The following is a 56,763-nucleotide window of genomic DNA, read 5'->3' on the forward strand; positions in this document are numbered from 1 at the left end:
GCGCTTCCTGGACGAGCTGATCACCGCGCGGTCGCCCCGGATGGCGGGCGTGCGGTCGGACTACGACCGGGTGCTCAGGCAGCGGAACACGCTGCTCAAATCCGCCGCCATGGCACGGCGGCACGGCGGCCGCTCCATGGACCTGTCCACGCTGGACGTGTGGGACCAGCACCTCGCCCGGGCCGGGGCGGAGCTGCTGGCGCAGCGCCTCGACTTGGTCGCGACGCTCCAGCCGCTGGCGGACAAGGCGTACGAGCAGTTGGCACCGGGGGGCGGGCCGGTGGCGCTGGAGTACAAGGGTGCCGTGCCCGGGGCGCACGGCCGCGAGGCCCTGTACGAGGGGCTGCTCGCAGCGCTGGCGGAGGTGCGCAAGCAGGAGATCGAGCGCGGCGTCACGCTGGTGGGCCCCCACCGTGACGACCTGGTGCTCAAACTGGGCGAGCTGCCGGCGAAGGGGTACGCCAGCCATGGCGAGTCCTGGTCGTACGCGCTGGCGCTGCGGCTGGCCTCGTACGACCTGCTCCGCTCCGAGGGCAACGAGCCCGTGCTCGTGCTCGACGACGTGTTCGCGGAGCTGGACGCCCGTCGCCGGGAGCGGCTGGCGGAGCTGGTCGCGCCGGGCGAGCAGGTGATGGTGACGGCGGCGGTCGACGACGATGTGCCGGGTGTGCTGGCGGGGACGCGGTACGGGGTGTCGGAGGGGTCGGTGGAGCGGCTGTGACGGACGCACGTCTTCCGGAACCGTCGGTGCCTGGGTCTTCGGTGCCTGGGCCGCCGGTGCCTGGACCTTCAGTGCCTGAGCCGTCCGGTGTCGACCTGGCGCGGGTCGCGCTGCGCGCGGCCAAGGAGCAGGCGAAGGCGCGGGGCGCGGCGGCGCAGCAGAAGAAGCAGGCCCGGCGGGGCGGCGGGCTGCGCTCGGGCGCACGCGCGGACGGGCGGGATCCGCTGCCGCTGGGCGCCGCGATCAACCGGCTGATCACCGAGCGCGGGTGGGAGACCCCGGCTGCCGTGGGCGGCGTGATGGGGCGGTGGCCGCAGATCGTCGGCGAGGACCTGGCCAAGCACTGCGTGCCGCTGCGTTACGACGAGGACCCGGAGGAGCGGGTGCTCACGGTGCAGTGCGACTCGACCGCGTGGGCCACGCAGTTGCGTCTGCTGGCTCCGCGGCTGGTGGCGCGGCTGAACGAGGACCTGGGGCAGGGAACGGTCCGGCTGATCAAGGTCTTGGGTCCGGGCGCGCCCCGGCGGGGGTACGGCGGTCCGCTGCGGGCGCCGGGGAGTACGGGGCCGGGCGACACGTACGGCTGACGCGGGGGCGTTTTCCGGGGCGGGGCGGCGCGGGTACGGGGGCGGTTTTTCTCCCCCACCCCGCCCCTTCCCGAAACCGGGGGCTCCGCCCCCGGACCCCCTGACGGGGGCGTTCACGTGGCGGCTGACGCCCCCACCCCCTGGGGCGCGGCAGCTCCGCGCCGCGCGGGCCCCGGCTCCCCGGGATGCGGCCCGCCCGACGGGAGCCCAACCCGATACGGCGCCCCGCCGGACCGAGCCGCCCGGGGCAGCCCCGCCAGACCCCGCCGCCGGGGCCACCCCTGCCCCCGCACCCCGCGTCGAGGCACCGCGCCACCGGCGTGCCCCCGGCCCCCGCACCCCGCCTCCAGGCGCCGCGCGCCCCCGCACCCCGCGTCCAGGCGCCCCGCCCCCGGAGTACCCGACACCCCCCACCCCGCGGCGAGGCGACGCGCGCAGCTCTCCCGACCGGGGGGTCGGGTGAGGTGGTCGTCACCGTTGCTGGAGGTTGACAGGCCGAAGCGCTGAGTGGCGGTGTGAGGCTCTTGAAGCCCCTTCCCGGATATGGGGAGTCGGTCGGCGCCGGTTCAGGGCGGCACATGCGGACTCAGGCACCGGCAAGCCCCCATTAATGTCAGTGCTACCGGTAGACTGGTAGGTAATCCCGCCCACTGCGGAACATGTCGAACGACGCAGCCGCTCCCGCATGCCCGGAGAGACGGCTTGTGCTGTGCCAGAAAGGGCGCTTCGTGGCCGATTCCGGCAACCCCAACGAGAACATTCCGTCCACTGCTGCCGGCGAGAACGGCGAGGTCACCGCCTCGTACGACGCCAGCGCGATCACCGTCCTCGAGGGTCTGGACGCGGTCCGCAAGCGGCCCGGCATGTACATCGGGTCGACCGGCGAGCGTGGACTTCACCACCTGGTGTACGAGGTCGTCGACAACTCCGTCGACGAGGCCCTGGCCGGGCACGCGGACACCATCGACGTCACCATCCTCGCGGACGGCGGCGTCAAGGTCGTGGACAACGGACGCGGTATCCCCGTCGACATCCACCCCGTCGAGAAGAAGCCGGCCGTCGAGGTCGTGCTCACCGTCCTGCACGCGGGCGGCAAGTTCGGCGGCGGCGGCTACGCCGTCTCCGGCGGTCTGCACGGCGTCGGTGTGTCCGTCGTCAACGCCCTGTCGTCCCGGGTCTCCGTCGAGATCAAGCGGGACGGGTACCGCTGGACCCAGGACTACAAGCTCGGTGTGCCCACCGCCCCGCTCGCCAAGCACGAGGCGGTCGAGGACTCCGGTACGTCGGTGACCTTCTGGGCCGACGGGGACATCTTCGAGACGACCGAGTACTCCTTCGAGACGCTGTCGCGCCGCTTCCAGGAGATGGCGTTCCTCAACAAGGGCCTGCGCATCTCGCTGACCGACGAGCGCGAGTCGGCGAAGGCGACCATGAACGCCGACGACCCCGACGCCGCCGAGACGGCCGTCGAGGCGCCCGCGCGGACCGTCTCGTACCACTACGAAGGCGGCATCGTCGACTTCGTCAAGTACCTCAACTCGCGCAAGGGCGAGCTCATCCACCCCACGGTCATCTCGGTCGAGTCCGAGGACAAGGAGCGGATGCTCTCGGTCGAGATCGCGATGCAGTGGAACTCGCAGTACACGGAGGGCGTGTACTCCTTCGCGAACACCATCCACACCCACGAGGGCGGTACGCACGAAGAGGGCTTCCGCGCCGCGCTCACGGGCCTGGTGAACCGGTACGCGCGCGACAAGAAGCTGCTGCGCGAGAAGGACGACAACCTCACGGGTGAGGACATCCGCGAGGGTCTGACGGCGATCATCTCCGTCAAGCTCGGCGAGCCCCAGTTCGAGGGCCAGACCAAGACCAAGCTGGGCAACACCGAGGCCAAGACCTTCGTCCAGAAGGTCGTGCACGAGCACCTCAGCGACTGGTTCGACCGCAACCCGAACGAGGCCGCCGACATCGTCCGCAAGGCGATCCAGGCCGCCACGGCGCGCGTCGCCGCCCGCAAGGCGCGCGACCTGACCCGCCGCAAGGGGCTGCTGGAGTCGGCCTCCCTGCCGGGCAAGCTGTCGGACTGCCAGTCCAACGACCCGGCCAAGTGCGAGATCTTCATCGTCGAGGGTGACTCCGCCGGTGGTAGCGCGAAGTCCGGCCGTAACCCGGAGTTCCAGGCCATCCTGCCCATCCGAGGCAAGATCCTGAACGTCGAGAAGGCGCGGATCGACAAGATCCTCCAGAACACCGAGGTCCAGGCGCTTATCTCCGCCTTCGGCACCGGTGTGCACGAGGACTTCGACATCGAGAAGCTCCGCTATCACAAGATCATCCTGATGGCGGACGCCGACGTCGACGGCCAGCACATCAACACCCTGCTGCTGACCTTCCTCTTCCGCTTCATGCGGCCGCTGGTCGAGGCCGGGCACGTCTACCTGTCCCGCCCCCCGCTCTACAAGATCAAGTGGGGCCGGGAGGACTTCGAGTACGCGTACTCGGACCGCGAGCGCGACGCGCTCGTCGAGCTCGGCAAGCAGAACGGCAAGCGCATCCGCGAGGACTCCATCCAGCGCTTCAAGGGTCTGGGCGAGATGAACGCCGAGGAGCTGCGCATCACCACCATGGACCAGGACCACCGGGTGCTCGGCCAGGTCACGCTGGACGACGCTGCCCAGGCCGACGACCTGTTCTCGGTGCTGATGGGCGAGGACGTGGAGGCGCGGCGCTCGTTCATCCAGCGCAACGCCAAGGACGTCCGCTTCCTCGACATCTGAGTCGGTCCGAGCTGACCGTACGAAAGGACTGAAGACCAGCAATGGCCGACGAGAACACCCCTGACACTCCCGACGCTCCCGACACCCCTTCCACCCCGGTCGCCGTGACGCCCGAGGAGGAGCCCGCGGTCCCCGGTGTGGGCCTCCGTGTCGAGCCCGTCGGGCTCGAGACCGAGATGCAGCGCTCGTACCTCGACTACGCGATGTCCGTCATCGTGTCGCGTGCGCTGCCCGACGTCCGCGACGGCCTCAAGCCCGTCCACCGCCGCGTGCTCTACGCGATGTACGACGGCGGGTACCGGCCCGAGAAGGGCTTCTACAAGTGCGCCCGCGTCGTCGGCGACGTCATGGGTACGTACCACCCGCACGGCGACACCTCCATCTACGACGCCCTGGTCCGGCTGGCCCAGCCGTGGTCGATGCGCATGCCGCTGGTGGACTCCAACGGAAACTTCGGCTCCCCGGGCAACGACCCGGCCGCCGCCATGCGGTACACCGAGTGCAAGATGGCGCCGCTGTCCATGGAGATGCTCCGGGACATCGACGAGGAGACCGTCGACTTCCAGGACAACTACGACGGCCGCAACCAGGAGCCGACGGTCCTGCCGTCCCGGTTCCCGAACCTGCTGGTCAACGGCTCGGCCGGCATCGCGGTCGGTATGGCGACCAACATCCCGCCGCACAACCTGCGCGAGGTCGCGGCCGGTGCCCAGTGGGCGCTGGAGCACCCCGAGGCCACCCACGAGGAGCTCCTGGACGCGCTGATCGAGCGCATCAAGGGTCCCGACTTCCCGACCGGCGCCCTCGTCGTCGGCCGCAAGGGCATCGAGGAGGCGTACCGCACCGGGCGCGGCTCCATCACCATGCGCGCGGTCGTCGAGGTCGAGGAGATCCAGAACCGCCAGTGCCTGGTGGTCACGGAGCTGCCCTACCAGGTCAACCCGGACAACCTCGCCCAGAAGATCGCCGACCTCGTCAAGGACGGCAAGATCGGCGGCATCGCCGACGTCCGTGACGAAACGTCGTCGCGCACCGGTCAGCGGCTCGTCATCGTCCTCAAGCGGGACGCGGTCGCCAAGGTCGTCCTCAACAACCTCTACAAGCACACCGACCTCCAGACCAACTTCGGCGCCAACATGCTGGCGCTCGTCGACGGCGTGCCGCGCACGCTCTCGCTGGACGCGTTCATCCGCCACTGGGTGACGCACCAGATCGAGGTCATCGTCCGGCGTACGAGGTTCCGCCTGCGCAAGGCCGAGGAGCGGGCGCACATCCTGCGCGGTCTGCTCAAGGCGCTGGACGCGATCGACGAGGTCATCGCGCTGATCCGGCGCAGCGACACGGTCGAGGTGGCGCGCGAGGGCCTGATGGGCCTGCTCCAGATCGACGAGATCCAGGCCAACGCCATCCTGGAGATGCAGCTCCGCCGCCTGGCCGCCCTGGAGCGCCAGAAGATCGTCGCCGAGCACGACGAGCTCCAGGCCAAGATCAACGAGTACAACGAGATCCTGGCCTCCGAGTCCCGTCAGCGCCAGATCGTCAGCGAGGAGCTCGCCGCGCTCGTCGAGAAGTTCGGCGACGACCGCCGCTCCAAGCTGGTGCCCTTCGACGGCGACATGTCCATCGAGGACCTGATCGCCGAGGAGGACATCGTCGTCACGATCACGCGTGGCGGCTATGTGAAGCGTACGAAGACGGACGACTACCGCTCGCAGAAGCGCGGCGGCAAGGGCGTGCGCGGTACGAAGCTGAAGGAAGACGACATCGTCGACCACTTCTTCGTCTCGACCACGCACCACTGGCTGCTGTTCTTCACCAACAAGGGCCGGGTCTACCGGGCCAAGGCGTACGAGCTGCCGGACGCCGGCCGTGACGCGCGCGGGCAGCACGTCGCCAACCTGCTGGCCTTCCAGCCGGACGAGCAGATCGCCGAGATCCTCGCGATCCGCGACTACGAGGCCGCGCCCTACCTGGTGCTCGCCACCAAGGCCGGCCTGGTGAAGAAGACGTCCCTGAAGGACTACGACTCCCCCCGCTCGGGCGGCGTCATCGCGATCAACCTCCGCGAGACGGAGGACGGCAGCGACGACGAGCTGATCGGCGCGGAGCTGGTCTCGGCGGAGGACGATCTGCTGCTCATCAGCAAGAAGGCGCAATCGATCCGATTCACCGCGACGGACGAAGCGCTGCGCCCGATGGGCCGTGCGACCTCGGGCGTCAAGGGCATGAGCTTCCGCGAAGGCGACGAGCTGCTCTCGATGAATGTGGTCCGGCCCGGTACGTTCGTGTTCACCGCGACGGACGGCGGGTACGCGAAGCGGACCGCCGTCGACGAGTACCGCGTCCAGGGTCGTGGCGGCCTCGGCATCAAGGCTGCCAAGATCGTGGAGGACCGTGGCTCGCTCGTCGGCGCGCTGGTGGTCGAGGAGACGGACGAGATCCTGGCCATCACGCTGTCCGGTGGTGTGATTCGTACGCGAGTCAACGAAGTCAGGGAGACGGGCCGTGACACCATGGGCGTCCAACTGATCAACCTGGGCAAGCGCGATGCCGTCGTCGGCATCGCTCGCAACGCCGAGGCCGGTCGCGAGGCCGAAGAGGTCGAAGGGGCCGACGGGATCGACGGGCCTGACGACATCGACGGGACCGACGTGACCGATGTGACGGACGTGACCGCAGAGGTCGGAGACACCGAGGCTGCCGCCGCAAGCGGTGCCGCGGCCGGGACAGCCGAGGGCACGGAGCCCTCGGCCGGGGAGCACGAGGAGTAGAGCGTGAGTAAGGCCACGGGCGCCGGATCGGCCGCTTCCGGAACGAACGGTGCCCGTGGCCCTGCCACGGACTCCCAGGGGGTTACGGTGACGACGTACGACGACGGCCCACTGCCCGCCGAGCGGCCCGCATCCGGGCAGCAGACGGGCCAGCCGTACCACCCGCCGCAGGCGTACGCCCCCCAGGGCGGCGGCACCTCGGGCGGTACGGTGCGCCGGCCGCGTACGGGGGCGAAGACGACGCCCCGCACGCGCAAGGCACGACTGCGGGTGGCCAAGGCCGACCCGTGGTCGGTGATGAAGGTCAGCTTCCTGCTCTCCATCGCGCTGGGCATCTGCACGGTGGTGGCGGCCGCGGTGCTGTGGATGGTCATGGACGCGATGGGCGTCTTCTCGACCGTCGGCGGCACGATCAGCGAGGCCACGGGTTCCAATGAGAGCAATGGCTTCGACCTCCAGGCGTTCCTGTCGCTGCCGCGCGTGCTGATCTTCACCTCGGTGATCGCGGTCATCGACGTGGTTCTGGCCACGGCTCTCGCGACGCTGGGTGCCTTCATCTACAACCTGTCGGCCGGGTTCGTGGGCGGTGTCGAGCTCACGCTGGCCGAGGACGAATAGCGGATTTGGGTACTCGCCGCTCCGTGCGCTAATCTTCAGAGGTCAGCGCGGGCGGCGAGCCCGGCGCGGAGGGGCTATAGCTCAGTTGGTTAGAGCGCATCCCTGATAAGGATGAGGCCACAGGTTCAAATCCTGTTAGCCCCACAGCAACGATCGGCCCGGCGGAGATTCTCTCCGCCGGGCCGATCGCTTTCGCGGCCGATCACCCGGCGCGGGGAGTGAGTTGGGCGGGACGTAGGTCACCGATCGGTATCGGTCGGTGTGTATAGTCGGGCGCCAGAAGGTCTCCTACGTCAACGAAAGACGAGGTCGCGCGGTGAAGAAGCTTCTCCTGGTCGCACTGGCCGCCATCGGCGGGCTCCTCGTGTACCGCCAGATCCAGGCGGATCGCGCCGAGCAGGATCTGTGGACGGAGGCGACCGACTCCGTGCCCGCAGGTTCCGGTGTGTGAGACACCAAGCACGCAGTCTGCGTACGGGCCCCGGCCGCTGTAAGAGCGGCCGGGGCCCTTTGCTGTCCGGCCGCTGTCCGCCACCGGCTGTCCGCCACCCGCTGTCCGGCCCGCTGTTCGGCTGGGGGTGTGTCCGGGTGTTGCCGTACCGTGACACAGAGTCCCTTGAGTTCACCTCCGCAAATCACTAGCTTGCGAGAGCAAAGGTGAATGATCTCGGTCAGTGATCTGGGTCAGGGGGGCGTCGAGTGAGAAGACGTGTGTGGGGGGCGGGCGTTCTGCTGGGTCTCCTCGCCGGCACGCTGCCGGCCACGGGGCCGGCGGGCGCGGTGGTGCGAGAGCCTGCCGATGGGGAGGCCGACGGCGGGGGCGGGGCGCTGGTGATGGTGCTCGACTCGTCGGGGTCCATGGCGGACGACGACGGCTCCGGGCGCACCCGGATGGAGGCCGCACGCGAAGCCGTCGCGACCGTGGTGGACGGCCTGCCGGACGGCTACCCGACGGGCCTGCGGGTGTACGGGGCGGACCGGCCGAAGGGCTGCACGGACACCCGGCTCGTCCAGCCCGTGCGGACGTTGGACCGGGCGGCGCTCAAGCGGGCCGTGACGGCCGTACAGCCCAAGGGGGACACGCCCATCGGGCTGTCGTTGCGCAAGGCGGCCCAGGATCTGCCCCGGTCGGCGGGCGGGGCGGCCGGGGTGGGGACGATCCTGTTGGTCTCCGACGGCGAGGACAACTGCGGGGACCCGAAGCCCTGCGAGGTGGCCCGGCAACTCGCCCGCGAAGGAGTCGGGCTCCGCGTCGACACCGTTGGATTCCAGGTCCGGGGCGCGGCGCGGGAGGAGCTGGAGTGCGTCGCCGAGGCGGGAGGCGGCCGCTACTACGACGCGCCCGACGCCAAGGCGCTCGCCCGCCAGTTGGAGCGGGCCTCGCAGCTCTCGGCGGACGGCTACCGGCTGCGGGGCAAGCGGGTGGCGGGCACCCCGGGCACGGGCGGTGCCCCCGGACTCGTACCGGGCCAGTACCTGGACACCATCGGGCCCGGGGAGAAGCGGCACTACGCGGTGGACCTGGACGCCGCGTCCACCGTGGAGTTCTCGGCGACGGCCGTGCCGCAGCCCGGGGCGGCGGTCGACACGTTCGACGCACTGCGTACCAGCATCGCGTACGACACCGACAGCGCCTGCGTGACGGACACCGAGATGTTCCACCAGCAGGAAGGCGCGGCCCCGCTGACCTCCGCCAGCGCGCGCGTGCCGTCGGAGAGCGGCAACGGGAGCTGCGACAGGGCGGGGCGCTACTGGCTCGTCGTGGAGCGGGTGAGCAAGCCGGACTCGGACGCGGGGCGCTGGCCGCTGGAGCTGACGTACGGGGTGGAGGCGCCGCTGCCGAAGGGCGTGACGCCGGCCCAGTCGCGGCCCGACTACGGCAAGGGCGACGCGGACGCCGCCCTGCCGGCCGGCGATCCCAGGGACGTCCGGGGCGGCACCGGCTTCAACGACGCCCGGCGGATCGGCCGGGGCGTGTGGCGGGACCGGATCCTGCCGGCGCAGACGCTCTGGTACAAGGTGCCGGTCGGCTGGGGACAGCAGCTCCGCTACGACGTCGAGTTCGCCAACGAGCCGACGGCGGGCTCCGGTTCGTCCGCCATGTCGTACGGCGCCACCCAGGTCTACACGCCCGCCAGGCACCCGGTGGGCGGCGGCACGGGCGAGTTCACCGCCCGGGCCGTGTACACGGGCCGGCCCGCCCTGCTGAGCATGGGTACGGTGCCGGTCGCCTGGACCAACCGGTACGAGAACCATCCCAACGTCATCCCCGTCCACAGCAAGGGCGACTTCTACATCGCGGTCACGCTCGGCGCGGAGGCCGCCGAAATCGCCCGCCACGCGCGCGTGGGGGTTGTTCTGAGGGTGGCCGTCCTGGGCGACGAGGTGGCCGGTCCGCAGCACGGGGCGCCTGCCGTGGCCGCGGACAAGGGGGACGATTCGGCCGGGCGCGCAGACAGCGACGGGACGGGCGGGGCAGGATGGACCGGCCCTGTGGTCGCCGCGGCGGTGGGCGCCGCGGTCGTCCTGATCGCGGGTGCCGTGCTCGTACTGGTGCGGCGCAGGGCGGCCACGGAGAGGACGAGGAGAAGCGCGTGATCAGGCGGAGGGGCGGCGGGGCCGGCCGGGCGGTGTCGGCCGCGTCGGCGGTACTGGCGACGGTGTGCGCGACGGTAGGTGCGACGGCGGCACTGCCGGACCACCAGGCATGGGCGGCTCAGGCTCAGGGCGGTGGCGTCCGGGCGGACGCGGTGCGGGCGGACGCGGTGCGGGCGGGCGCGGGCATGGAGGGGGGTCTGCGGACCGCCGGTGCTGCCGGTGCCGCCGGTGTCGTCGCGAAGGCGGCGGCGACGTCCGGTGGTTACGTCTTCGCGGACGGCATCAAGGAGATCCGTGGCGCGGCGACCACGAGCGACGCTCCCCAACTAGCGGCGGGCGGCGCGTACAAGGACACCATCAAGGGCGGCGCCAAGCTCATCTACCGCGTGGACCTGGACGCGAAGACGAACGCGTACGTCTCGGCCGTCGCCGTGCCGAAGCCCGGCACCCAGGTCGGCACCTTCGACGGCCTGGAGGTGTCCCTCCAGGACCGGAACGGCTACGACTGCAGTTCCAACGAGGCCCGTTTCGGTTCCGCCGAGTTTCCCCGGCCCATCGCGGCCTACGCACACCGGACGATGGAGCGGGACAGCAGTTCCTGCCAGGAGGCCGGCGCGTACTACGTCGTCGTCGAGCGCAGCAGCAAGGCGACCTCCACCCCCGAGGCGTGGGAGCTGGAGATCCGGCACGAGCTGGAGCCCAGGCTGAAGGCGGAGGGCCCGACCGCGGCACCCGAGAACTGGCCCAGCGCCTCGCCCCCGGCACCGGCCGGCGGGCCCCGGGAGCGGTCCGGTGGTGCGGGCTTCTTCGACGCCACCGGCCTTACGGAGGGCGAGTGGACGGACCGGATCGAGCCCGGCCAGTCGCTCTTCTACCGGGTACCGGTGGACTGGGGGCAGCAGATCTTCGCCAGCGCCGACCTCGGCAGTTCCTCCGGGCGCGGTTTCGTGGGCGGCGCACTGGACATGACGTTGTTCAACCCGATGCAGGGCGTGGTGACGAGCGCCAGCTCGGTCTCGTACGACGGCGAGCAGAAGTCCGCCGACCTCGAACCGCTGCCGCCGGTGAAGTACGAGAACCGGTTCGACTCCAGCTCCAAGTTCGAGAACATGCGTTTCGCCGGCTGGTACTACCTGCGCGTCAGCCTGAGCCCGAAGGTCGGGGAGGAGTTCGGGAAGAAGCCGTACGGGCTGACGCTGCGGATCAACGTGAAGGGCACGCCCAAGGCGGCGCCGGCGTACGACGGGCCGGCCGGGATCTTCGCCGTCACGGAGGCGGACAAGGACGCGGCGGCGAACGGCCAGAGCGGCCCGGAGGCGGAGAAGAGCGGCACGATGCAACTGGTCGCCGCGGCCGGTATCGGGGCCGGGACGGTGCTCGTGCTGGGGCTGGTCGCCTGGACGCTGCTGGCGCGGCGGCGCGCGGCCGCGGCGGCTGGGCCGGCCGGGGTGGCTGGGCCGGCCGGGGTGGCCGCGGTTCCCGGGGACACGGGGGACACCGGGCCGACGCAGTACGGGCCGCCCACGGCCTGGTGAGCGCGGTGGCGGGCGGGCTCAGGCCTGGGTGAGCGCCCAGAACCCGACCGCGAAGCAGACCAGGGCCACGATCAGCACCGGGACCGTCACCTTCGGGGGCGGTCCCGGTCGCTTCCGCGCGGGCAGGTTGGCCTGTGTCCCGGCGGTTCCGGCGGGAACGTGCGGGGCGTGGCCGGTGTACTGACGCGTGGGGGTGGACGCGTACGGCACGGCGGCGGTCCGGGCGTGGGGGAGGTCCGGCGCGGCGGCGTGATGGGGGGCGGCCGGGGGCGCGTGGACCGGGGCGGTGACGGGCGTGGCGGGAGCGGCCGGCGGGGCGGGGGATGCCTGCGGTGCCTGCGGTGCCAGCGGTGCCTGCGGTGCGGCCGCGGGCTGGGGCGGCGGCGTCGGCTGTGCGTGTGGCTGTGCGTGTGGCTGTGCGTGTGGCTGGGGCTGCGGAGCGGAGTGCTGCGGCGGCGGGGCCAGGTGGAAGCTGCCCGTCTCCGACGGGGCCGGCGGCCGAGACGGCCGGCGGTCGTCCGGTACGGGCGCCTGGGCCGGGGTGGTCGGGTCCAGGGTGGTCCCGGGCGGCGTCACCGGGCCCTCGGGGCCGAAACCGGCCGGGAGCGGCCCGATCTGGTCGAAGACCTCCACCGGCTCCTCGTCGGCCGCCGGGTCCGGCAGCATCTCGACCGCGGACGTCAGCGCCTTGCGCGCACCCGTGGCCGTACGGAACCGGGCCCCAGGATCGGGCTGCAACAGGCCCGCGAGGACCTGCCACAGCGGCTCCGGAATGCCTTGCGGGGCACTGGGCGTGCCGTGGGCCGCGAAGTACTCGATCAGCGCCTGGGAGTCGGGCTTCTGACCCTGCAACAGATAAAGGGCGACCAGCCCGACCGCGAACAGGTCGGCCGGGAAGTCCGGCTCCGCGCCCATCATCTGCTCGGGCGCGAAGTAACCGGGCGTACCCACCACGTAGTTGGTCTCGGTCAGCCGGGGCTCGCCCTTGCGCATGGAGATGCCGAAGTCCGACAGCCGCAGATGCGGCCGGCCGGTCCCCGTCGCCTCCAGCAGGATGTTGGCCGGCTTGATGTCGCGGTGCACGACCCCCTCCGCGTGCACCGCGGCCAGTCCGGACAGGAGCTGGTCGAGCAGGGTGCACACGAACCGGGGCGGCAGCGGGCCGTAGTCACCGATGACGTGCGCCAGCGACCCGCCGGTCACCAGGTCCATGGTGAACAGGACCTTGTCGTCGTCCGCGGCCCAACTGGCCGGGGCGAGGACGTGCGGGTGGTCGATCCTCAGCGCCTGCTCGCGGACGAAGCGCAGCAGCGTGTGCGCGTCGCTCTGCTGAAGGACCTTGGCCGCCACGTACCGCCGCCGACGGTGGTCCCAGGCACGCCAGACGGCGCCGACACCACCACGTCCGATCGGGTCGATCAGCTCGTACCGACCGGCGAAGACCTCACCCATTGCGCTGCGTCCGCTCCCAGTTCCCTGTTCGGCTTCCCAGTTCGGCTCCCCGGTGGGCCCCGGTGGACCCCCGGTGGGCTTCCCTGTTCGGAGCCTGCTTCGATCAGCTCTGGTGCGACTCGTAGTGCGCGACCGCGTCCGCGGTGCGCCCGGCGCCGTACACCCGGAGGAACTCTGCCAGTTCGGGGTGGGTCGGGGCGAGGGAATCGGCGGCGTCGATGATGTCACCGGCGGCCGCGACCGAGCGCAGCAGCGACTGGATCTCCCGGACGACCCGGCGCACGGTCGGCGCACCGGAGCTGGCCGTCGTCTGGCTGGTGCCCGTGAGGACCGAGCCGCCCTGGGACTTCTTGATCTCGTCCATCCGGTCGGTGGCCTCGACCGCGCTGACGCTGCCGTCGGCGACCTGCCCGGCCAGCTCCTGAAGGGCCTGGACGCGCTGGACCACGGCCGGGTTGCCGATCTTGGCCCGCTGGCCGCTCATCAACTGGGACAGCATCGGAGCAGACAGCCCGAGCACCGCGGCGAGACGGGCCTGGTTCAGACCCAGATCGTCGATGAGCCTACGGAAGAGCGCCCCCAACGGCTCCCCGTACCAACTGCGCTGAAGCTCTCTGGCTCTGGCGGTGGCTTCCTGCTGTGCTGCGTCCATTGCGTCTCCCCATCGCTTCGGTTCGCTGCTGCGAACCTCGTCCAGCATCTTACGGAGAGTGGTCGCCGACCGGGAGTCCCAAACCTTTTGCGGGGCACCCCCGGGCACCCGGTACTCTGGTCTGCGGCACGCGCCGCTCGGCGGCCGTCCCGGGGCCTTAGCTCAGTTGGTAGAGCGCTGTCTTTGCATGGCAGATGTCAGGGGTTCGACTCCCCTAGGCTCCACGTCTCACATGCCCCTCGACCTGTGGAAACACGGTCGGGGGGCATTTTTCGCGGGGTGGCCCGGCAGCGCCCTTTGTCCGCCATCGCGGTGCACTCCCGCACGGACAGCGCAATAGCCGGGCCCTCGGCTTTCCGGCCCCTCCTGCCTGACGGACGCTGGCCACAGTCCGGGCACACCCGAGGACCGGAAGGGACCCCCTGGATGGCGGTCAGGCGTATCACCCGTACCAGAACACTCATTCTCTCCGCCGGAGTCCTGCTCCTGCTGGCCCACGCGGGCGGCTGGCCGGTGGCCTCCCGGCCTCCGCAGGCGGCCGCCGACGGAGTGGGGCGTTCGGCACTCGTCCTGACGGTCACCGTCAACAAGAAGGCACCGCGGCGGGCGGAACGCATCGGCATCCGGGTGGGCCACCCGGTGGTCAAGCGGTACCGGCTGACCAACCGTTCGGGCGCCGACCTGCACCGCGTCACGCTCACCGACCCGTCCGTACCGAGGAACGCGCTGCGCTGCCCGCGCGGGCAGGGTTTCTGGATGCGCGGGCTGAGCTCCGTCACCTGTACGGCGCGCTTCAGCGCCGCACCGGGACGGCACACGGCCACCGCCCGGGCCCGCGCCGAGATCCCCTCGCTCGGCCTGCGCCCCACGGCCTCCGCCCGGGCCGGCTACCAGGGCGTGGCCGGCGCACTCGCGCTCGCCGTCGCCGTCCGGGACGCCGTGGCGCCCCACGCGGTCGTCCGGTACACGATCACGAACCCCGGCAACCGCACGGTGCACGGCGCACGGCTCGTCGACCCGGGCCTGGGCGGTCCCCCCGTCGACTGCGCGGGCCGCCCGGGGCCGCCGCAGGCGCTCGAACCCGGCGCCGTCGCGGTGTGCGTCGCGCGGTTGAACGGCCTCCGGCCCGGGACCTACCGCAGCGCCCCCGAAGTACGCGGCAGCGACCGGCTGTTCACCCTTGGCCCGTCGTGCGGGCGGCTCGTCCCGCCCCCGGCGCTGGTCGCGCGGGCGGCCGCCCCGTTCGTGGTGCGCCCCCGCCCGGTACCGCCGCCCCCGCCCCCGAGGGCGGTGCCGCCGCCGGGTGGAGGGCCGGGCGGGGCGAGCGGTGGCGTTGCCGGTGGTGCCGGTGGTGCTGGAGGCGGTGCGGGTGGTGCAGGGGGCGGGGTTGGTGGTGCCGGGGGTGGGGTCGGCGGTGCCGGTGGAGGTGGTGCCGGAGGTGCCGGAGGTGCCGGAGGTGCTGTCGCGGGGGCCGGCGCTGCCGGGGCGGGCGCTGCGGGCGCCGGCGCCGGCAGCGCCGGCGCCCCCGGCGCCGGTGGCGCTGCCGTCGGTCTGCCGGCCGCGCCGGGCGCCCTCGGCGTGCCCGCCCCCGGGGCGGGAGCCGCCGCCGGACCGGGCGCCGGTGCGGCCGGAGCCGCCGGAGCCGCCGTTCCGCCCGGCGGCCTCGCGCCCGGCCTCGTACCGGGGACCGGCGCCGGCGCCGGAACAGGCCCAGGCACCGGCACCGGGACTGGCGCCGGAACAGGCACCGCGACCGGTGCCTCGTCGGGCGTCGGGGCCAGGCCGCCCGCCGGGAGGCGCGACTCCCGGACCGCCGACAGCCCCCAGCGCCGGGGCCTGACCGCGCGGGCGCAGGGGACGTACCGGCGGGACGACTCGGTCAGCCCGGCCGTGTTCCTGCTGCTGCTCTTCCTGCCGGCGGCCGCCCTCGTCGTGCTGGCGAGCCGTCGCCTTTGACCCAGTGGGACCGGGATGTGACCAGGGTGTGACCGGAGAGGAGGACAGGTCGTGGAGCACGTGATCGGGACGCTGGCCATCGGGCTGCTCGCCGCTCTGGTCGCCGCCGCCGCCGTCGTCGGCTGGCGTCACTTCCACCCCGCCGAGGCGGACGAGGAGGAGGGCGGCGAGGAAGTGGCCGAGTACATGTCGATGATGATCGCCCTGCTGTACGCGCTGCTCCTGGGCCTCGCCCTGGTCTCCGTCTGGGAACTGCGGAGCGACGCCGAGACCCACACGTCCACCGAGGCGGGCGCGCTGCACCAGATGACCGTCCTCGCCGAGGGCCTGCCACCGGCCCAGAAGGTACGCATCGAGGCGGTGGCCGAGCGCTACGCGGCCCACGTCGTCCAGGGCGAATGGCCGAGGCTCGACGACCGCGGTCCGCTCGCCGAACCCGGCTGGTCACTGGTGCGGCAACTGCGTGCCGTGTCGGCGGCTCCCCCCAAGGCGACGCCGTCCCAGGAGGTGACGGCCCTGGAACTGCTCGGTCAGCTCAGCGCGCTCGACGATGCCCGGCGCGGTCGCGAGGCGGTCTCCCAGGAGACGCTGTCACCGATCCTGTGGGCCGGGATCTTCGTCGGGGCGGTCCTCTCGGTCGGCATGCTGTTCTTCTTCGGCATCGGGCGCAGCCCGGGGCAGCTCATGATGGCGATGGGCATGGTCGTGCTGACCGTCTTCCTGGGGCTCCTCATCCATTACCTCTCCACGCCCTTCGGGGAGGTCATGGGCGTCAGCCCGGACCCGTTCACGCGCTATTTCCCGACGGCGGCCGCGTAGGTCCGCAAGCCGGAGTGGGCCGTACGGGTGGTGTTCATCGGAAGATCTGCGCAGCGGCGGCGTCGCTCCCCGGGTTCCCGAGATGCGTACACATCATGAGAAAGGTATGTAGATCGCCCAACCCGAAAGCCAGCGCAAAGCCAACCCGAAAGCGAGGAGCCATGGCCGCAGTCAAGGTCACGCGCAACGTCGCGCACTTCTGGACCGCCTTCTTCTCTCTCCTGTCCGCGATCCTCCCCGCGATCCTCTCCGCCCTCGGCCTGAAGCGCACGCCGAGCGCCGCCATTACGGTGTACGCCGACGAGCCCGCGACCGCGACCGGCCAGGTCACCACCGGCCAGGCCGCCACCGGCCGGACCGCCACCGGCCACGGCGCGCCCGCCGAGGCCGTCACGACCAGGGGCGCTTCTCCTGCCGTCCCCGCACCACGCTGCTTCGCACCGGCGTGGATGCCCGGCGTCCACGTACGGTCCCTGCCGCCGACCATCAAGCAGCGCATCCGCGCCGAGGCGCACGGGACCTCGCCCTCCGTACGCCACTTGCCCGCTCAGGCCGCTCGGTCCGCCCGGACCGCCAGGCCCGCTCAGGCCGCTCGGCCCACCCAGCCGACCGGCACGCGGAAGGACCTGGCCGATGTGACCGACCAGGTCCACCTCACCGACCTCGCGCTCGCCGCCTAGTGGCCAGCGACCAGCGATCCGATCAGTGATCAGCGATCAGCGATCAGCGATCAATGATCAATGATCAATGATCAGCGGCCGCCTAGCGACGCTCGTCGTCCGTGCCCGTGTCCGTGCCCGTGTCGGCATCGGCTTCGGCCTCTGCCTGCTTGGCCTCCACCTCGGGGTCGAGTGAAGCCGGACCCGTACCGTCGACGGAGGTCAGCGGAGTGCGCTCGGAGACCTCGGTGGGAGCCGGGGGTTCGACCAGCCAGTCCGGGTTGGCCTGCTTGTCCCACCACTTCCAGGCGGCGAAGGCGCCGCCGGCCAGAATCCCGAAGACCGCGAGCTTCTTGGTGAGGCGTCCGGCCTTGGCCCGACGCTCGTGTTTCCTGATGATCCTCTGAATGTCCTTCGCCGTCACCTGACCGCGCATGGCGGCCACGGCGGCGGCAGAGCGGGCCATTGCCCGCTCGCGTACGGGCTGGGCGGCTGCGACCGCCTGCTCCACCCGCGGCATGGTGTAGTCCGCTGCCTGCCGTGCGGCCTGACGGGTCCGGACCGCGGCGCGATGCGCGGCCTCGTCGACCCTCGGCGGCACATGTGGCGCGACACGCGTGTCGTACTGAACACGCGCCTGCGTACGGGCCTGATGCGCGGCCTTCGAGACCTTGGGCGCGACCCTCACACGCGCCTCCTGCGCGTAGTGCGCGGCTGTGTCCTTCGCCGTTTCGGCGTAGGGCGCCACCACTTCCGCGGCGTGCCGCACGCTGTCCTTTGCCGAGCTGGTCGCGGCGCGCACGCTTTCCTTGCGGGTCACGGGATCCTCCTCCTCGGTGGCGGGGTCGGTATTCGCCTTTCCGTCCTTTTTGAAATCATGCCTGCCGGGATTCCGGTCGGCATGCGGGACGGGGGCATCCGGGGCAATGCAGTGCAACTCCGACGGTGTCACGGTTCGCCCTGTCGCGCGGCGCTTCGGCGAGGACTGGCCCACCTTTCTTCGCGGAGGGCTCTTCCGTGCGAGGATCGGTAGACGTCAGAGCAGACTTACGGAAGGCACATCGTGGCCGAGCAGCTTTACGCCACCCTGAAGACCAACCACGGCGACATCGAGATCCGGCTCTTCCCGGACCACGCGCCGAAGACGGTCCGGAACTTCGTCGAGCTCGCCAAGGGCGAGCGCGAGTGGACGCACCCGGCGACGGGGAAGAAGTCCACCGACCGCCTCTACGACGGCACGGTCTTCCACCGGGTCATCAGCGGCTTCATGATCCAGGGCGGCGACCCGCTGGGCAACGGCACCGGCGGCCCGGGCTACGAGTTCGGTGACGAGTTCCACCCCGAGCTCTCCTTCAACAAGCCGTACCTGCTGGCGATGGCCAACGCCGGCCCGGGCACCAACGGTTCGCAGTTCTTCATCACCGTCGCCCCCACCACGTGGCTGACCGGCAAGCACACGATCTTCGGCGAGGTCGCCAACGACGCGAGCAAGAAGGTCGTGGACGCCATCGCGAGCACCCAGACCAACCCGCGCACCGACCGCCCGGTGAACGAGGTCGCCATCGAGTCCGTCGTGATCGAGTCCCGCAAGGCCTGATCCCGGGCCCGGCTCCGCGGCCCGCCGGCCACAGGAGAGCCGTGGGGAACCTTTCCGCCTCGTCCATCCGTAAGGATGGACGAGGCGTTTTGTGCGTGACGGACGGACGACGAAGCCGACGAGGGGATCCCCATGGAGCAGGCGCAGATGCCGGGCTGCTACCGCCACCCCGGCAAGGAGACGGGGATCCGCTGCACGCGCTGCGAGCGGCCCATCTGTTCCGACTGCATGGTGGACGCGTCGGTCGGCTTCCAGTGCCCGGAGTGTGTACGCGGTGGGTCCGGCACCGGGCACTCGCGCACGGCCAACCACCCGCGCACCATCGCGGGCGGCAGGATCACCAACGGCCACCCCCACCTGGTCACCCACGTCCTCATCGGCCTCAACCTGCTCGTCTTCCTCCTGGGCAGGCTGAACCCGGCCCTCATCGACGAGATGGTGCTCATCGGGTTCGCCTTCGACCCCGATCTCGGCCGGGTGGTCGGAGTCGCGGACGGCGAGTGGTACCGGCTGGTGACGTCGATGTTCCTGCACGAGGCGATCTGGCACATCGCCGGCAACATGCTGCTGCTGTGGCTGCTCGGCGGCGCCCTGGAGGCGGAGCTCGGGCGCGCCCGGTACGTGACGCTCTACCTGTTGTCCGGGCTGGCCGGAAGCGCCTTCACCTATCTGATCGCGGCGGGGAACCAGGGCTCGCTGGGTGCCTCGGGCGCCATCTACGGCCTGCTCGGCGCCACCGTCGTCCTCGTACGCCGGCTCAGGCAGGACATGCGGCCCATCATGGCGCTGGTCGTGTTCAACCTGGTGATCACCTTCGCCCGGGAGGGGATCGCCTGGGAGGCGCACATCGGCGGACTGATCGCCGGTGTGGTCATCGCGTACGCCATGGTCAACGGCACCCGCGAGCGGCGCGCGCTGATCCAGGGGGCGGCCTGTGCGCTCGTCCTCGGACTGACGCTGGTGACCGTGTTTCTGAGGACCGCCGCGCTCACCTGAGCGCCGATGGGGCGCTGATTGTCCCCACCGTTGTCCACAGCATGTGTTCGATCTTGCGCATCGCGTGGGGAACACCTGTGCCCCTCGCCCCTGACCTGGGGATTCGCGGGAGGGGCAAGGGACGGGCCGGTCTGTGGGAATCGGCGGGCGCAGTCACATCGGCGTCAACTCGATGCAAGTTATCCACAGATCGTCTGACCTTTTCCACCCGCTGTGCACAACGCTGTGGATAACTCAGGGCAGGGCTTGACCGCCGCCTACGTCCAGGAAGTCACTTCCACTGGGTCGAGACGCCGAAGCCGGCCGCGATGAAGCCGAAGCCGACCACGATGTTCAGGTTCCCGAGCGACTTGACGGGCAGCGAGCCGTCGGTGACGTAGAAGACCACGATCCAGGCGAGCCCGATGGCGAACAGCGCCAGCATCACCGGAGCGACCCAGCTACGGCTGGTCAGCTTGATGTTGGTCGCCTGCTTCGCGGACGGCGGCGGCGTGAAGTCGGCCTTCTTGCGGATACGTGACTTCGGCACGAGGGACTCTCCTGTCGATGCGCTGCGTGACCGCGCAGGGAACTGTGGCTGGTCGCCGGGGTGGAAGCGAGGGGGACCACTGCCTCACCCGGGCGTCCGTTAGCGTAGTGCTTCCGCGGCGCTGAAGGAGATAAGGGTACGTTGAGCAATTCCGCCGACTCTCCCGAAGAGCCGGCCGGGCGCAGGAACTGGCGGCCGGTCCGGTTGCTCACCGCTGCCGTCTTCGCCCTGGCCGGTCTGATCTTCGTCACCAGCTTCAACACCGCCAAGGGCACCAACATCCGTACGGATGCCTCGCTGCTGAAGCTGTCCGACCTCATCCGTGAGCGCAGCCACAAGAACGCCGAGCTCGACGAGTCCACCGCGGCGGTGCGGGACCAGGTCGACACCCTCGCCCGCCGCGACGACGGCTCCACCAAGGCCGAGGACGCCAAGCTCGGCGCCCTGGAGAAGGCCGCGGGGACCACGAAGGTCGCCGGAGCGGGTCTCACCGTCACCCTCAACGACGCCCCGCCCGGCGCCCAGGCGGCCCCCGGTTACCCCGAGCCGCAGGCCAACGACCTGGTCATCCACCAGCAGGACCTCCAGGCCGTCGTCAACGCCCTGTGGAAGGGCGGCGCCAAGGGCATCCGCGTCATGGACCAGCGGCTGATCTCCACCAGCGCGGTGCGCTGCGTCGGCAACACCCTCATCCTCCAGGGCCGGGTCTACTCCCCGCCGTACCGGATCACGGCCGTCGGCGACACCGGAAAGCTCCAGCGCGCCCTCGACGACTCCACCGCCATCCAGAACTACCTGCTGTACGTGAAGGCGTACGGGCTCGGCTGGAAAGTCGACGAGCACGAGGCGGTGACTCTGCCGGGCTACTCGGGCACAGTGGACCTCCACTACGCGAAGCCTGTGACCGACTAGCTCCGGTTTCGGGAGGGGCCTGTGCGGCTGATCGTCAGGAGCCTCAGCGAGCTGTGCATCACCGTCGGCGCCGTCATCGTGCTCTTCGTGGTGTACGTCGTCCACTGGACCGGCGTCGAGGCCGCGGGCGCGAGCGTCGACGAGATCGGCGCCCTGGAGGAACGGTGGGCCCGGGCGCCGGTACCCGCGCCCGCACCGGAAGCGGCAGCCGGCGCGGCACCCCCGGCGCGGCCGTACGAGGACGGCGAGCCCTTCGCCGTCATGTACGTCCCCCGCTTCGGCGAGGACTGGGACTGGCCCGTCCTGGAGGGCACCCGGACCGCCACCCTCAAGAAGGGCCTCGGCCACTACGCCGCCACCGCCCGGCTGGGCGCCACGGGGAACTTCTCCGTGGCCGGTCACCGTCGTACGTACGGCGACCCCTTCAAGGACTTCCCCGCGCTGCGCCCCGGTGACGCGGTGATCCTCAACGACGGGACGACCTGGTTCACGTACCGCGTCGCGAGGGAGCCGTACCGCACCGTCCCCGGCGACACCGGTGTCGTCGACCCGGTCCCGGCGAAGTCCGGGTTCGGCGCCCCCGGCCGGTACCTCACGCTCACCACGTGCGACCCGGAGTGGGGCAGCAGCCACCGGCTGATCGCCTGGGCGGAGCTGGAGGCCACCCGGCCTGTGACGCAGGGCAAGCCCCCGGCTTTCCACAGGTGACCCGCGCCACGGGGATCGCCCCGTACTCTGGTGCGGTATCGAAGGGCATTCGACGACCATCGACGGAAGGACCAGCAGGCGTCATGTACGGCTGGATCTGGCGGCATCTGCCGGGCAACGCGTGGGTGCGGGCACTGATTTCGCTCGTCCTGATCCTCGCGGTGGTCTACGTGCTCTTCCAGTACGTGTTCCCCTGGGCGGAACCCCTGCTTCCGTTCAACGATGTGACGGTGGACGGTCAGTGAGCGCGCGCATTCTCGTCGTCGACAACTACGACAGCTTCGTCTTCAACCTGGTCCAGTACCTGTACCAGCTCGGTGCCGAGTGCGAGGTCCGCCGCAACGACGAGGTCGAGCTGAGCCACGCCCAGGACGGTTTCGACGGCGTCCTCCTCTCGCCCGGGCCCGGCACCCCCGAGGAGGCCGGGGTCTGCGTCGACATGGTGCGCCACTGCGCCGACACCGGCATCCCGGTCTTCGGCGTCTGCCTCGGCATGCAGTCGATGGCGGTGGCGTACGGCGGTGTCGTCGACCGCGCGCCCGAGCTGCTGCACGGCAAGACCTCGCCGGTCGTGCACGAGGGGCGGGGCGTCTTCGCCGGGCTGCCCTCGCCGTTCACCGCGACCCGGTACCACTCGCTGGCCGCCGAGCCGGCCGACCTGCCGGACGTGCTGGAGGTCACCGCGCGGACCGAGGACGGCATCATCATGGGGCTGCGGCACCGCGAGTTCGCCGTGGAGGGCGTCCAGTTCCACCCCGAGTCGGTGCTCACCGAGTACGGGCACCTCATGCTCGCCAACTGGCTGGAGCAGTGCGGCGACACCGGTGCGGTCGGCCGGTCGGCAGGGCTCGCGCCGGTGGTGGGCAAGGCCGTCGCGTGACCCCCGTGCGCCCGGAGCACGAGCACGGTTCGCCGTGGTTCCGGGCCGCGCACCCGCCACGGCCGGAAGTGGATCTTCCGGATGCCGTGCCGTACGCGGAGGCCACCTGGGCCCCCGGCCCCGACCCCGTACCGGACGACGAGACGATGGCCCTCCGCACGGAGGACACGCACCGAATACTGGCCGACCCCGCGCCTCCGCGGCCGTCTCCCGCGCCGCCCGAGCGCCCGGCGACCGGCGGACGCGCCGAGCGCCGCAAGGCCGCCAAGGGACGCGGCCGCCGCCGCAAGGGCTCCTCACCCGCGCCGGCCGCGCCGCCCTCCCAGGACCCCGGCAGGCCGCTGACCCGCGTGGAGGCCCGGCGGGCCGCCCGCGCCCGCAAGGACAGCGTGGGCGTCGTCGCCAGCCGGATCGTCGGCGAGGTGTTCATCACCTTCGGCGTCGTGATGCTGCTCTTCGTCACGTACCAGCTCTGGTGGACGAACATCCGCGCCGGACTGGAGGTCGACAAGGCGAAGAAGGGCATCGAGGACGCCTGGGCGGAGGGCCGCAAGCCCGACGCCTTCGAGCCCGGCCAGGGCTTCGCGATCATGTACATCCCCAAGCTGGACGTCGTCGTGCCCATCGCCGAGGGCATCAACAAGGAGAAGGTGCTCGACCGCGGCATGGTCGGCCACTACGCCGAGCCCCCGCTCAAGACCGCCATGCCCTCCGACAAGCAGGGCAACTTCGCGGTCGCCGGGCACCGCAACACCCATGGCGAGCCCTTCCGCTACATCAACAGGCTCACCCCGGGCGACCCGATCGTCGTCGAGACGCAGGACGCGTACTACACGTACGAGATGGCGAGCATCCTGCCGCAGACCCCGCCCTCCAACGTGTCGGTGATCCAGCCCGTGCCGGAGGGCTCCGGATTCACCGGGCCGGGCCGGTACATCACGCTCACCACCTGCACGCCCGAGTTCACCAGTACCTACCGCATGATCGTGTGGGGCAAGATGGTCGACGAACGCCCGCGCAGCAAGGGGAAACCGGACGCGCTCGTAGGCTAGGGCGGCCTGGCTTCGACCTCCAGACGGGACAGATGTAGTGGCACGTGCGCGCAACCGGATCGCCGGCGTCATCAGTGTGTTCGGCGAGCTGTTGATCACCGCTGGGGTGCTCATGGGGCTCTTCGTCGTCTACTCCCTGTGGTGGACGAACGTCCTGGCCGACCGCGCGGCCGACAAACAGGGCGACGAGGTGCGCGACCACTGGGCGTCCACGGGCCCCGGCGCCCTCGACACCAAGGACGGCATCGGCTTCCTCCACGTACCCGCGATGAAGAACGGCGAGGTGCTGGTCAAGAAGGGCACCGACCCCAAGACCCTCAACAACGGCGTCGCCGGCTACTACACCGCCCCGGTCAAGTCCGCCCTCCCCTCCGCCAAGCAGGGCAACTTCACGCTGGCAGCGCACCGCGACGGGCACGGGGCGAAGTTCCACAACATCCACAAGCTCAAGACCGGCGACTCGATCATCTTCGAGACCAAGGACACCTGGTACGTCTACAAGGTCTACAAAACGCTCCCGGAGACGTCGAAGTTCAACGTGGACGTCCTCCAGCCGGTCCCGAAGGAGTCGGGCAGGACCAAGCCGGGCCGCTACATCACGCTCACGACCTGCACGCCGATGTACACCTCCGACTACCGCTACATCGTCTGGGGCGAGCTGGAGCGCACCGAGAAGGTCGACAGCGCCCGCACACCCCCGGCGGAGCTGCGCTGAGCCGGACGAACGACGGAGCCCCGGCACCCTCCACAGGGTGCCGGGGCTCTGCCGTACGGGTCCGCCGTATGCCTCCGCCGTACGTGTCAGCCGTACGTGGTGGCCGACCGTGCTCGCCGTCCGTGAGCGGTATCAGTCCCGCTCGCGGACGCTGATCCCGGACGGGCCGCCGAAGAAGCCGCTGTCCTCGTCGTTGTCGCCGTTGTTGCCGTTGCCGCCGCCGTTGCCGCCCTGGCAGCCCAGGGTCGTCAGCGTGACGGTGGTGGACGCCGGGTCCACCGGGGTACCGGGCTTCGGGTCGCTGTCGGTCACGATGGCGTTGTCATCGGCCGGGCAGCCCTGGGCGACCTGGATGTTGGTGAAGCCGCTGGCGCCCAGCGTCTGCTTGGCCTGGCCCACCGTCTGCGTCCGCATCTCGGGCACCGGGACCTGCTGCTGCTGCGGGCCCTTGGAGACCTTGAGGGTCACCTCGCTGCCCTTGGGCGCCTTGGTGTCGCCCTCGGGGCTCTGCCCGACCACGGTGTTCGCGGGCTGGTCGGAGTCGACGTCCTCCCGCTTGACCGTGAAGCCGAGCGTTTCGAGCTGGGACTTCGCGGCGTCGAACTGCTGGCCCGTGACCGGCGGTACGTTGCGTTCGGCCTGCTTGGACACCGTGATGGTGACCTCGGTGCCCTTCTCGGCCTGGGTGCCACCCGGCGGGTCCTGGGACAGCACCTCGCCCGCGTCCTGGTCGGACTCCTTGTACTCGACCTTGACGGTGAAGCCCTTGTTCTCCAGGTTCTCCCGAGCGGTGTTCTCCGACTGCTCCACGACGCTCGGCACCTCGATCTTGGCGGCGCCCTCGGAGACGACGACCGTGATGGTCTCGCCCTCCTGCAACGTGCCGGTCTCGGGCGACTGGCTGCAGATCACGCCCTTCGGGCGGTCACAGGCCTCCGAACCGGACCGGGCGATCTTCAGCCCGGCCTTCTCCACCGTCTCCTCGGCCTCCGCGAAGGGCTTGCCCACCACCTGCGGTACGTCGATCGGGTCCGAGCCGCCGCCCTGGTTGTCGAAGACGGCCTTGCCGATCAGGATCGCGCCGACCAGCACCAGGATGCCCGCCAGGATCAGCAGGATCGTCGAGAGGTTCGACTTCCGCTGGCCGCCGCGGCGGCGGTCCGGGCGGTCGTCGTAGCCGAAACCGCCGTCGTCCGGGTTCATCGGCGGCAGCATCGACGTCTGCCCGGCCGGGTCGGCCTGGCGCATCGCGGTGGTCGCCTGGTCGTCCGGGCCGTAGCCCCCGCCGTACCCGACGGCGCCCATCGCCGCCGTCGCGGCGACCGGCTGGCCGTCGAGGCACGCCTCGATGTCGGCGCGCATCTCGTCGGCCGACTGGTAGCGGTAGTCGGGGTCCTTGACCAGCGCCTTCAGGACGATGGCGTCCATCTCGGGCGTGATCTCGGGGTCGAAGTTGCTGGGCGGCTGCGGCTCCTCGCGTACGTGCTGGTACGCCACCGCGACCGGCGAGTCGCCCACGAACGGCGGGCGGACGGTCAGCAGCTCGTACAGCAGGCAGCCGGTGGAGTACAGGTCGGACCGGGCGTCGACCTGCTCGCCCTTGGCCTGCTCCGGGGAGAGGTACTGGGCGGTGCCGATCACGGCCGCGGTCTGCGTCATGGTCATCCCGGCGTCGCCCATGGCGCGGGCGATGCCGAAGTCCATGACCTTGACCTGGCCGGTGCGCGTCAGCATGACGTTCGCCGGCTTGATGTCACGGTGGACGATGCCGGCCCGGTGCGAGTACTCCAGCGCCTGGAGGATGCCGACCGTCATCTCCAGCGTGCGCTCGGGCAGCAGCTTGCGCCCCGAGTGAAGAAGCTCACGCAGGGTGGAGCCGTCGACGTACTCCATCACGATGTACGGGATGGAGATGTTGTCGACGTAGTCCTCGCCGGTGTCGTAGACCGCGACGATCGCCGGGTGGTTGAGCGAGGCGGCCGACTGGGCCTCACGGCGGAACCGGGCCTGGAAGGACGGGTCACGGGCGAGGTCGGCCCGCAGCGTCTTCACGGCGACGGTGCGGCCGAGCCGGGTGTCGTGGGCGAGGTAGACCTCCGCCATGCCACCACGGCCGAGCACCGAGCCCAGCTCGTACCGGCCGCCGAGGCGACGCGGCTCTTCCATAACTGTTCCAGCCCTCTCCGTCAGTCCCGACCGCACCCCTCTGTGTGGTCCGGCGGTGTGCTGTTCGCGCATACGCTACCGGCCACGGGAAGTCGATCGGACCGCGACCACTACCTGATACGGGACCGGTACACACCGGCACTCAGGTGCGGCCGCGGCTCGCGCGTCACTTCTTGCTGTCGAGTACCGCCTTCATCACATCGTGGGCGATGGGCCCGGCCAGGCCGCCACCGCTGATGTCGTCACGGGTGGCCTTGGAGTCCTCGACCACGACGGCGACGGCGACCGGGGAGCCGCTGTCGGTCTTGGCGTACGAGATGAACCAGGCGTACGGGCGGGCCTTGTTCAGCTCGCCGTGCTGGGCGGTACCGGTCTTGCCGCCGACCTTCACGCCGCGGATCTTCGCGGAGCTACCGGTGCCGTTGTCGACGACGCTCTCCATCATCTGCTGGACGAGCTGAGCCGTCTTCGCCGACATCGGCTGGCTCATCTCCTCCGGCTCGTGCTTCTCCAGCACGTCCAGGTCCGGGGAGCGCAGCTCGTCCACCATGTACGGCTTCATCAGCTTGCCGTCGTTGGCGATCGCCGCGGCGACCATGGCCATCTGGAGCGGGGTGGTCGCGGTGTTGAACTGGCCGATGGAGGACAGCGCGTTCTGCGGCCGGTCCATGTTCTTGTCGTAGACGGACATGGAGGCGCGGACCGGGGTGTCGATCTCCGCGTTGTTGAAGCCGAACTTCTCCGCGAACTTCACCATGTTGTCGCGGCCGACCTCATGGCCGAGCTTGGCGAAGACCGAGTTGCAGGACCACTCCATCGCGTACATCAGGGTGGCGTTCTCGCAGCCCCGGGCGTGGTTCTTCATCGGCGTGGTCGTGTCGGGCAGGAGGTACGGCTCGGGCGTATCGGTCGCCGCGTTGATGTCGGTGACCTTGCCGTGCTCCAGCGCCGCGGCGGCCGTCAGCACCTTGAAGGTGGAGCCGGGCGGGTAGATCTCGCGCAGCGCGCGGTTCTGCTTCGGCTTGTCCTTGTCCTTCTCCAGCGCCTGCCACGCCTTGGCGTCCTTGTCGTGGTAACCGGCGAAGGAGGACGGGTCGTACGAGGGGGTCGACGCCAGCGCCAGGATCTTGCCGGTCGACGGCTCGATCGCGGCGACGGCGCCCTTCTTGTCACCGAGGCCCTCGAAGGCGGCCTTCTGGGCGGCGCCGCTGAGGGTGGTGACGACGTCGCCGCCCTTCTTCTTCTCGCCGGTGAACATCGACATGGTGCGGTCGAAGAACAGCCGGTCGTCGTTGCCGGTGAGGATGCCGTCCTCGAGCTTCTCGAGCTGGTTGGCGTCGAACGCCTGCGAGGCGTACCCGGTGACGGGCGCCCACATGGGGCCGTCCACGTAGGTGCGCTTGTACCGGTAGAAGGGGTCCTTGGAGTCGACGGAACCGGTGATCGGCTTGCCGTCCACGATGATGTTGCCGCGCGGGTTGGCGTACCGCTCGATGGTCACCCGGCGGTTCTTCTCGTGGGAGCTGAGTTCGCCGGCGCGGACGTACTGGATCCAGTTGTCCCGGATGAGGAGGGCGAGCACCAGCAGGCCGCAGAAGATCGCGACATGGCGCAGGGGCTTGTTCACGGTCGGACCACCTGGGTCATCTCGGCGTCGGGGGACGGGGCGGGTGCCGGCGCGGGACGGCGGGCGGTGTCGCTGATCCGGAGCAGGATCGCGATCAGCGCCCAGTTGGCGATCACGGAGGAACCGCCGTACGCGAGGAACGGCATGGTCATACCGGTCAGCGGGATGAGGCCCATGACGCCGCCGGCGACGACGAAGATCTGGAGGGCGAAGGCCCCGGACAGGCCCATCGCCAGCAGCTTGCCGAACGGGTCGCGGGCGGCGAGCGCGGTACGGATGCCTCGCTCGACGATCAGCGCGTACATCAGCAGGAACGCCATCACGCCGGCCAGGCCGAGCTCCTCGCCGACGGTGGCGAAGATGAAGTCGGAGTTGGCGGCGAAGCCGATCAGGTCGGAATTGCCCTGGCCGAGACCCGTGCCGAGGGTGCCGCCGGACCCGAAGGACATCAGCACCTGGGTCATCTGGTCGCAGGCGGCGGCCATGTTGGAGCCCTCGGGGGCCGTCTTGATGCACCCGAAGGGGTCGAGCCACGCGGCGACACGGGACTTGACGTGGGTGGCGGTCGAGCCGACGACCACCGCGCCGCCCACCGCCATCAGCAGACCCATGATGATCCAGCTCGTCCGCTCGGTCGCCACGTACAGCATGATCACGAACATGCCGAAGAACAGCAGCGACGTACCGAGGTCGTTCTCGAAGACCAGGATGAGCAGGCTGACGGCCCAGATGGTGAGGATGGGGCCGAGGTCACGGCCGCGGGGCAGGTAGAGCCCCATGAAACGGCGGCTGGCCAGGGCCAGGGCGTCCCGCTTGACCATCAGGTAGCCGGAGAAGAAGACCGCGATCACGATCTTCGCGAACTCACCGGGCTGGATGGAGAACGGCCCGACCTTGATCCAGATCTTGGCGCCGAAGACGTCCGAGCCGAGACCCGGCACCAGGGGGAGCAGCAGCAGGACGACCGCCACCACCATGGAGATGTACGTGTAGCGCTGGAGGACGCGGTGGTCCTTCAGGAACATCAGCACCAGCAGGAACAGCGCGACGCCGATCGCGGAGTACATGAGCTGCTTGGGCGCGTCCGGCGTGAAGGTGTCGTACCGCGCGATGATGCGCGGCGACTGGTCCAGCCGCCAGATCAGCACCAGGCCGAGCCCGTTGAGCAGTGTCGCCAGCGGCAGCAGGATCGGGTCCGCGTACTTCGCGAACCTCCGCACCAGCAGGTGGGCGATGCCGGCCAGCAGGCCCAGCCCGATGCCGTAGCCGAGCATGCCCGCCGGGACCTTGCCGTCGATGGCGAGGCCCACGTTGAGGTAGGCGAACACCGGGATGGCGACGGCGAAGCCGAGCAGCGCCAGTTCGGTGTTCCGGCGGCTCGGCAGGTCGATCGCGCCGATGGTGGTCGTGTTGGTGACAACGCTCATGGTGGTGAAAGGCCCCCCTACGGGTGCTTAGCTCTTGCCGCAGTTCGAGGCCAGCTTCTGCTCCTCCTCCGAGAGGGTGGGGCCCGGAGTGGGAGTGGCTGCGGTGCTGGTGGTGGGCTTCGGCGTGGGTTCGGTCGGCAGGCCGGTCGTGCCGCCGGCCTGGCCCTCCCCGGGAGGCGCGGCCGGCACCCGGTCGGCCGCCGCCTGGCGCTGCTCCTGCTTCTTGCAGGCGGACGCCTGGACGGCGAGCTCCTCGATCTTGTCCTGGGCCTTGTCGAGGCTGCCGCCGGCGATGGTCTCCTCGACCTGCTTGCGCTGGTAGTCGGGGAGGTACTTGAGTTCGATCTCGGGGTGGTCCTTCTCGACCTTCGAGAGCGAGACCCACGCCAGGTCCTGGCTGATGCCGCGGTAGAGCGCGACGTGCTCGTCCTTGGTGCCGACGTAGTACTGGGTCTGGGTCCAGCGGTAGCCGCCGTACGTCGCGCCGCCGACCACGGCGAGGGCGAGCACGATGAAGAACGATCTCTTCAGCCACTTGCGGCCACTGCGCGGCTTGGTGAAGTCCTCGTCGCTGTACGCGCCGAAGCCGCCCTCCGGCGGCATGCCGCCGTACCCGAGGTCGTCGCCGCTGCCGGGCGGGCCGAACCCGCCGCCGGGCGGCTGCGGGGCCTGGCGGCCGAGACCGGCGGCACGGCCCGCCGGGGTCTCCATGGCGCCGCCGTCGTTGAGCTGCTGCTGGTTCTCGGCGACCGCGCCCACGATGACCGGCGTGTCGCTGAGCTGACCGGCGAGGGTGTCGCCGCCGTCGACGTCGAGGACGTCCGCGACGATCACGGTGATGTTGTCCGGGCCGCCGCCGCGCAGCGCGAGCTGGATCAGGTCCTGGACGGTCTCCTGCGGGCCCTGGTAGCTGGCGAGGGTCTCCTCCATCGTCTGGTGGGAGACGACGCCGGACAGGCCGTCGGAGCAGATCAGGTACCGGTCTCCGGCCCGTACCTCCCGGATGGAGAGGTCGGGCTCGACGTGGTCGCCACTGCCCAGCGCGCGCATCAGCAGGGAGCGCTGCGGGTGGGTGGTGGCCTCCTCCTCGGTGATGCGGCCCTCGTCGACGAGGCGCTGCACCCACGTGTGGTCCTGGGTGATCTGCGTCAGGACGCCGTCGCGCAGCAGGTACGCGCGGGAGTCGCCGACGTGGACCAGGCCGAGCCGCTGACCCGTCCACAGCAGGGCGGTCAGGGTGGTGCCCATGCCCTCGAGCTGCGGGTCCTCCTCGACCATCAGCCGGAGCTGGTCGTTGGCGCGCTGCACCGCCGTACCGAGCGAGGTGAGGATGTCGGAGCCGGGCACGTCGTCGTCGAGCGTGACGAGCGTGGAGATCACCTCGGAGGAGGCGACCTCACCGGCGGCCTGGCCGCCCATGCCGTCGGCGATCGCGAGCAGGCGGGGACCGGCGTACCCCGAGTCCTCGTTGCCCTCGCGGATCATGCCCTTGTGCGATCCGGCGGCGAAACGCAGTGACAGACTCATGCGCACCTGCCCTGTCGACTCCGACGCCTCCGGGTACAGCCGGTCTCGAGCCACACTGCCCACCCTCCGGTCGGGAGCCTGTGCCGGTCACCTGTGGGCACCGCTGCGGCTCGCTCGCTCCGCTCGCTCATTGTCGTACTACTTCCGCAGCTCGATGACGGTCTTGCCGATGCGGATCGGCGCGCCCAGCGGAATGGGTGTCGGGGTGGTGAGTCGGGTCCGGTCGAGATACGTGCCGTTGGTGGACCCGAGATCCTCGACGATCCACTGGCCGTCACGGTCCGGGTAGATCCTGGCATGCCTGCTGGACGCGTAGTCGTCGTCCAGGACGATCGTGGAGTCGTGCGCACGGCCCAGGGTGATCGTCTGGCCCTGGAGGGCGACCGTGGTGCCCGTGAGGGTGCCCTCGGAGACGACCAGCTTGGTCGGGGCCCCGCGCCGCTGGCGGCCGGACTGCTGGCGCTGCTGCGGCGGCGCGGCCTGCTGGCGGGCGGCCTGCTGCGGACGCGCGCCCTCGCGGCGCGAACCCCGCTGCGTGACGCGCGTACCGAACAGGTCGCTGCGGATGACCTGAACGGCCACGATGACGAACAGCCACAGTACGGCGAGGAAACCCAACCGCATGACCGTGAGGGTCAGCTCTGACATTGCCCCCGCTTCACCCTTCGGCTTGCCGGTAAACGATGGTGGTACTGCCCACGACGATCCGCGAGCCGTCGCGGAGCGTAGCGCGGGTGGTGTGCTGCCCGTCCACCACGATGCCGTTGGTGGACCCGAGATCCTGGATCGTCGAGGGCGTTCCGGTCCGGATCTCGCAGTGACGGCGCGATACGCCGGGGTCGTCGATCCGCACGTCGGCCTCGGTGCTGCGGCCCAGCACCAGCGTCGGGCGGGAGATCTGATGGCGGGTGCCATTGATCTCGATCCAGCGGCGCACCTGGGCGCCGGGCATGGGTGCCGCCGGGCCCGGCGGGCGGCCGGCGGCGGGCGGACGGTTCATACCGGGCGGCGGGGCCGCCGGCATCGGAGGGGCACCGGCCGGAGGGTAGCCGTACCCACCGGGACGTCCGGCGGGCGGCGGCGCGGCGTGACCGGCGTGTCCGGCGTGGCCCGCGGGACCGGCCGGGGCCTGCGACTGTGACGTACTCGACGCGAGCGTCCGGCTGCGTACCCGGTACAGACCCGTGTCGAGGTCGTCCGCCTTCTCCAGGTGGACCTTGATCGGCCCCATGAAGGTGTACCGCTGCTGCTTGGCGTAGTCGCGCACCAGGCCCGAGAGCTCGTCGCTGAGCTGACCCGAGTACGGGCTGAGGCGCTCGTAGTCCGGCGCGCTCAGTTCCACGATGAAGTCGTTGGGGACGACCGTACGGTCGCGGTTCCAGATCGAGGCGTTGTTGTCGCACTCGCGCTGGAGGGCGCCCGCGATCTCGACGGGCTGGACCTCGGACTTGAAGACCTTGGCGAAGGTGCCGTTGACCAGACCTTCGAGACGCTGCTCGAAACGCTTCAGGACTCCCATGGGGCACCTCCTCCGTCGTTGCCGTCCTGGTACTGCTTACTGATCGTATCCACGCGTCGGGAAATCGGCTGGTTCCCCTTCTCTGGCCTGTGGACGAGTGTCACCTCTCACAGGGATCGTAGAGGCGCCCTCCAGACAGTGTCCCGCACCTGAGGTGCACCCTGGAGGAGTGGGTACGGCGCGAAGCCGTTCCCTGTCGTGCGGGTCGTGCGGGTCGTGCGGGTCGTGCGGTCGTGCGGTCGTGCGGGTGGGGCCGTGGTGCGGGCGGGCTGGGGTGTGGGCTGTGCGGGTCGGGCGGTCGTGCGGGCGGGCGGTTGTGCGGGCGGGTCGGGGTGTGGGTTCCGGTTCCGCGTCGGCTCCCTCTCCCCTTACCCCTCTCTGTTCGCCGTCGGGGTGCCCGAAACAAACGGATGTGAATCCACCTCCAGCGGCGTGCTAATCTTCAGATGTCGCCAGGCGATCGCACCGGGAAACCGGTGGGGAACCAAGCGGCAACACCCAATGCGCGGGTGGCGGAATAGGCAGACGCGCTGGATTCAGGTTCCAGTGCCCGCAAGGGCGTGGGGGTTCAACTCCCCCCTCGCGCACCACCAGGAACGGGTGGCATCGATCACGATGCCACCCGTTCTGCTGTGTTCGGGCAGTGTCGGGTCGGCGGGGTGTTCCTGGCCGACGGGGTGTGAGGAAGCTCTCAGGCGTTGCGGTTGTAGCGGAGGAGGTAGGCCGCGAAGCGGTCGAGGTCCTCCGTGGACCAGTCCGCGAGACGTTCCCGGTAGGCGGCGCGGCGGCTGGCGTGGGTGGAGGACAGGGCCCGGGTGCCCGCCTCGGTGGGGTGCAGCACCTGGACGCGGTGGTCGGCGGGGTCGGGGCGGCGCTCGACGAGCCCGAGCTTCTCAAGGGTGGCGACCTGCCGGCTCACGGTCGACTTGTCGAGCATGTAGTGGGCGGCGAGGTCCGTGGCGCGGCAGCCGTGCTGCTCGTCGATGTGCGTCAGCAGCGTGTACGAGACGAGCGACAGCTCGGGGTGGAGCCGCGCGGCCGTGGCGCGGGCGCGGCGGGCGAACGCGGTCAGCTCGCGCTGGATGGTGTCGACCGACTCGTCACGTCCGACCGAGCGTCCGACCGAGCGTCCGACCGAGCGTCCGACCGAGCGTCCGGCTGTGCGCCCGACTGAGCGTCCGGCTGGCATCTGGGGGTCACCTCCGCCCTCGCCCCTTGGATCGTCTCCGCCCTTGCCCCTTCGATCGTCCCGGGTACCGCGGCTGCGCGCCGTTATCCACAGGCGGGGACGGGTGGCCGGGGGCGGCGGTACCGTCTGGGGCAACTTGGCGATTGGCGGCCCGGCCACTGGGCCGGGGGCCACTGGGCGATGGTCGACGGGGGCGGGACTCATGGGTGACATCCGGACGGCGGTGCCGGCGCAGCGTGGTGTCGGCGGTGGCGGTGCGCGCATACCGGTGGTGCCGGGGTTCGCCGCTGCCGTGGACGGTGAGCGGGGTGCGGCGGGTTCGCCCAAGGAGCGGGGCAAGGCGCTGCGGGAGAAGGTGCCCCGGTCGTCGCACGGCTCGCTGCGGTTGGTGCCAGGGCGGCCGGATGCCGTGCGGGCGGTGGAGGAGTCGAGCCGGGGCCGGGTGCCGGGGCTGGCGCCGATACGCGTGGGCAGGATGGCCGCCACGCCGTTCGCCTTCCTGCGCGGCGCCGCCGGGCTGATGGCGCACGACCTGGCGGGTACGCCGGTCACCGGGATCGGCGCGCAGATATGCGGGGACGCGCACGCGGCGAACTTCGGGCTGTACGGCGACGCGCGCGGCCGGCTCGTCATCGACCTGAACGACTTCGACGAGACCGTGGCCGGCCCCTGGGAGTGGGACGTCAAGCGGCTGGCGACGTCGCTGGTGCTCGCCGGGCGGGAGGCGGGCGCGGACGAGGACGTGTGCCGGGCGGCGGCGTTCGACGCGGTGGGCGCCTACCGGCGGACCATGCGGCTGCTGGCCAGGCTGCCGGTACTGGACGCCTGGAACGCGATCGCCGACGAGGAGCTCGTCTCGCACACCGATGCCCGGGACCTGCTCGGCACGCTGGAGCGGGTGGCGGAGAAGGCGCGGGGCAACACCAGCGCCCGGTTCGCCGCCAAGGCGACGGAGGAGTGCCCGGACGGCGGGCGGCGGTTCGTGGACGCGCCGCCGGTGCTGCGCCGGGTGCCGGACGAGGAGGCCGCGGCGGTGGCCGCGTCGCTGGGCGCGTACGTGGAGACGCTGCCGGAGGACCGGCTGCCGCTGCTGGCGCGGTACGCGATCCACGACGTGGCGTTCCGGGTGGTGGGCACCGGGAGCGTGGGGACGCGTTCGTACGTGGTGCTGCTGCTGGACCACCGGGGTGAGCCGCTGGTGCTCCAGGTGAAGGAGGCGCGGCCGTCGGCGCTGCTGCCGTACCTGCCGCGGGTGGGCTTCCCGGTGGCGGAGGTGGCGCACGAGGGGCGGCGCGTGGTCCTCGGGCAGAAGCGCATGCAGGTCGTCAGCGACAACCTGCTGGGCTGGACGACGGTCGAGGGCAGGCCGTACCAGGTGCGGCAGTTCCGCAACCGCAAGGGGAGCGTCGACCCGGCCGCGCTGGCCGCCGACCAGGTCGACGACTACGGGCGGATGACCGGGGCCCTGCTGGCCCGGGCACACGCGCACAGCGCCGACCCCAGGCTGATCGCCGGATACTGCGGCAAGAACGACGAGCTCGACGAGGCGATGGCCCGGTTCGCCGTGGCGTACGCGGACCGGACGGAGGCGGACCACGCCGATCTGCTGACGGCGGTCAGGAGCGGGCGCATAGCCGCCGAGCTGGGGGTGTGACGGGCGGGGCCCGCTCGCCCGTACGCTGGTCGGGTGACGACCCCGAACGACGACGTGACCGGTGCTCCCACCCCCGACGCCGCCTCCGGCGCGGCTTCCGGCGCGGCTTCCGGCGCGGCCGACGAGGCCGAGCGCCCGGAGGCGCGGCTGGAACGAGCGGTGCGCGCGGCGGAACAGGCACTGATCGAGTTCGAGATCGCGGTGGAGACGTTCCGGGTGGAGGTGGAGAACTTCTCCCGGCTGCACCACCAGAAGCTCGGCCCGATGTACACACGGCTGGACGAGCTGGACGCGCTGATCGCGGAGGCCAGGGCCGCCCGTACCGGAGATCCGGAGGATGTGCGCAAGGCGCAGTCCGCGCGGGCGCTGGTGATGCCGATGCCGGGCGTCGACGAGCTGTTCGGCGACTGGATGGACTCCGACGGCCTGCCGCCCGAGGCCGCCGCGATGCTCACCGATCGGCAGGTGCAGCCGCCCCGGCGGGTGCGGCCCAGCGACGAGGCGCGCAAGCTGTACCGCGAGCTGGCCCGCAAGGCGCACCCCGACCTGGCGCGCGACGAGAAGGAGCGGGAGCGGCGCGAGGAGTTCATCACCCGCGTCAACGCCGCGTACGGGCGTGGGGACGAGGCCCTGCTGCGGGAGCTGTCCGAGGAATGGGCGGCGGGTCCGGCGCCGGCGGCCACACGGCTCAGCGAGAGCGAGGAGCTGTACGCCAGGCTCGAATGGCTGGCCCGGCGCAAGGAACTGCTGACCGTGGTCGCGCGGGACCTGGAGGACAGCGCGATCGGCGCGATGCTGCGGATGGCGCCCGACGACCCGGACCGGCTGCTGGAGGAGGTCGCCGAGCAACTGCTGGCGCAGGTCGCCGAGCGTGAGGCGGAGCTGGCCGCGCTTGTGCAGTAGCGTCGGAAGGTAGCCCCATCGACCAGCGCACCGACGAAAGAAGGCCTGATCCATGAACTTCGCACCGCTGCCCACCGTGGACGTCGCGTCCGTCCCGGCCGACGGGCTTGTGCTCGACGTCCGTGAGGCCGACGAGTGGGCGGCCGGGCACGTCGAGGGCGCCCTGCACGTGCCGATGAGCGACTTCGTGGCCCGGTTCGGTGAGGTGACCGAAGCGGTCGCCGACGGTCGCCGCGCCTACGTCATGTGCCGCGTCGGTGGCCGGTCGGCCCAGGTGACCCAGTACCTGGTCCAGCAGGGCATCGACGCCGTGAACATCGACGGCGGCATGCTCGCCTGGGAAGGCGCCGGCCGCCCCATCGTCACCGACAACGGCAGCCCGGCCTTCGTGCTCTAGCCGCGGGCGGTCGGCTGGTCGGTGGTCGGCTGGTCGGCTGGTCGGCTCGGTTGGGCGGGCGCGGTCGGTCGGTGCCTACGAGTGGGTGCGCGCGGTCGGCCGGTGCAGGGCGGGTGCGCGCGGTCGGCGGGGCGCGGTCGGCGAGGCGTTGGCGGGCTCGGTTGAGGGGTGCGCCGACCGGTGCGCTTGACCGCGGCGGGCGGCCGGCTCGGTCACGGGCGTGGGCGGCCGGTGGGGCCGAGCGGGGGCGTCAGGCCAGGGGGTGTGCGGCCAGGAGGTCGCCGAGGGTCTCCTCGTGGGCCGCGGCCGGGCCGAGTGAGAGTTCCAGGTGCTTGGCCCAGGCGTGGTAGCGGTGCAGGGGGTAGTCGGTGTCGGCGCCGAAGCCGCCGTGCAGGTGCTGGGCGGTCTGCACGACCCGCCGTACGCCTTCGGAGGCCCAGATCTTCGCCACCGCGATGTCCCCGGAGGCGGGCAGCGCCCCGGCGGCGCCGGAGCCGATCCGCCAGGCCGCCTGCCAGAGGGTGACCTCCATGGCGCGCAGGTCGATGTAACGGTCGGCGGCCTGGACGGCGACCGCCTGGAAGGTCGCGACCGGGAACCCGAACTGTTCCCGTTTGCCGGTGTACGCCGCGGTCATCGCGAGCACGGCCTCCCCGAGGCCCAGCGCCAGTGCGCACGTCCCGGTGGTGAGCAGTCCGCGCAGCCACTCCCAGGCGCCCTCGGCGTCGATCACCTCGGGGGCGGTGAGGCGCACGGAGTCGAGCCGTGCCTCGGCGAGCAGCTCGCCGTTCGTGGAGACCTGGTCGGCGAGGGTGAGCCCGTCGTGAGCGGGCGGCACCAGCGCGATGATCGTGCGGCCTTCGGGCGTGTGCGCCGGTATGGCGACACGGTCCGCGCACCGCGCCCACGGGACGCCCGTCTGCACCCCGTCGAGCACCCAGCAGTCACCGTCCCGGCGGGCCGTCACCGCGAGCTCAGCCGGGTCGTGGCCGCTGCGGCCGTTGGCGCCCACCGTGAGCACCAGGTCACCGCGGCCGACCCGGGGGAGCAGCTCGGCGGCCATGTCCGGGTCGCCGTGGCGGTCCAGGGTCATCGCGACCGCGCTGGTCTCCAGCAGCGGCACCCGGGCCAGCACCTTGGCCGACTCGCGCAGCACCAGGCAGAGCGCGATGGGGTCCAAGCCGGCGCCACCGTGCGCGGGCGCCAGCACCAGACTCAGCAGGTCCGCCGCCGCGAGCCTGGCCCACAGCGGCCGGTCGAACTCCTCGGCCACCGCGCCCGGCGTGAGCGCGGGGCTCGGTACGCCGTCGGGCGCGACGCCCGAGAAGACCGCCTTCGCCGCCTCGACCGCCGCCTGCTGCTCCTCGCTGAAGGTGAAGTCCACAGCCCTGCCCCTCCCGGCGCCGCTTCATCTGACGGAGCGTCAAGATAGAACAGGTTCTAGGGGAAGGGAATGGGCTCAGCGGTCGAAGTCGAGCTCCACCTCCGGTGTCACCGGGTGCGACTGGCAGGCCAGTACGTAACCGGCGTCGGTCTCCTCGCTCTCCAGCGCGTAGTTGCGGTCCATCCGCACCTCGCCGTTGACCAGGAACGCGCGGCACGTGCCGCAGACCCCGCCCTTGCAGGCGTAGGGCGCGTCCGCGCGGCTGCGCAGCACCGTCTCCAGCAGCGACTCCCCCTCGCGCACCGGCCAGGTGCCGGACCGGCCGTCGAGGGTCGCGGTGAGCGTGGCGTGCGCGGGTATCGCGGCCGCCCGTACGGCCACCGGCGCCGAACCGTCGTCCACGTGGAAGATCTCCTGGTGGATACGGGCCCGGTCCACGCCGAGCCCCCGCAGCGCCCGTTCGGCAGCCATGACCAGACCGAACGGACCGCAGAGGAACCAGCCGTCCACCTCGTCGACCCGCAGCAGCGCCGGCAGTAGCCCGGTCAGCCGTTCCTGGTCCAGCCGCCCGGACGGCAGTCCCGCCTGCTGCTCCTCCCGCGACAGCACGGTCACGAGCTGGAAGCGGTCGGGGAACCGGTCCTTGAGGTCGGCGACCTCCTCCAGGAACATCGTCGAGGCGGCCGTACGGTCACTGCGTATCAGGCAGAACCGGGCCTCCGGTTCGCGGGCCAGCAGCGTCGAGGCCATGGACAGCACGGGGGTGATCCCGCTGCCGCCCACGATCGCCGCGAAGGTCCCGGGCCGCGGACGCAGCAGGAACCGGCCCATCGGCTCCATGACCTCGACCGTGTCGCCGACCTGGAGCTCCTTGAGCGCGTACGTGGAGAACTCGCCGCCCTCCACCAGCCGGATGCCCACCCGCAGCACGGGGTCCTCGCCCTCGGGGGCGGCGGGTGAGCAGATCGAGTACGTACGGCGGATCTCCTCGCCGCTGGTGCTCTCGCGGCGCAGCGCGAGGTGCTGGCCGGGGATGTGGCGGAAGGCCTCGCTCAGCTCGGGCGGCACCTCGAAGGTGACGGCGACCGAGTCGTCCGTGAGCCGCTCGACCTCGCTCACGCGGAGCGGATGGAACATCTACAACTCCTTGAAGTGGTCGAACGGTTCGCGGCAGGCGGTGCAGCGGCGCAGCGCCTTGCAGGCGGTGGACGAGAAGCGGCTCAGCAGCTCGGTCTCGGTCGAGCCGCAGTGCGGGCAGCGGATGGCCAGCGTGACCGGCACCGGACCGGAGCCGGCGCCCTGGTGACGGGGCGGCGCTATGCCGAACTCGGCGAGCTTGCGGCGCCCCTCCGCGCTGATGTCGTCGGTCGACCAGGCGGGGGAGAGGACCGTGACGACCGAGACCTCCGCCATGCCGTGCTCGTGCAGTACGCGCTCGATGTCCGAGGACATCGCCTCGACGGCCGGGCAGCCGGTGTACGTCGGGGTCAACTCGACGCGGACCCGGCCGGGCGCGAGGACGTGCACCCCGCGCAGCACGCCGAGCTCCTCCAGCGTGAGGACGGGCAGCTCGGGGTCGGGCACCGAACCGGCCAGCCGGCTCAGCTCTTCCTCCAGCGCCGTCAACTCCGCCGTGCCGGTCACCATGACGCCCCCGGGTGGCTGCGGTGCAGGTGCTGCATCTCGGCGAGCATCCGGCCGAAGCTCTCGGTGTGCAGGCCCTGACGACCCGCACCGGCGCTCCACGCTCCCGTGCGGGGGCCGTCCGGGACGGTGAGCGTGGCCCGCTCCAGGACCGCCGTCACCGACGCCAGCCAGTCCGACTCGAGCTCCCGCCAGTCGACGTCCAGCCCCTCGACCGGCTGGAACAGCTCGCCCGTGAAGCGCCACAGCGCCGTGCAGGCCCGCTGCATCCGCTCGTGGCTCTCGGTGGTGCCGTCGCCCAGGCGCAGCGTCCACTGCTCGGCGTGGTCCTGGTGGTACGCGACCTCCTTGACCGCCTTGGCAGCGAGGCCGGTCAGCTCACCGCCGTCGGCGGCGCCGGCTGCCGCCAGGCGGCCGTACAGCAGCCGCTGGTAGGTGGAGAAGTACAACTGCCGGGCGATGGTGTGGGCGAAGTCGCCGTTCGGCTGCTCGACCAACTGGATGTTGCGGAACGCCCGCTCCTCGCGCAGGTAGGCCAGTTCGTCCTCGTCTCCGACGAGGGACAGCAGCACCCGCGCCTGGCCGAGAAGGTCCAGGGCGATGTTGGCCAGCGCGACCTCCTCCTCCAGGACAGGGGCGTGGCTGGCCCACTCCCCCAGCCGGTGCGACAGCACCAGTGCGTCGTCGCCGAGGGCGAGCGCGGCGGCGGTGCTCACGGTGGCGGTCACAGGTTCTTCACCCCCTCCGGGACCTCGTAGAAGGTCGGGTGCCGGTAGGGCTTGTCGGCGGCCGGCTCGAAGAACGGGTCCTTCTCGTCGGGCGAGGAAGCGGTGATCGCGGCGGACGGCACCACCCAGATGGAGACACCCTCACTGCGGCGGGTGTACAGGTCACGGGCGTTGCGCAGCGCCATCTGCGCGTCCGGCGCATGCAGGCTTCCCGCGTGCGTGTGGGACAGCCCGCGGCGCGAGCGCACGAACACCTCCCACAGCGGCCAGTCGCTGGTCGTCATGCCGTCGCCTCCCCGTGCTTGGCCGCGTACGCAGCCGCGGCCTCCCTGACCCAGGCGCCTTCCTCGTGGGCGCGGCGGCGCTGGGTGATGCGCTGTTCGTTGCAGGGCCCGTTGCCCTTGAGGACTTCCCAGAACTCGGTCCAGTCGATGGGACCGAAGTCGTAGTGCCCGCGCTCCTCGTTCCACCGGAGGTCCGGGTCGGGGAGGGTGAGGCCGAGCGTCTCCGCCTGGGGGACGCAGATGTCGACGAACCGCTGGCGCAGCTCGTCGTTCGAGTGCCGCTTGATCTTCCAGGCCATGGACTGCGCCGAGTGCGACGACTCGTCGTCCGGCGGGCCGAACATCATCAGCGACGGCCACCACCAGCGGTTCACCGCGTCCTGCGCCATCGCGTGCTGCTCGGGCGTCCCGCGCGAGAGGGCGAGGAGCGACTCGTACCCCTGGCGCTGGTGGAACGACTCCTCCTTGCAGATCCGGACCATCGCGCGGGCGTAGGGGCCGTAGGAGCAGCGGCACAGCGGCACCTGGTTGGTGATCGCCGCGCCGTCCACGAGCCAACCGATGGCGCCGACGTCGGCCCAGGTCAGCGTGGGGTAGTTGAAGATCGAGGAGTACTTCTGGCGGCCGGTGTGGAGCTTGTCCAGCAGCTCGTCACGGCCGGTGCCGAGGGTCTCGGCGGCGCTGTAGAGATACAACCCGTGCCCGGCCTCGTCCTGCACCTTGGCCATCAGGATCGCCTTGCGCCGGAGGGAGGGCGCGCGAGTGATCCAGTTCGCCTCCGGTTGCATGCCGATGATCTCGGAGTGGGCGTGCTGGGCGATCTGCCGGACGAGTGTGGCGCGATAGGCGTCCGGCATCCAGTCGCGCGGCTCGATCCGCTCGTCGGCGGCCACGGCGGCGTCGAACGCCGCCTCGTACGCCTCCTGCGTGTCCGCAGTCACTGCCGTCATCGGGCCCCCTACCGACCGATCGTTCGGTTGAATGACTTCAATGGTGAGTCGGCGGCCCGTATGGTGTCAACCCTGTGGATAACTCCGGCGGATCGATCGGGAACGGGGACGGGGCGGGATGGACTCGTACGACAAGGAGGCCGGTGGCCGCGCCCAGCGCGCCACCGACACGGAAGGCTCCGCCCCCGTGACCCCTCCGGCCACCCCTGAGCCCGCCCCCGCCTCCGGCCCGGAACCCAGCCCCGGACCGGCACCCGAGCCCCGGCCGGCACCCGCCCGCACATCCACCGCCCCCGACTACGCCGACCGGGCGAAGCCCGCCTCCGACGCCCCGTCGGCACCCGGTGCCGCAACGCCGGGCTCCGCGCACGGCCCGGACGCCGCCCCCGCGCCGGACGCCGTGACGGGCGCCTCCGCGCCGGGGAGTGGCACCGCGCCCGGTGCGGACGCCGCGCCGGTCGCCCCGTCGGGCGCCACCGCATCGGACGCCCCCGCATCGGGGAGCCGTCCCGGGAGCGGGGCGCGGGTGGCCGGGCCGTCCGGGGGTAGGCCGCGGTGGGCCGTCGGGGCTGTGGAGCGAGCCGACGACGAGCGGGCCGGGGAGCGGGCCGACCGGGAGCGGGAAGGGGCGCTGGCGGTCGGGGCGGACGGGGATCCGCCGGGGCCGGGCGTGGGGATAGCCGCACTGTCGTTGCCGTACCAGATCGTGGCGGCCGTCTCGCTCGCAGTCGTCGGGATGTTCGCCTGCGTCCATCTGGCGATGGCGTTCCTGCACGTCGCGCCCTCGAACACGCTCACCAAGCAGCACGGCGAGGCCGTGGACGACTGGGTCTTCCCCGAGTTCGAGCAGAACTGGAAGCTCTTCGCCCCCAACCCGCTCCAGCAGAACATCGCCGTCCACGCCCGCGCCGAGGTCGTCGGTGACGACGGCCGGCGCAGGACCACCGGGTGGTTCGACCTCAGCGGCGACGACGGCGAAGCGATCCGGGGCAACCCCCTCCCCAGCCATGTGAACCAGAACGAGCTCCGCAGGGGCTGGGACTTCTTCGTGAACTCGCACACCAACGACAACCGCCCCAACGGCCTTCGCGGTCAGCTCTCCGAGCGCTACATCCGGCGCATCGCCATGCTGCGGCTCGAAGGGCACCAGCTCGGCGGCAGGATCGAGCGCATACAGCTCCGCTCGGTCACGCGGGGCGTGGAGGCTCCCGTCTGGAGTGACGAGAAGACCGACACCCGGCCCTACTACCGGGTCCTCCCGTGGTGGACCGTGACCGCCGCCGACCTGCCCGGTGGTGTCGACGGCGGCCGTACGGAGGCGGACAAGTGAGCCAGAGCAGCACCCCCGTCCGCGCCTCCGCCCGCACCCGTACCGAGCCGCTCGACCGCCGGCTCGCCCGCGCCATCCAGCGGGTCACCGGCGCGGCCCTCGGCCCGTACCAGACCGCCGTCGTACGCATCGGCTTCGCCGCCGCCTGGCTGCTGTTCCTGCTGCGCGAGTTCCCCCACCGCCATGAGCTGTACGGGCCGGACGGCCCCTGGGCGTGGGACATGGGCCAGCAGCTCATCGCGAACAACCATGCCTTCACGGTCCTGATGTGGTCGGACAGCGCCCTGTGGTTCGAGGCCGTGTACGCGCTCGCCGTGCTGTCCAGCGCCCTGCTGCTGATCGGCTGGCGCACCCGCACCATGTCGGTGCTCTTCATGGTGGGCGTGCTCTCCCTCCAGAACCGCTCCATCTTCATGGGCGACGGCGGCGACAACGTCATCCACCTGATGGCCCTCTACCTCGTGCTGACCCGGTGCAGCCAGGTCTGGTCCCTCGATGCCCGCCGGGCGGCCCGCCCGGAGCCCCGGCGGGATGTGCTCGGGCCCGTGCTGTGGGGTGTGCTGGCGTTCGGGCTGGTGGCGGCGACGCTGTTCATCGACCGGACCGGCGAGATGTGGCTGCTGGTACTGCTGTGGCTGCTGTGGGCGGCGCAGGGGCTGTGGTGGCTGGTGTGCCGGTACGCGCCCGGTCAGCCGCGGGTCCTGGCCGACGTCCTCGCCAATCTCGTCCACAACGCCGCGCTCGCCGTGATCATGGCCGAGGTGTGCCTGATCTACGCCACGGCCGGCTGGTACAAGATCCAGGGGTCGCGCTGGCAGGACGGCACGGCGCTGTACTACCCGCTCAAGCTGGACTACTTCACCCCATGGCCGTTCCTGTCCGATCTGCTGGCCGCCAGCGGCGTGATGGTCATGGTGCTGACGTACGGCACGGTGATCGTGCAGGTCGCCTTCCCCTTCACCTTGTTCAACCGGCGGGTCAAGAACGTCCTGCTGGTGGCGATGATGCTGGAGCACGCGGGCATCGCGCTGCTGCTGGGCCTGCCGTTCTTCTCGCTGGCCATGATCGCGGCCGACGCCGTGTTCCTGCCGACCGTCTTCCTGGTCTGGCTGGGCGCCCGGGTCCGGCGCGGCCGGGATCGGCTGCTGTCGCGCACCGGGGAGGTGCCGGAACAGCGGCCCGTCACCGAGGAGCCCGCCCCCCGTACCCTCGTGGGGTGAGCAGCGAGACCCCACTCCAGTACGACGACGGTTACGGCCCCGAGATCGGCGTCGGCCCGCACCCCCGGCCGTGGCCGGAGGACGAGCGGTACGACCCCGAGCTGCTCGCCGAGGGCGACCGGCGCAATGTCGTGGACCGCTACCGGTACTGGAGGCGCGAGGCGATCGTCGCCGACCTGGACACCCGGCGCCATGATTTCCACGTGGCGGTGGAGAACTGGGGCCACGACTTCAACATCGGCTCCGTCGTCCGGACCGCCAACGCCTTCCTGGCGAAGCAGATCCACATCGTGGGCCGGCGGCGCTGGAACCGGCGCGGTGCCATGGTCACCGACCGGTACCAGCACGTCCGCCACCACCCGGACACCGAGTCGCTGACCGCCTGGGCGGACGCCGAGGGGCTGCCGATCATCGGGATCGACAACCTCCCCGGCGCCGTGCCGCTGGAGCGGACCGAGCTGCCGCGCCGCTGCGTGCTGCTGTTCGGGCAGGAGGGCCCGGGCCTCACGGAGGAGGCCCGCAAGCACGCGGCGATGGTCTGCTCGATCGCCCAGTTCGGCTCCACCCGGTCGATCAACGCGGGCGCCGCCGCGGCGATCGCCATGCACGCCTGGGTGCAGCGGTACGCGGAGATCTCCGAGCCGGAGGCCTGACCCGAACGCCTGACGCGGGGGCCTGACCCGGTGCCCTTACGCCGGGCGGCGCACCTCCACCACCCGGAAGCGGTTGGCCACGAACGCGCTGTCGCACAGGGCGGCGTTCGCCGCCGGGTTGCCGCCCGAGCCGTGGAAGTCGGAGAACGCCGCGGTCTGGTTGACGTACACCCCGCCCGTCAGGTTCAGCGACAGTTGCGCGGACTCCTCCAGGCAGACCTCCTCGACGGAGCGCTCGACGTCCGACGAGGTCGTGTACGCGCCGACGGTCATCGCGCCCTTCTCGCGGACCGTGCGCCGCAGCAGCTCCAGCGCGTCGGTGGTCGATTCGACCGAGACGGCGAAGGCGACGGGCCCGAAGCACTCGGACATGTACGCCGCTTCCGCGTCCGGCTTGGAGCCGTCGAGCTTGACGATGACGGGCGTGCGGACGACGGCCCCGGGGAAGTCGGGGTTGGTGACCTCGCGCGAGGCCAGCGCGACCTCGCCGAGCCCGGCGGCCGCCTCCAGGCGGGCCTTCACATCGGGGTTGACGATGGCGCCGAGCAGCGCGTTCGCCCGGGCGTCGTCGCCGAGCAGACCATTCATCGCGCCCGCGAGGTCGGCGACCACCTCGTCGTACGACTTGGGCCCGGCGTCCGTCGTGATGCCGTCGCGGGGGATCAGCAGGTTCTGCGGGGTGGTGCACATCTGGCCGCTGTAGAGGGACAGCGAGAAGGCCAGGTTCGACAGCATGCCCTTGTAGTCGTCCGTGGAGTCGATGACGACGGTGTTGACGCCGGCCTTCTCGGTGTAGACCTGCGCCTGGCGGGCATTGGCCTCCAGCCAGTCGCCGAAGGAGGTCGAGCCGGTGTAGTCGATGATCCGGATCTCGGGGCGGACGGCCAGCTCCTTGGCGATGCCCTCGCCCGGCCGCTCGACGGCCAGCGCGACCAGGTTCGGGTCGAAGCCCGTCTCGGCCAGCACCTCGCGCGCCACCCGTACCGTCAGCGCCAGGGGGAGCACGGCGCGCGGGTGCGGCTTGACCAGGACGGGGTTGCCGGTGGCCAGGGAGGCGAACAGACCCGGGTAGCCGTTCCAGGTCGGGAAGGTGTTGCAGCCGATCAGCAGCGAGATGCCGCGCGGCACGGGGGTGAACGCCTTGCGCAGCTCCAGCGGGTCACGCTTGCCCTGCGGCTTGGACCAGTCGGCCACCATCGGGGTGCGGACCTGCTCCGCGTACGCGTACGCCACCGCCTCCAGGCCGCGGTCCTGCGCGTGCGGCCCGCCCGCCTGGAACGCCATCATGAACGCCTGTCCGCTGGTGTGCATCACCGCGTGCGCGAACTCGTGCGTACGGGCGCTGATGCGGGCCAGGATCTCCAGGCAGACCAGCGCGCGGGTCTCGGGCCCGGCATCCCGCCAGGCGCCCATGCCCGCGCGCATGGCGGGCAGCAGGACATCCACGTCGGCGTGCGGGTACTCGACTCCGAGCTCCGGGCCGTACGGCGAGACCTCGCCGCCCGTCCAGCCGTCCGTGCCCGGCTGGTCCAGCTCGAAGCGGGCGCCGAGGGTGGCCTTGTGGGCTTCGAGGCCGTCGGCGGCGCTCAGCGAGCCGTTCTCCCCGTACGCCTTCGGGTGCTCGGGGTGCGGGGACCAGTAGGCCCGGGTGCGGATGGCTTCGAGGGCCTGTTCCAGCGTGGAGCGGTGCCTCTCGGTCAGGTGGTCGGTGGTGAGCTGAGCGGCGGCCATGGCGGACCAACTCCTCGTCGAGCTGGGCAGGGACAGGCGGACAGAGCTAGAGTAACCGAACGATCGGTCGGGACAAGGGGGCCTCCCGAACCTGTGGACAACTCATCGGGGAGGATCACTGTCATGACCGACAACATGGCCATCGAGCGCAGCCGCACCGTCGCGGTCGTCGGCACCGGCACCATGGGCCAGGGCATCGCCCAGGTCGCGCTGGTCGCGGGCCATCCCGTACGCCTCCACGACACCGTGCCCGGCCGCGCCGAGCAGGCCGCCGAAGCCATCGCCGGACGGCTCGACCGGCTCGTCGAAAAGGGCCGGATGTCGCCGGAGGACCGCGACGCGGCCACCGGGCGGCTTCATGTGGCGGACGGCCTCGACGGCCTCGCCGACGCCGCCCTCGTGATCGAGGCGATCGTCGAGCGGCTCACGGTCAAGCAGGAGCTCTTCGCCGAGCTGGAGAAGATCGTCGCGGACGACTGCCTGCTCGCCACCAACACCTCCTCCCTCTCCGTCACCGCCATCGCCGGGGCGCTGCGCCTGCCCGGCCGGTTCGTCGGACTGCACTTCTTCAACCCGGCGCCCCTGCTCCCGCTCGTCGAGGTCGTCAGCGGCTTCGCCACCGACGAAACCGCCGCCACGCGCGCGTACGCCACCGCCAAGGAGTGGGGCAAGACGCCGGTGCGCTGCGCCGACACCCCCGGCTTCATCGTCAACCGCATCGCCCGCCCCTTCTACGCGGAGGCGCTGCGCCTGTACGAGGAGCGGGCCGCCGACCCGGCCACGATCGACGCCGTCTTCCGTGAGAGCGGCGGGTTCCGGATGGGGCCCTTCGAGCTGACCGACCTGATCGGACAGGACGTCAACGAGGCGGTGACCCGGTCCGTGTGGGAGGCCTTCCACCAGGACCCCAAGTTCACCCCGTCCCTCGCCCAGCGGCGCCTGGTCGAGTCCGGGCGCCTGGGCCGCAAGACCGGCCAGGGCTGGTACGCGTACACCGAAGGCGCCGAGCGGCCGCGGCCCCGCACCGAGGAGCCCGCCGCCGCGCCGGCGTCGGTCACCGTCCACGGCCACCTGGGTCACGCCGAGCCGCTCGTCGGCATGATGGAACAGGCCGGCATCAAGGTGCGTCGCCGCAAGCACGGCAGGCACCTCACCCTTCCGGGCGGCGGACAGCTCTGCCTCGCGGACGGCGAGACCGCCTTCGAGTACGCGGGCGACGAGATCGTCTATTTCGACCTCGCCCACGACTACACGACCGCCACTCGCATCGCCCTGTCGACCAGCGCCGGCACCTCGGCCGAGACCCTCCAGGAGGCCGTCGGCCTCTTCCAGGCGCTCGGCAAGGACGTCTCCGTGATCGGCGACGTCCCCGGCATGATCGTCGCCCGTACCGTGGCCATGCTGGTCGACCTCGCCGTGGACGCCGTCGACCGTGGCGTCGCCACAGCCGAGGACATCGACACGGCCATGCGCCTCGGCGTCAACTACCCGGCCGGCCCCCTGGAGTGGGCGGCACTGCTCGGCTACGAGTACGTCGGCGACGTGCTGCGCGCCCTGCACGAGCGTTACCCCACCGGCCGCTACGCCCCCTGCCTCGGCGTCGTCCGCAAGGACCACGAGGAGAGGGCCGCCATGAAGGACCAGGACAGCCGATGACCACCGCCAAGCGCGACACGTACACCCCCGAGACGCTGCTCTCCGTCGCCGTCCGCGTCTTCAACGAGCGCGGCTACGACGGCACCTCCATGGAGCACCTCTCCAAGGCGGCCGGTATCTCCAAGTCCTCGATCTACCACCACGTCGCGGGCAAGGAGGAGCTGCTGCGGCGCGCCGTCAGCCGGGCGCTCGACGGCCTGTTCGCGGTCCTCGACGAGCCCGGCGCCGCGCGTGGACGGGCCATCGAGCGGGTCGAGTACGTCACCCGGCGCACCGTCGAGGTCCTGATGGACGAACTGCCGTACGTAACGCTGCTGCTGCGCGTACGCGGCAACACCAAGACCGAGCGCTGGGCCCTGGAGCGCCGCCGCGAGTTCGACCACCGGGTCGCCGACCTGCTCAAGGCGGCCGCCGCCGACGGCGACCTGCGCGCCGATGTCGACATACGGCTGGCCACCCGGCTGCTCTTCGGCATGGTCAACTCGCTGGTGGAGTGGTACCGGCCGCAGCCGGGCGGCGACGCCGAGCGCCGGCAGGTCGTCGACACCGTCGTCCACCTGGCCTTCGACGGGCTGCGCAAGGCCCCCTAGACCGGCCTGGACCGGCCTTCAGATCTCGTCCGGCGCGATCCGCCGGTTGAGGTCCGTCTCCTCGAAGACCAGCAGCGTGCGGGTGGAGAGCACCTCCGGGATCGCCTGGAGCTTGGTCAGGACCAGTTCGCGCAGCGTGCGGTTGTCCGGCGTGTGCACCAGCAGCAGCACGTCGAAGTCCCCGCTGACCAGGGCGATGTGCGCTGCTCCCGGGAGGGCCTGGAGCTGCTCGCGGACCGTGCGCCAGGAGTTCTGCACGATCTTGAGCGTGATGTACGCGGAGGCGCCCTGCCCCGCCCGCTCGTGGTTGACGCGTGCGCTGAAGCCGCGGATCACCCCGTCCTCGATGAGCCGGTTGATCCGCGCGTAGGCATTGGCCCGTGACACATGGACACGGTCGGCCACGGAACGTATCGAGGCGCGGCCATCCGTTTGGAGGATGCGGAGGATGTCGCGGTCGATCGCGTCGAGCGGCCGGGGCGGCGCCTCGTGCTCGACGCCCGGCTGCCCCTGGTCCCTGCCGTCGGCCATTTGTTCAGCTCCCATGCCCCCCCGCCTCTCATCCATGGACGACCTGCCTCTATCCCAGGCTGTGGAGAACCGTTTGTCCACAGGCTGATGGTGCCTGTAGCCAAAATGCCGCCACGACCGAACAATCGGTAGGTGAGGCGCGTCACAGGCGACGCTCCCTTCGGGTCTTATGCCCGCTCCCACGAGGAGGTGCTGTCATGACGGTCCAAGAGCTGCCAGGTGCGGCCTCTTACCGGCCCACCCCGCCCCCGGCGTGGAAGCCGCGCACCGACCCCGCACCACTGCTCCCGGACCCCGAGCCGTACCGGGTACTGGGCACGGAAGCCGCGGCCGGCTTCGCGCCCGAGCTGCTGCGCCGGCTCTACGCCGAGCTGGTGCGCGGCCGCCGGTACAACGCGCAGGCGACGGCCCTCACCAAGCAGGGCAGGCTGGCGGTCTACCCGTCGACCACCGGCCAGGAGGCGTGCGAGATCGCCGCCGCCCTGGTGCTGGAGGACCGTGACTGGCTCTTCCCGTCGTACCGCGACACCCTCGCCGCCGTGGCACGCGGCCTGGACCCCGTACAGGCCCTGACCCTGCTGCGGGGCGACTGGCACACCGGGTACGACCCGCACGAGCACCGCGTCGCGCCGCTGTGCACCCCGCTCGCCACCCAGTTGCCGCACGCCGTGGGCCTCGCGCACGCGGCCCGCCTCAAGGGCGACGACGTGGTGGCGCTCGCCATGGTCGGCGACGGCGGCACCAGCGAGGGCGACTTCCACGAGGCGCTGAACTTCGCGGCGGTCTGGCAGGCCCCGGTCGTCTTCCTCGTGCAGAACAACGGCTTCGCGATCTCCGTCCCGCTCGCCAAGCAGACCGCGGCGCCTTCCCTGGCCCACAAGGCCGTCGGGTACGGGATGCCGGGCCGGCTCGTCGACGGCAACGACGCGGCGGCCGTGCACCAGGTGCTCTCCGAGGCGGTCGCCCGCGCCCGGCGCGGCGGCGGACCGACCCTCGTGGAGGCCGTGACGTACCGCATCGACGCCCACACCAACGCCGATGACGCCACCCGGTACCGGGGCGACAGCGAGGTCGAGGCGTGGCGGGAGCACGACCCGATCAAACTGCTGGAGCGCGAGCTGACCGAGCGCGGTCTGCTCGACGAGGACGGGATACGGCAGGCCGCCGAGGACGCCGAGGCGATGGCGGCGCGGCTGAGGGAACGGATGAACGCGGACGCCGAGCTCGACCCGATGGACCTGTTCGCGCACGTGTACGCCGAGCAGACGGCACAACTGCGGGAGCAGGCCGCCCAACTGCGCGCCGAGCTGGACGCCGAGGGTGATGCGTGATGACGACCGTGGCAAAGGCGGCGACCAAGCCCGCCACCAAGCCGGCCACCATGGCGCAGGCGCTCCAGCGCGCCATGCGCGACGCGATGGCCGAGGACCCGTCCGTCCACGTCATGGGAGAGGACGTCGGCACGCTCGGCGGCGTCTTCCGGGTCACCGACGGGCTCGCCAAGGAGTTCGGCGAGGACCGCTGCACGGACACCCCGCTCGCCGAGGCGGGCATCCTCGGCACGGCCGTCGGCATGGCGATGTACGGGCTGCGGCCGGTCGTCGAGATGCAGTTCGACGCCTTCGCCTACCCGGCGTTCGAGCAGCTCATCAGCCATGTCGCGCGGATGCGCAACCGCACGCGGGGCGCGATGCCGCTGCCGATCGTGGTGCGCGTGCCCTACGGCGGCGGAATCGGCGGCGTCGAGCACCACAGCGACTCGTCCGAGGCGTACTACATGGCGACTCCGGGGCTCCATGTCGTCACGCCCGCGACCGTCGCCGACGCCTACGGGCTGCTGCGGGCGGCCATCGCCTCCGACGACCCGGTCGTCTTCCTGGAGCCCAAGCGGCTGTACTGGTCGAAGGCCGAGTGGTCGCCTGACGCGCCCGACCAGGTCGAGCCGATAGGGCGCGCGGTGGTGCGGCGCACGGGCCGCAGCGCCACGCTCATCACCTACGGGCCGTCCCTGCCGGTGTGCCTGGAGGCCGCCGAGGCCGCCCAGGCGGAGGGCTGGGACCTGGAGGTCGTCGACTTGCGGTCGCTGGTGCCGTTCGACGACGAGACGGTCTGCGCGTCGGTACGGCGCACGGGGCGCGCGGTCGTCGTCCACGAGGCGTCCGGTTTCGGCGGACCGGGTGGGGAGATCGCCGCGCGGATCACGGAGCGGTGCTTCCACCATCTGGAGGCGCCGGTGCTGCGGGTGGCCGGGTTCGACATCCCCTACCCGCCGCCGATGCTGGAACGGCACCACCTGCCGGGAGTGGACCGGATCCTGGACGCGGTGGCCCGGCTCCAGTGGGAGGCGGAGAGCTGATGGCCCAGGTTCTGGAGTTCAAGCTGCCTGACCTCGGTGAGGGCCTCACCGAGGCGGAGATCGTGCGCTGGCTGGTGAACGTCGGGGACGTCGTCACCGTCGACCAGCCGGTCGTCGAGGTCGAGACGGCCAAGGCCATGGTCGAGGTGCCGTGCCCCTACGGGGGCGTGGTGACCGCGCGGTTCGGTGAGGAGGGTACGGAACTACCGGTCGGCTCCCCCCTGTTGACGGTGGCGGTGGGTGCGACGACGGCGGCCAACGGCTCGGCGCCGGACACGGCGTCCGGCCCGTCGGGCGCGTCGTCCGCGGCCGGATCGCCGCGCGGGGCCGAGTCGGCCGACCCGGCCGGGGAGGGCTCCGGGAACGTCCTCGTCGGGTACGGCACCGGCGCCCCGGCGGCGCGGAGGCGGCGGGTGCGGCGGGAGACGCCCGCACCGGCGACTTCGGCGGCACCCGTGCCATCGGCGGCCGGTCCGGCGACGGCACAGGCGCACCCGCCGGTGAACGCGGCACCGGTGAGTCACGCGCCGGTGAGCCACGCGCCCGTGGCTCCCGTGCCTGCGGACGGGCCCGTGCCGGTGATCTCGCCGCTCGTGCGGAAACTGGCCCGGGAAAAGGGCGTCGACCTGCGCCAGTTGCGGGGCTCCGGGCCCGACGGGCTGATCCTGCGGGCGGACGTGGAGCGGGCGGTGGCGACCCCGGCGGCCGCGACCCACGTGGCCGCGGCCACCGCGACGGCCACTCCCGCGCGGGCGGTCCCCGCCGGTGCGGGTGAGCGGGTGCCGCTGCGTGGCGTACGCGGCGCGGTCGCCGACAAGCTGTCCCGCAGCCGGCACGAGATCCCCGACGCGACGTGCTGGGTCGACGCGGACGCGACCGAGCTGATGGCCGCGCGTGCCGCGATGAACGCCGCCGGGGGCCCGAAGGTCTCCCTGCTGGCCCTCCTCGCCCGGATCTGCACCGCCGCGCTCGCACGCCACCCGGAGCTCAACTCCACGGTGGACATGGCCAACCGGGAGATCGTGCGCCTGCCCGAGGTGCACCTGGGCTTCGCGGCCCAGACCGACCGCGGTCTGGTCGTCCCCGTCGTCCGCGACGCGCACAGCCGGACGGCGGAGTCCCTGTCGGCGGAGTTCGCCCGGCTGACGGAGGCCGCCAGGGCAGGGACGCTGACGCCCGCCGAGCTGACGGGCGGGACGTTCACGCTGAACAACTACGGCGTGTTCGGGGTCGACGGTTCGACGCCGATCATCAACCACCCCGAGGCGGCGATGCTGGGCGTCGGCCGGATCGTCCCCAAGCCGTGGGTGCACCAGGGCGAGCTGGCCGTCCGGCAGGTCGTCCAACTGTCGCTGACCTTCGACCACCGGGTGTGCGACGGCGGGACGGCGGGCGGGTTCCTCCGGTACGTGGCCGACTGCGTGGAGCATCCGGCGGTGCTGCTGCGCACGCTGTGACAGCCACAGCCGCGTAGGACCACGACAGCGGTGCCGACCCGGGGGCCGGGGCCATGCCAGGGCCCCGGCCGCCCCGGGGGTGGGCGGCAGAGCCCGCCTGGGGATACTGGTGGCGTGACCCCATTTGACGTCGTCGTGCTCGCCGGGGGTGCCGCCAGGCGGCTCGGTGGCGTGGACAAGCCCGGCGTGAGTGTCGGCGGGCGTGCCCTGCTGGACCGGGTGCTGGGCGCCTGCCGCGAGGCCGGACGAGCCGTGGTCGTGGGCGGCCGGCGGGCCACCGCGCGTCCCGTGGTGTGGGCGCGCGAGGAGCCGCCCGGGAGCGGACCGCTGGCCGCGCTCGCGGCCGGAGTACGGCACGTCGAGGCGGACACGGTGGTCGTCCTGAGCGGCGACCTGCCGTTCCTCCGGGGCGGCGGCGTACGGACGTTGGTCGACGCGCTGGCGGGCGGGACCGCCGAGGGCGTGCTGTCCGTGGACCCCGACGGGCGGGACCAGCCGCTCGTCGCCGCGTACCGCACCGAGCCGCTGCGCCGTGAACTCGCCCTCCTGGCAGCCGAGCACGGCAACCTGACCGGGCTGCCGCTGCGTCTGCTCGTGCAGGAGCTCGACCTGCTCCGGATCCCGTCCGACCCGCTCGCCTCCTTCGACTGCGACACCTGGGAGGACATCGCGACGGCCCGGGCCACGATCAGGGAGCATGGGAACGTGCTGGACGAATGGATCACCGCAGTCAAGGACGAGCTCGGCATCGAGCTGGACGTCGACACCGGCGTCCTGCTCGACCTGGCCCGCGACGCCGCGCACGGCGTCGCCCGGCCCGCCGCGCCGCTCACCACCTTCCTGGTCGGTTACGCGGCCGCCCAGGCCGCCGGGAACGGCCCCGAGGCCGTCTCCGCGGCCGTCGCTGAAGCGGCACGCAAAGCCTCCGCCCTCGCCGACCGCTGGGCGAACGAGGCCGACAGCGGCAACGGCGAGGTGCCCGGCAACGGGACCGGCAAGGTGACCGACAGGCCCAGCGCCGAAACCAGCAACCGGCCCAGCGCCGAAGCCGGCAAGGAACCCAGCGCCGAAACCGGCAACAGCCCCGGCGCCGAAACCGGCAACAGCAGCGGGCTCGGCCCCGGAACCGGCAACGGAACCGACAGCGGGACCGGCGCGGGATGACCGACCCGGACGTCGACGGCGTCGAAGAAGCCCTCGCCCTGGTGGGGCCACCAGCCCGGAAGCCGGAGCCGCACCGGGCCACGCCCTGGGGCGAGGCCCGGGCCGTGGCCGCACGCCTGGGCGCGCCACGCCCCACCCGGACCCGGCGCGTGGCGCTCGGGCAGGCGCTGGGCGGTGTCCTCGCCGAGCCGCTGGCCGCGCTCACCGACCTGCCGTCCTTCGACACCTCCGCCATGGACGGCTGGGCCGTCGCGGGCCCCGGCCCCTGGCAGATCCACGAAGGCGGCTCCGTCCTCGCCGGCCACGCCGAGACGCCCCCGCTCCCCGACGGCGAGGCGGTACGGATCGCCACCGGCGCCCGCGTCCCGCCCGACGCCACCGCCGTGATCCGCAGCGAGCACGCCCGTACGGACGCGACGGGCCATCTGCACGCCCAGCGAGAGGTGACCCACGGGCAGGACATCCGCCCGCGCGGCCAGGAGTGCCGCTCGGGCGACCAACTGCTGCCCGCCGGAACACCCGTCACGCCCGCCGTCCTCGGGCTGGCCGCGGCCGCCGGGTACGACGAGCTGCACATCGTCGAACGGCCCAGGGTCGACGTCCTGGTGCTCGGCGACGAGCTCCTGACAGCCGGGCTCCCGCACGACGGGCTCATCCGCGACGCCCTCGGCCCCATGCTCGCGCCCTGGCTGCGCGCGCTCGGCGCGGACGTGGGCGAGACCCGGCGCATCGGGGACGACGCCGACGCGCTGTACGCGGCGGTGACCGAGTCGAAGGCGGACGTGGTGATCACCACCGGAGGCACGGCGGCCGGTCCCGTGGACCACGTCCACCCCGTGCTGCGCAAGGCGGGAGCCGAGCTCCTGGTCGACGGCGTGAAGGTCCGCCCCGGCCATCCGATGCTGCTCGGGCGCCTGACCCCGGCCACCTACCTGGTCGGCCTGCCCGGCAACCCGCTGGCGGCCGTCTCCGGGCTGCTCACCCTCGCCGAGCCGCTGCTCCGCGGCCTCGCGGGGCGACGGGCCCCGGAGCCGTACCGGGCCGCCGTACGGGACGGGGTGCAAGGCCACCCGCACGACACCCGTCTCGTACCCATCGCGCGCCCAGCGGGCGCCGGGCATGTCGTACCGCTGCACTACAACGGGCCGGCCATGCTGCGGGGGATCGCGGCGGCGGACGGGCTCGCGGTCGTCCCGCCCGGTGGTGCCGGCGCCGGTGACGTCCTGGAGATCCTCGACCTGCCCTGGGCGGCGAGCACCGAGGGGTGTTTCACGTGAAACTTCCTGGCCAGGACGTGATGGCCCGCCGCGCCGAAGAGCATCTCGTGGGCGGCCAGGTCAGACTGCCGAACCCGATCCTCCAACGGCCACTGCGGCAAGTGGGCGTACGCCTGCTGATGGCGCTGACCGTTCTCGCGCTGACCGTCGTCATCGTCTTCGTCGACCGCGGCGGCTACCACGACAACGCCGACGAGACCGTCGACCTCCTCGACGCCATCTACTACGCGACCGTGACCCTGTCGACGACGGGGTACGGCGACATCGTTCCGCACAGCGACAGCGCGCGGCTGGTGAACGTGCTGCTGGTGACGCCGCTGCGCGTGCTGTTCCTGATCATCTTGGTCGGTACCACCCTTGAGGTCCTCACCCAACGGACACGCGAGGAGTGGCGGCTCAACCGCTGGAGGTCCACCTTGCGCGACCACACCGTCATCATCGGCTTCGGTACGAAGGGCCGGTCGGCGATCCAGACGTTGTGCGCCACCGGCCTCAAGCGGGACCAGATCGTCATCGTCGACCCGAGCAGCAAGGTCATCGAGACGGCGAACGCGGACGGGTTCACGGGCGTGATCGGTGACGCGACCCGCAGCGATGTGCTGCTGCGCGCGGAAGTGCAGCGCGCCCGGCAGATCGTCATCGCGACCCAGCGCGACGACACCGCGGTCCTCGTCACACTGACGGCCCGCCAGCTCAACCGCGGCGCGAAAATCGTCGCGGCGGTACGGGAAGAGGAGAACGCCCCGCTGCTGCGCCAGTCCGGCGCGGACGCCGTGATCACGAGCGCGAGCGCGGCGGGCCGGCTGCTGGGCCTGTCCGTGCTGAGCCCCAGTGCGGGCACGGTGATGGAGGACCTGATCCAGCA

General features: G+C 71.6%; 52 protein-coding genes and 3 tRNA genes (2 of these 55 cut by a window edge). 36 read left to right on the forward strand and 19 right to left on the reverse strand.

Annotated features, from left to right (window positions below):
• The 9 genes from recF to ACZ46W_RS16445 form a co-directional block, all read left to right on the forward strand.
• On the forward strand, nt 1–721 hold the 3' portion of the coding sequence (recF, locus tag ACZ46W_RS16405) for a DNA replication/repair protein RecF (RefSeq protein ID WP_468337594.1). 398 nt of this gene lie to the left of the window's left edge; only the last 721 of its 1,119 coding nucleotides appear in the window; its start codon lies beyond the left edge, outside the window; the stop codon is at nt 719–721.
• A 26-nt stretch (nt 722–747) separates the two neighbouring features.
• Nucleotides 748–1,308, forward strand: a complete 561-nt coding sequence (locus ACZ46W_RS16410) for a DciA family protein (protein WP_468337597.1) — start codon at nt 748–750, stop codon at nt 1,306–1,308.
• 704 nt (nt 1,309–2,012) lie between these two features.
• Nucleotides 2,013–4,085 (forward strand): DNA topoisomerase (ATP-hydrolyzing) subunit B, encoded by a 2,073-nt coding sequence (gene gyrB, locus ACZ46W_RS16415; protein ID WP_468338769.1) that lies wholly within the window; start codon nt 2,013–2,015, stop codon nt 4,083–4,085.
• Between the two features lie 41 nt (nt 4,086–4,126).
• Nucleotides 4,127–6,856 carry a DNA gyrase subunit A gene (gene gyrA / locus ACZ46W_RS16420; RefSeq protein WP_468337600.1) on the forward strand — a complete coding sequence of 910 codons (2,730 nt, stop codon included), beginning with the start codon at nt 4,127–4,129 and terminating at the stop codon, nt 6,854–6,856.
• 3 nt (nt 6,857–6,859) lie between these two features.
• Nucleotides 6,860–7,474, forward strand: a complete 615-nt coding sequence (locus ACZ46W_RS16425; protein ID WP_468337603.1) for a DUF3566 domain-containing protein — start codon at nt 6,860–6,862, stop codon at nt 7,472–7,474.
• A 70-nt stretch (nt 7,475–7,544) separates the two neighbouring features.
• Nucleotides 7,545–7,618: transfer RNA gene (locus ACZ46W_RS16430), tRNA-Ile, on the forward strand.
• Between the two features lie 172 nt (nt 7,619–7,790).
• A complete protein-coding gene (locus ACZ46W_RS16435; RefSeq protein ID WP_003958712.1) occupies nt 7,791–7,925 on the forward strand; it encodes a DLW-39 family protein in 135 nt (44 codons plus the stop codon).
• A gap of 248 nt (nt 7,926–8,173) precedes the next feature.
• Nucleotides 8,174–10,072: a vWA domain-containing protein gene (locus ACZ46W_RS16440; RefSeq protein ID WP_468337606.1), complete on the forward strand. Its 1,899-nt coding sequence runs from the start codon at nt 8,174–8,176 to the stop codon at nt 10,070–10,072.
• Nucleotides 10,073–10,257: 185 nt separating this feature from the next.
• Nucleotides 10,258–11,607 carry a hypothetical protein gene (locus ACZ46W_RS16445; RefSeq protein ID WP_468338771.1) on the forward strand — a complete coding sequence of 450 codons (1,350 nt, stop codon included), beginning with the start codon at nt 10,258–10,260 and terminating at the stop codon, nt 11,605–11,607.
• An 18-nt stretch (nt 11,608–11,625) separates the two neighbouring features.
• On the opposite strand, the gene ACZ46W_RS16450 is transcribed toward ACZ46W_RS16445, so the two are convergent.
• Both ACZ46W_RS16450 and ACZ46W_RS16455 read right to left on the reverse strand, forming a co-directional pair.
• Nucleotides 11,626–13,059: a serine/threonine protein kinase gene (locus ACZ46W_RS16450; RefSeq protein ID WP_468337609.1), complete on the reverse strand. Its 1,434-nt coding sequence runs from the start codon at nt 13,057–13,059 to the stop codon at nt 11,626–11,628.
• A gap of 103 nt (nt 13,060–13,162) precedes the next feature.
• Nucleotides 13,163–13,711 (reverse strand): helix-turn-helix domain-containing protein, encoded by a 549-nt coding sequence (locus ACZ46W_RS16455; RefSeq protein WP_126889538.1) that lies wholly within the window; start codon nt 13,709–13,711, stop codon nt 13,163–13,165.
• Nucleotides 13,712–13,862: 151 nt separating this feature from the next.
• Between ACZ46W_RS16455 and ACZ46W_RS16460 the strand changes: the two genes are divergently transcribed.
• The 4 genes from ACZ46W_RS16460 to ACZ46W_RS16475 all read left to right on the forward strand — a co-directional run bounded on the left by ACZ46W_RS16460 (nt 13,863) and on the right by ACZ46W_RS16475 (nt 17,166).
• A tRNA-Ala gene (locus ACZ46W_RS16460) sits at nt 13,863–13,935 on the forward strand.
• A gap of 202 nt (nt 13,936–14,137) precedes the next feature.
• A complete protein-coding gene (locus ACZ46W_RS16465) occupies nt 14,138–15,667 on the forward strand; it encodes a hypothetical protein (RefSeq protein ID WP_468337613.1) in 1,530 nt (509 codons plus the stop codon).
• Between the two features lie 51 nt (nt 15,668–15,718).
• Nucleotides 15,719–16,486 (forward strand): bestrophin-like domain, encoded by a 768-nt coding sequence (locus tag ACZ46W_RS16470; protein ID WP_468337616.1) that lies wholly within the window; start codon nt 15,719–15,721, stop codon nt 16,484–16,486.
• 161 nt (nt 16,487–16,647) lie between these two features.
• Nucleotides 16,648–17,166 (forward strand): DUF6344 domain-containing protein, encoded by a 519-nt coding sequence (locus ACZ46W_RS16475; RefSeq protein ID WP_468337619.1) that lies wholly within the window; start codon nt 16,648–16,650, stop codon nt 17,164–17,166.
• A gap of 82 nt (nt 17,167–17,248) precedes the next feature.
• Here ACZ46W_RS16475 and ACZ46W_RS16480 read toward each other — a convergent pair whose 3' ends face one another.
• On the reverse strand, nt 17,249–17,965 hold the full coding sequence (locus ACZ46W_RS16480; RefSeq protein ID WP_468337622.1) for a DUF5324 family protein: 717 nt from the start codon (nt 17,963–17,965) through the stop codon (nt 17,249–17,251).
• A gap of 243 nt (nt 17,966–18,208) precedes the next feature.
• Between ACZ46W_RS16480 and ACZ46W_RS16485 the strand changes: the two genes are divergently transcribed.
• The gene (locus ACZ46W_RS16485; RefSeq protein WP_468337625.1) at nt 18,209–18,742 is read left to right on the forward strand and encodes a peptidylprolyl isomerase; all 534 of its coding nucleotides are present in this window, start codon (nt 18,209–18,211) and stop codon (nt 18,740–18,742) included.
• Between the two features lie 132 nt (nt 18,743–18,874).
• The gene (locus ACZ46W_RS16490) at nt 18,875–19,738 is read left to right on the forward strand and encodes a rhomboid family intramembrane serine protease (RefSeq protein ID WP_468337628.1); all 864 of its coding nucleotides are present in this window, start codon (nt 18,875–18,877) and stop codon (nt 19,736–19,738) included.
• 271 nt (nt 19,739–20,009) lie between these two features.
• On the opposite strand, the gene crgA is transcribed toward ACZ46W_RS16490, so the two are convergent.
• Nucleotides 20,010–20,267: a cell division protein CrgA gene (gene crgA, locus ACZ46W_RS16495; RefSeq protein WP_468337631.1), complete on the reverse strand. Its 258-nt coding sequence runs from the start codon at nt 20,265–20,267 to the stop codon at nt 20,010–20,012.
• Nucleotides 20,268–20,408: 141 nt separating this feature from the next.
• On the opposite strand from crgA, the gene ACZ46W_RS16500 reads away from it, so the two are divergent.
• The 6 genes from ACZ46W_RS16500 (at nt 20,409) to ACZ46W_RS16525 (ending at nt 24,534) form a co-directional block, all read left to right on the forward strand.
• Nucleotides 20,409–21,179, forward strand: a complete 771-nt coding sequence (locus ACZ46W_RS16500) for a DUF881 domain-containing protein (protein WP_366128027.1) — start codon at nt 20,409–20,411, stop codon at nt 21,177–21,179.
• A 21-nt stretch (nt 21,180–21,200) separates the two neighbouring features.
• The gene (locus ACZ46W_RS16505) at nt 21,201–21,887 is read left to right on the forward strand and encodes a class E sortase (RefSeq protein WP_468337635.1); all 687 of its coding nucleotides are present in this window, start codon (nt 21,201–21,203) and stop codon (nt 21,885–21,887) included.
• Nucleotides 21,888–21,970: 83 nt separating this feature from the next.
• On the forward strand, nt 21,971–22,132 hold the full coding sequence (locus ACZ46W_RS16510; RefSeq protein ID WP_185923769.1) for a hypothetical protein: 162 nt from the start codon (nt 21,971–21,973) through the stop codon (nt 22,130–22,132).
• Nucleotides 22,129–22,767, forward strand: coding sequence for an aminodeoxychorismate/anthranilate synthase component II (locus ACZ46W_RS16515; RefSeq protein ID WP_366128029.1), 639 nt, complete (start codon nt 22,129–22,131; stop codon nt 22,765–22,767). The genes ACZ46W_RS16510 and ACZ46W_RS16515 overlap by 4 nt, the downstream gene beginning before the upstream one ends.
• Nucleotides 22,686–23,819 (forward strand): class E sortase, encoded by a 1,134-nt coding sequence (locus tag ACZ46W_RS16520; RefSeq protein WP_468338773.1) that lies wholly within the window; start codon nt 22,686–22,688, stop codon nt 23,817–23,819. Before ACZ46W_RS16515 ends, ACZ46W_RS16520 begins: the two co-directional genes overlap by 82 nt.
• 37 nt (nt 23,820–23,856) lie before the next feature.
• A complete protein-coding gene (locus ACZ46W_RS16525; RefSeq protein WP_468337639.1) occupies nt 23,857–24,534 on the forward strand; it encodes a class E sortase in 678 nt (225 codons plus the stop codon).
• A gap of 132 nt (nt 24,535–24,666) precedes the next feature.
• On the opposite strand, the gene pknB is transcribed toward ACZ46W_RS16525, so the two are convergent.
• The 6 genes from pknB to ACZ46W_RS16555 all read right to left on the reverse strand — a co-directional run bounded on the left by pknB (nt 24,667) and on the right by ACZ46W_RS16555 (nt 32,800).
• Nucleotides 24,667–26,700 (reverse strand): Stk1 family PASTA domain-containing Ser/Thr kinase, encoded by a 2,034-nt coding sequence (pknB, locus tag ACZ46W_RS16530; RefSeq protein WP_468337642.1) that lies wholly within the window; start codon nt 26,698–26,700, stop codon nt 24,667–24,669.
• Between the two features lie 166 nt (nt 26,701–26,866).
• Entirely contained in the window at nt 26,867–28,327 is a 1,461-nt protein-coding gene (locus tag ACZ46W_RS16535; protein ID WP_468337645.1) for a peptidoglycan D,D-transpeptidase FtsI family protein, read from the reverse strand.
• The gene (locus tag ACZ46W_RS16540) at nt 28,324–29,754 is read right to left on the reverse strand and encodes an FtsW/RodA/SpoVE family cell cycle protein (RefSeq protein WP_382665554.1); all 1,431 of its coding nucleotides are present in this window, start codon (nt 29,752–29,754) and stop codon (nt 28,324–28,326) included. The genes ACZ46W_RS16535 and ACZ46W_RS16540 overlap by 4 nt, the downstream gene beginning before the upstream one ends.
• A 27-nt stretch (nt 29,755–29,781) precedes the next feature.
• Nucleotides 29,782–31,281 carry a Stp1/IreP family PP2C-type Ser/Thr phosphatase gene (locus ACZ46W_RS16545; protein ID WP_468337648.1) on the reverse strand — a complete coding sequence of 500 codons (1,500 nt, stop codon included), beginning with the start codon at nt 31,279–31,281 and terminating at the stop codon, nt 29,782–29,784.
• 138 nt (nt 31,282–31,419) lie between these two features.
• Nucleotides 31,420–31,929 carry an FHA domain-containing protein FhaB/FipA gene (locus ACZ46W_RS16550; protein WP_468337651.1) on the reverse strand — a complete coding sequence of 170 codons (510 nt, stop codon included), beginning with the start codon at nt 31,927–31,929 and terminating at the stop codon, nt 31,420–31,422.
• 10 nt (nt 31,930–31,939) lie between these two features.
• Nucleotides 31,940–32,800 carry an FhaA domain-containing protein gene (locus tag ACZ46W_RS16555; RefSeq protein ID WP_468337654.1) on the reverse strand — a complete coding sequence of 287 codons (861 nt, stop codon included), beginning with the start codon at nt 32,798–32,800 and terminating at the stop codon, nt 31,940–31,942.
• Between the two features lie 503 nt (nt 32,801–33,303).
• On the opposite strand from ACZ46W_RS16555, the gene ACZ46W_RS16560 reads away from it, so the two are divergent.
• Nucleotides 33,304–33,390: transfer RNA gene (locus ACZ46W_RS16560), tRNA-Leu, on the forward strand.
• 101 nt (nt 33,391–33,491) lie between these two features.
• Here ACZ46W_RS16560 and ACZ46W_RS16565 read toward each other — a convergent pair.
• Nucleotides 33,492–33,989, reverse strand: coding sequence for a MarR family winged helix-turn-helix transcriptional regulator (locus tag ACZ46W_RS16565; protein ID WP_468337657.1), 498 nt, complete (start codon nt 33,987–33,989; stop codon nt 33,492–33,494).
• 202 nt (nt 33,990–34,191) lie between these two features.
• On the opposite strand from ACZ46W_RS16565, the gene ACZ46W_RS16570 reads away from it, so the two are divergent.
• The 3 genes from ACZ46W_RS16570 to ACZ46W_RS16580 are packed head-to-tail and all read left to right on the forward strand — an operon-like array spanning nt 34,192 to nt 36,943.
• Nucleotides 34,192–35,643 (forward strand): DUF2252 domain-containing protein, encoded by a 1,452-nt coding sequence (locus ACZ46W_RS16570; RefSeq protein ID WP_468337660.1) that lies wholly within the window; start codon nt 34,192–34,194, stop codon nt 35,641–35,643.
• A gap of 33 nt (nt 35,644–35,676) precedes the next feature.
• Nucleotides 35,677–36,546, forward strand: coding sequence for a hypothetical protein (locus tag ACZ46W_RS16575; protein WP_468337664.1), 870 nt, complete (start codon nt 35,677–35,679; stop codon nt 36,544–36,546).
• Between the two features lie 52 nt (nt 36,547–36,598).
• On the forward strand, nt 36,599–36,943 hold the full coding sequence (locus ACZ46W_RS16580; protein ID WP_468337667.1) for a rhodanese-like domain-containing protein: 345 nt from the start codon (nt 36,599–36,601) through the stop codon (nt 36,941–36,943).
• A gap of 250 nt (nt 36,944–37,193) precedes the next feature.
• On the opposite strand, the gene ACZ46W_RS16585 is transcribed toward ACZ46W_RS16580, so the two are convergent.
• The 6 genes from ACZ46W_RS16585 to paaA form a co-directional block, all read right to left on the reverse strand.
• Entirely contained in the window at nt 37,194–38,327 is a 1,134-nt protein-coding gene (locus ACZ46W_RS16585; RefSeq protein WP_468337670.1) for an acyl-CoA dehydrogenase family protein, read from the reverse strand.
• Between the two features lie 75 nt (nt 38,328–38,402).
• Nucleotides 38,403–39,464 (reverse strand): 2Fe-2S iron-sulfur cluster-binding protein, encoded by a 1,062-nt coding sequence (locus ACZ46W_RS16590; RefSeq protein ID WP_468337673.1) that lies wholly within the window; start codon nt 39,462–39,464, stop codon nt 38,403–38,405.
• Nucleotides 39,465–39,974, reverse strand: a complete 510-nt coding sequence (paaD, locus tag ACZ46W_RS16595; RefSeq protein WP_468337676.1) for a 1,2-phenylacetyl-CoA epoxidase subunit PaaD — start codon at nt 39,972–39,974, stop codon at nt 39,465–39,467.
• The gene (gene paaC, locus ACZ46W_RS16600) at nt 39,968–40,699 is read right to left on the reverse strand and encodes a 1,2-phenylacetyl-CoA epoxidase subunit PaaC (protein WP_468337679.1); all 732 of its coding nucleotides are present in this window, start codon (nt 40,697–40,699) and stop codon (nt 39,968–39,970) included. Before paaC ends, paaD begins: the two co-directional genes overlap by 7 nt.
• The gene (paaB, locus tag ACZ46W_RS16605) at nt 40,696–40,983 is read right to left on the reverse strand and encodes a 1,2-phenylacetyl-CoA epoxidase subunit PaaB (protein WP_468337682.1); all 288 of its coding nucleotides are present in this window, start codon (nt 40,981–40,983) and stop codon (nt 40,696–40,698) included. The genes paaC and paaB overlap by 4 nt, the downstream gene beginning before the upstream one ends.
• On the reverse strand, nt 40,980–41,933 hold the full coding sequence (gene paaA / locus ACZ46W_RS16610) for a 1,2-phenylacetyl-CoA epoxidase subunit PaaA (protein ID WP_468337685.1): 954 nt from the start codon (nt 41,931–41,933) through the stop codon (nt 40,980–40,982). Before paaA ends, paaB begins: the two co-directional genes overlap by 4 nt.
• 118 nt (nt 41,934–42,051) lie before the next feature.
• On the opposite strand from paaA, the gene ACZ46W_RS16615 reads away from it, so the two are divergent.
• Genes ACZ46W_RS16615 through ACZ46W_RS16625 form a run of 3 tightly spaced genes read left to right on the forward strand, consistent with a single transcriptional unit; the run spans nt 42,052 to nt 45,136 of the window.
• Nucleotides 42,052–43,263 carry a DUF5819 family protein gene (locus tag ACZ46W_RS16615; RefSeq protein WP_468337688.1) on the forward strand — a complete coding sequence of 404 codons (1,212 nt, stop codon included), beginning with the start codon at nt 42,052–42,054 and terminating at the stop codon, nt 43,261–43,263.
• On the forward strand, nt 43,260–44,483 hold the full coding sequence (locus ACZ46W_RS16620) for an HTTM domain-containing protein (protein ID WP_468337691.1): 1,224 nt from the start codon (nt 43,260–43,262) through the stop codon (nt 44,481–44,483). The genes ACZ46W_RS16615 and ACZ46W_RS16620 overlap by 4 nt, the downstream gene beginning before the upstream one ends.
• The gene (locus tag ACZ46W_RS16625; RefSeq protein ID WP_468337693.1) at nt 44,480–45,136 is read left to right on the forward strand and encodes a TrmH family RNA methyltransferase; all 657 of its coding nucleotides are present in this window, start codon (nt 44,480–44,482) and stop codon (nt 45,134–45,136) included. Before ACZ46W_RS16620 ends, ACZ46W_RS16625 begins: the two co-directional genes overlap by 4 nt.
• Nucleotides 45,137–45,172: 36 nt before the next feature.
• Here ACZ46W_RS16625 and paaN read toward each other — a convergent pair whose 3' ends face one another.
• Nucleotides 45,173–46,867 (reverse strand): phenylacetic acid degradation protein PaaN, encoded by a 1,695-nt coding sequence (gene paaN / locus ACZ46W_RS16630; RefSeq protein ID WP_468337696.1) that lies wholly within the window; start codon nt 46,865–46,867, stop codon nt 45,173–45,175.
• 123 nt (nt 46,868–46,990) lie between these two features.
• On the opposite strand from paaN, the gene ACZ46W_RS16635 reads away from it, so the two are divergent.
• Nucleotides 46,991–48,523: a 3-hydroxyacyl-CoA dehydrogenase gene (locus ACZ46W_RS16635; protein ID WP_468337700.1), complete on the forward strand. Its 1,533-nt coding sequence runs from the start codon at nt 46,991–46,993 to the stop codon at nt 48,521–48,523.
• On the forward strand, nt 48,520–49,113 hold the full coding sequence (locus tag ACZ46W_RS16640) for a TetR/AcrR family transcriptional regulator (RefSeq protein ID WP_468337703.1): 594 nt from the start codon (nt 48,520–48,522) through the stop codon (nt 49,111–49,113). The genes ACZ46W_RS16635 and ACZ46W_RS16640 overlap by 4 nt, the downstream gene beginning before the upstream one ends.
• An 18-nt stretch (nt 49,114–49,131) precedes the next feature.
• Here ACZ46W_RS16640 and ACZ46W_RS16645 read toward each other — a convergent pair whose 3' ends face one another.
• A complete protein-coding gene (locus ACZ46W_RS16645) occupies nt 49,132–49,644 on the reverse strand; it encodes an Lrp/AsnC family transcriptional regulator (protein ID WP_468337706.1) in 513 nt (170 codons plus the stop codon).
• 197 nt (nt 49,645–49,841) lie between these two features.
• Between ACZ46W_RS16645 and pdhA the strand changes: the two genes are divergently transcribed.
• From pdhA to ACZ46W_RS16675, 6 genes are all read left to right on the forward strand, one after another.
• Nucleotides 49,842–50,975, forward strand: coding sequence for a pyruvate dehydrogenase (acetyl-transferring) E1 component subunit alpha (gene pdhA, locus ACZ46W_RS16650; RefSeq protein WP_468337709.1), 1,134 nt, complete (start codon nt 49,842–49,844; stop codon nt 50,973–50,975).
• Nucleotides 50,975–52,000, forward strand: a complete 1,026-nt coding sequence (locus ACZ46W_RS16655) for an alpha-ketoacid dehydrogenase subunit beta (RefSeq protein ID WP_468337711.1) — start codon at nt 50,975–50,977, stop codon at nt 51,998–52,000. Before pdhA ends, ACZ46W_RS16655 begins: the two co-directional genes overlap by 1 nt.
• Nucleotides 52,000–53,457, forward strand: a complete 1,458-nt coding sequence (locus tag ACZ46W_RS16660) for a dihydrolipoamide acetyltransferase family protein (RefSeq protein ID WP_468337714.1) — start codon at nt 52,000–52,002, stop codon at nt 53,455–53,457. Before ACZ46W_RS16655 ends, ACZ46W_RS16660 begins: the two co-directional genes overlap by 1 nt.
• Nucleotides 53,458–53,571: 114 nt before the next feature.
• Nucleotides 53,572–54,621: an NTP transferase domain-containing protein gene (locus tag ACZ46W_RS16665; RefSeq protein ID WP_468337717.1), complete on the forward strand. Its 1,050-nt coding sequence runs from the start codon at nt 53,572–53,574 to the stop codon at nt 54,619–54,621.
• Complete coding sequence (locus ACZ46W_RS16670; RefSeq protein ID WP_468337720.1) at nt 54,618–55,898, forward strand: molybdopterin molybdotransferase MoeA; 1,281 nt, start codon at nt 54,618–54,620, stop codon at nt 55,896–55,898. The genes ACZ46W_RS16665 and ACZ46W_RS16670 overlap by 4 nt, the downstream gene beginning before the upstream one ends.
• Nucleotides 55,899–55,918: 20 nt before the next feature.
• Nucleotides 55,919–56,763 carry the 5' portion of a potassium channel family protein gene (locus tag ACZ46W_RS16675; RefSeq protein ID WP_468338775.1) on the forward strand. It continues 214 nt past the right edge of the window, so 845 of the gene's 1,059 nt are visible here — the first part of the coding sequence; the start codon lies at nt 55,919–55,921; the stop codon falls past the right edge of the window.

It is taken from the genome of Streptomyces sp. NPDC031064 (assembly GCF_055570965.1).

Bases quoted from the DNA above. Each gene is read 5' to 3' on its own strand.
- gyrA (WP_468337600.1), top strand. From the start codon at position 4,127: ATGGCCGACGAGAACACCCCTGACACTCCCGACGCTCCCGACACCCCT.
- ACZ46W_RS16445 (WP_468338771.1), top strand. From the start codon at position 10,258: ATGGAGGGGGGTCTGCGGACCGCCGGTGCTGCCGGTGCCGCCGGTGTC.
- ACZ46W_RS16450 (WP_468337609.1), bottom strand. From the start codon at position 13,059: ATGGGTGAGGTCTTCGCCGGTCGGTACGAGCTGATCGACCCGATCGGA.
- ACZ46W_RS16455 (WP_126889538.1), bottom strand. From the start codon at position 13,711: ATGGACGCAGCACAGCAGGAAGCCACCGCCAGAGCCAGAGAGCTTCAG.
- ACZ46W_RS16465 (WP_468337613.1), top strand. From the start codon at position 14,138: ATGGCGGTCAGGCGTATCACCCGTACCAGAACACTCATTCTCTCCGCC.
- ACZ46W_RS16475 (WP_468337619.1), top strand. From the start codon at position 16,648: ATGGCCGCAGTCAAGGTCACGCGCAACGTCGCGCACTTCTGGACCGCC.
- ACZ46W_RS16490 (WP_468337628.1), top strand. From the start codon at position 18,875: ATGGAGCAGGCGCAGATGCCGGGCTGCTACCGCCACCCCGGCAAGGAG.
- ACZ46W_RS16510 (WP_185923769.1), top strand. From the start codon at position 21,971: ATGTACGGCTGGATCTGGCGGCATCTGCCGGGCAACGCGTGGGTGCGG.
- pknB (WP_468337642.1), bottom strand. From the start codon at position 26,700: ATGGAAGAGCCGCGTCGCCTCGGCGGCCGGTACGAGCTGGGCTCGGTG.
- ACZ46W_RS16540 (WP_382665554.1), bottom strand. From the start codon at position 29,754: ATGAGCGTTGTCACCAACACGACCACCATCGGCGCGATCGACCTGCCG.
- ACZ46W_RS16545 (WP_468337648.1), bottom strand. From the start codon at position 31,281: ATGAGTCTGTCACTGCGTTTCGCCGCCGGATCGCACAAGGGCATGATC.
- ACZ46W_RS16550 (WP_468337651.1), bottom strand. From the start codon at position 31,929: ATGTCAGAGCTGACCCTCACGGTCATGCGGTTGGGTTTCCTCGCCGTA.
- ACZ46W_RS16555 (WP_468337654.1), bottom strand. From the start codon at position 32,800: ATGGGAGTCCTGAAGCGTTTCGAGCAGCGTCTCGAAGGTCTGGTCAAC.
- ACZ46W_RS16565 (WP_468337657.1), bottom strand. From the start codon at position 33,989: ATGCCAGCCGGACGCTCAGTCGGGCGCACAGCCGGACGCTCGGTCGGA.
- ACZ46W_RS16570 (WP_468337660.1), top strand. From the start codon at position 34,192: ATGGGTGACATCCGGACGGCGGTGCCGGCGCAGCGTGGTGTCGGCGGT.
- ACZ46W_RS16580 (WP_468337667.1), top strand. From the start codon at position 36,599: ATGAACTTCGCACCGCTGCCCACCGTGGACGTCGCGTCCGTCCCGGCC.
- ACZ46W_RS16590 (WP_468337673.1), bottom strand. From the start codon at position 39,464: ATGTTCCATCCGCTCCGCGTGAGCGAGGTCGAGCGGCTCACGGACGAC.
- paaD (WP_468337676.1), bottom strand. From the start codon at position 39,974: ATGGTGACCGGCACGGCGGAGTTGACGGCGCTGGAGGAAGAGCTGAGC.
- paaB (WP_468337682.1), bottom strand. From the start codon at position 40,983: ATGACGACCAGCGACTGGCCGCTGTGGGAGGTGTTCGTGCGCTCGCGC.
- paaA (WP_468337685.1), bottom strand. From the start codon at position 41,933: ATGACGGCAGTGACTGCGGACACGCAGGAGGCGTACGAGGCGGCGTTC.
- ACZ46W_RS16615 (WP_468337688.1), top strand. From the start codon at position 42,052: ATGGACTCGTACGACAAGGAGGCCGGTGGCCGCGCCCAGCGCGCCACC.
- paaN (WP_468337696.1), bottom strand. From the start codon at position 46,867: ATGGCCGCCGCTCAGCTCACCACCGACCACCTGACCGAGAGGCACCGC.
- ACZ46W_RS16635 (WP_468337700.1), top strand. From the start codon at position 46,991: ATGACCGACAACATGGCCATCGAGCGCAGCCGCACCGTCGCGGTCGTC.
- ACZ46W_RS16640 (WP_468337703.1), top strand. From the start codon at position 48,520: ATGACCACCGCCAAGCGCGACACGTACACCCCCGAGACGCTGCTCTCC.
- ACZ46W_RS16645 (WP_468337706.1), bottom strand. From the start codon at position 49,644: ATGGCCGACGGCAGGGACCAGGGGCAGCCGGGCGTCGAGCACGAGGCG.
- pdhA (WP_468337709.1), top strand. From the start codon at position 49,842: ATGACGGTCCAAGAGCTGCCAGGTGCGGCCTCTTACCGGCCCACCCCG.
- ACZ46W_RS16655 (WP_468337711.1), top strand. From the start codon at position 50,975: ATGACGACCGTGGCAAAGGCGGCGACCAAGCCCGCCACCAAGCCGGCC.
- ACZ46W_RS16660 (WP_468337714.1), top strand. From the start codon at position 52,000: ATGGCCCAGGTTCTGGAGTTCAAGCTGCCTGACCTCGGTGAGGGCCTC.
- ACZ46W_RS16670 (WP_468337720.1), top strand. From the start codon at position 54,618: ATGACCGACCCGGACGTCGACGGCGTCGAAGAAGCCCTCGCCCTGGTG.